The organism is Vibrio sp. Vb0349, from assembly GCF_033338975.1.
This window is the reverse complement of sequence record NZ_JAWOTS010000008.1, coordinates 57,672-115,342: the sequence shown is the minus strand read 5'-3', so window position 1 is coordinate 115,342 and position 57,671 is coordinate 57,672. Positions and strand designations below refer to the sequence as shown.

Here is a 57,671-nt window from a genome sequence, read left to right as displayed (position 1 = left end):
TCCTAAACTCGCTCGTAAATTGAGGTTAATACAATGAAAAAACTCGCTCTTATTTCTGTAGTAGGTTTGGCATTGTCTGGTTGTGGTGGTTCAGGTGGTGGCAGCAATAGCGATAGCACACCAACTCAACCAACAGTGAAACCAAGTGTAGCGATTGGCTCTGTTGAAGCGGTCAACGCTGAAGAAAGCACGTTAACCGTCAATGGACATACGTATCGTGTGTCTGAGGTGGTTTATGACGACACACAAGTGCAATTGGCCGATGTAAAACCCAAAATGGTGGTTCGCGTGGGGTCAGATCTTCGGCAAGCTTCGAACAATGGCGTCCGAGTCACACTTGAACCAACCATTACAGGACGTGTCACAGCGATTGATCATGTGAAGAAAACATTTACGGTAAACGGCGTAGATCTGCAGTTTGACGGTTTAAGTGATGATATAGAGATCAACGACTGGGTGATGGTGTCATCCTTGCCGACTGCGGATGCGGGTTATCGAGTGTTGTCTGTGGTCGAACTCGACGTAGATAACGATTACCCAGTACTTGATAACGACTACGAACTGGAAGGCCGTATTACCAGTATCGATGAAAATGCTGGCACGTTTGAGCTTGGTACAAATATAACCGTATCTTACGACAACATTAGCCAACTTAGCATCGGCCAATGGGTGGAAGTAGAAGGTGAAATGCAAAACGGTATCTTCATGGCACATGAGGTACAAGTTGAAGACTACAACGATCTAAAAAATGACAGCGATGTGGAAGGTATCGTGACTTGGGTTGCCAAGGATTATAGTGAGTTCTCTCTAAACTACCGAGGAGCCTTCTTCATTGATAACGCAACACGCTTTGAGGATGGTAGCAAAGCTAATCTAGAACAAGGTCAAGAAGTAGAAGTGACCTCTGTGATGAAAAATGGCAAACGCACCGCTACCGTCATCGAATTTGAGCGGTCGGAGTTTGACAATGACAACCAATGGCGAGGTAAAGAGTTTGAATGTGAAGGCTATGTATCAAACTACGATGCTGATTCAAGAGCATTTAAAATCGAGCATTGTGAGAATGATGCTGATCAAGTACTAAGTAATACCACCGTTGTGATTGATGCGCAAACACGCTTCCAAGGCATTGAAGAACTTAACCTAAATGGTGCTCGTGTCGAAGTCGAAGGTGTGATCATTAACGACCAAAATATTGCCCGTGAATTGGAGTTAGACGTTTACGACAACTAATCCCTTCTACGCTTAAGAAAAAGTGTCACTTCGGTGGCACTTTTTCTTTTCACCTTACTTTGCTTCCCAAGCTCAAACCAACAAATTCTCAGTCAAAGCCTTTTCTCTCCGTTACACTTTACCTATGTTTCACAACATTGGTGACGACTATGAAAAAACGCAACCTCATTTTGTTAATCTTGTTTTTTGGTTCAGCCACGAGCTTAGCTAGCGTTATGGATCCTGACTGCGATGCAGAAAAGGCAGCTAAAGCCGCTGCGACAAAAGCCGTGGTTGGTGTTGGGGGTCGCTGTACGCCTAAAGAGGCACTGAAAGATACCGCAGTTAATGCAGGAAAAGACAAATTGCCAGATGAAGGGATGGCGGGTAAAGCTGTTGATGCAATGACACCGGAAAAAGAGAAGAAAACGGTGAAAGACGTAACCAAAAAGCTCAATAAAGATTGATACGCTTTCTTGTAGTTAACTTTAATAGCGAAACTCCCCCCTCCCAAAAAAAAGAGCGCCGATTGACGCTCTTTCCGAACTCTAATAGATAACCAATTATGCGGTTTCTGCTTCACCTATCCAATGATAATGGTGGTTGGCTTTTTTTCCCACTAAACCGAGCTCTGCCAATTCTTCAAATACCTTGTCTACCTCTTCCGCAGACAGCCTAAACTGTTTAGCAACGGCTTTTTTGGTGCACGTAATTTGATGCGTTTTAAGTGCATCGCTAACTTGCTCTAACAAGGTTTTCGGTTCCTTTGGTTCTTCTGGCTCCGGCGCAGCTGGTATTTCTTGCTCTTCTTCCTCTTTTATATGAGGAAGATAACCCGCAGGCGCTGGGTCTATATCGCGAACTGTTTTCAATATCATGCCCTCATTTCTGCGATAGAAATATCGGAACCGTTGCTCTTCACCAATCAAGCCAACAAAAAATGCAGCAAAGAAGTCCAAAAGAATCGAAAGAAATACAACCAAGCCAAGCTGAGCTTGCTGAGAGGTGGTACCAAATGCGTTGGCTAGGCTATCAATCAAACCAATCACTGAGCCTTGCGTAACCGGCGGTAAACTATCACGCTCCATAGCCAAGCGTTGCTGCTCTTCACGTAAGGTTTTGTTTTGATCCTGAATGCGAGTTACACCAGTCGCGATACGCTCCATCTCGATGTATTTCTGCGCTGCCATATTGTTGAGCTCAATCTGCTTATCGATTGCCGCAATCTGACGATTAAACGCTTCCACTTTCGCCTGCTCTACCGAAATATGACTTTGTGCACTATTGGTTGCACTATTAATCCCACCAATACTACCGCCAATGGAAATCGCAGCTAAGACTAAATAAAACACGAGAGCGGTTGCTGCTCCTGTGTAGTTGCGATGGGCTCGGCGCTCACCGTATTCATACCAAGCGTAAAATTTACCTGCTTCAAAAATGATCGCTAAACCACCAAATAAGGTTTGCATCATCGGGTTTTCGTCGATAGACAAAAACAGCAATAGAGAAAAAATAGTCGATGCTAAAATCGCAGCACCGGTGAATGCATATACACTCACCATGGCAAATCGACCTTTAGGGTATCGATATCCAATCTGTTGTTCGTATTTCATTTGAGAAATTTCTTAAGATTAATCGCCCCTCCGACTAAGTAGGACGGACGTTTCTGGCATGTACAAAGGGGCGCAGAATACCGTATCCTTTATTAAATTACTGTCATAATTCCGTTAATGGAAAACAAGTGGAGATTCGGTGTGCATTTTGAATCGATATCAGCCAAATCTAGCACGTAAAAACACCACCACGACACCCACTAACCGAAGCTTCAGTGGCATATAAGAGAGATTAATTCGGTATCTTCAAAAGCGACTAGGCAAGACTGACAAGTTGAATTGGAGGTTGTGAATGTCAGCCGAATCAAAACATTAAAGCGTTAAAAATAGGCAATAAAACAAATAATGCACACTTGCATCACCTTTTAGTAAACTGATAATTACATTGTTTGGTTAATTTGTTAGTATCCCGCGCCGAAGAAGATAAGCACTCAATTGTATGGAAAACACTCTAATACAGCACAAACACCATCGCTTGCACGCTATTGCGGTTATTATCGCGGTGTTGTTTCAGTTGTATTTAGCGTCCACAGCCGCTCTTAACCCTACACAAGTTCACAGCACAACTTGGCTCAACAAAGTCCAAAGTGAAAAGGTTTTACTGTGTACCGCAGATGGTTTCAAATGGGTGGATATCAATACGTTGATTGAGGCTAACGCTCAATCTTCTTCTAAGCTCATCCAAGATCTTAACTTACACGACGGCTTCCAGTTTGAATGCCCGCTTCTTCAAGCTGTTCAATTCTTTCTTTTAGTTGCGATTGGGCTTTACCTGACAACCATCCATTGGCTGCGCCGAGTAAAGTATGCACTGACGACTTATCACTTTTCAAAATGCGATAAGCTCGTTTACAAACACATCGCGCCTAAGCACTCTCCGCCGAGTGTTTTTCCTGCCTAACAGGCATCTAATCATTGACAACTTTATTCAAAAATAACGATGACTCTGTTTGTTGTCCATTCAGAGAAGCTATTAATTCAAAAGGAAAAACACATGCTTAAATCATTAAAAACCGCCGCTATCGCGCTTATTGCTGTCATCGCTAGCCCACTGAGTTTAGCGCACGATTATGAAGCAGGAAAAATTCATATCGACCATCCATGGAGCCGCGAAGCGCCACCAAACGCACCTGTTATCGGTGGTTTTTTTCAATTAACCAACCACGGTGACAGTGAAGATGCATTGATCGCAGCAGAAAGCCCAATCGCAGGGCATGTCGAAATTCACACGCATAAGAAAGAAGATGGTGTGATGAAAATGATTAAGATTGACGAAGTGCGCGTTCCAGCCAATGACTCAGTGTTGTTTAAGCCAGGCAGCTTCCATTTAATGATTTTTAACCCAACACAAACTCTTAAAGAAGGCGACCGCTTCCCTATGACGTTAACATTCAAAAACGCGGGTAAAGTGGAAGTAGAAATGGCGGTTGAAAAACAAGGTCACATGGAAAAACACATGCACCATTAATGACGTAAACAAAAGTGCCCGCTGATTTAGCGGGCATTTTTATCTCAGCTTAGTCAAAATCATTATTCCGGTAGATCCTAACTCGACTCTTCAGAATAATGGTGATGAATAACGCTCGGCGAAACGGGGTCACATATCATAACAGCGTGCTCGGGCAAGAGATTCTAAATCACGCTCGTTCCTCGCTATTCAGAATGACCTTGAAAGACTTAAGATCCTAAAAAGGTTCCCTACCCGCTTAAAACTCAACCTCTCGACAAAGTTATCCAACCATCACTTGGCAAGCCTAAATGAAATCATAAGTTTGGCAACAAAGACCCACGGTTAATCGGCTTTCTTTCTACTTGCAACAAACCTCGGCCCAACGAGCTAAGCCCGCAGCTATAAGCTCAATTGTTTATATATCCCGATTATCCTGACTAGATACAAATCATGCACGACCGTAAAAGTCGATATATGCCACTGGATGAGTCAGCATCTAAAGAAAGTACGTGATCGACTTCTCATTGTTGGTGTTTCTCTGTTTATTAAACTAATTTGTATTACAATAATACTCTATGTTAAATAAAAAATCCTTTCCAACTCTACAAACATGAGAGAACACCATTATGTCTACTAAAATTGCATTTATTTCTGGTGCTACTGGCGGTATCGGCTTCCAAGTGGCAAAGCGTCTTGGTCAGGATGGATACACGGTCATTCTAAACGGCATTGAAGATAAAAAAGGTTCGGAGTGTGTCTCCAAACTACATAACGCAGGAATTGAGGCTGAATACTACGGTTTTGACGTTACAGATGAACATGCCGTCGATGAAAACATCAATGCTATTGGTGAAAAATACGGCAAAATCGATGTTGTCGTTAATAACGCAGGTGGTCTTGGTGGTCGTAGTCCTATTGAAGGTATGGAAACTGATTTTTTCCGTAAAGTCATGGCTTTAAACCTCGATAGTGCATTCTTCGTATCACGCGCAGCGATTCCATTTCTAAGAAAGTCTGATAATGCATCAATTATCAACTTCACTTCAAACGCGGCTTGGAATGCAGGTGGTCCAGGTGCAGGTATTTACGGTACATCAAAAGCCGCCGTTCATACATTAACTCGCGCTTTAGCTAAAGAGTTAGCTCCGGCTGGAATTCGTGTCAATGCAGTATCTCCTGGCACTATCGATACACCATTCCATGCTCAAATCAAAGCAACCAAGCCTGAAGTATTTGCTTCTTGGGCAGACAGTATTATGCTTGGACGCCTAGGCCAGCCAGAGGAAGTCGCCTCTGCTATCTCTTTTCTGGTAAGTAAAGATGCATCATTCATTACCGCAGAAACACTGCAAATTGGTGGTGGTCAAGCTTTAGGCATTTAGTACCAATAAGTCTTTTTACCTATCAGTAAGTACGCTTTAGTACTGATTTGATAACGGCCGCAGTATGTTTGTACTGCGGCTTATCCTTATACCACCTCGCCTTTCACCCCATCTGGAACGTTTCACCCATTTTTGGTATAGACAGTATTCCTCTAGCTGAAACAAAATCACTTGTATTACAATAAATCTTATTTTTTACGTTATTTAAGCCTCCTAAAGGCTTTGTTCACGATAAAATGGAAGCGTGATGAATCCGCTTTTCTTATATACACTGATGAATAAAACCCCCACAAACCTTACTTACATCTCACTTTTAGAAAAAATTCATCCCAAGCCCGCTATGCTCATAATTTTCAATTGCAAAAGCCACAATAGTCATTATGATTACTAACAAGAAATATAATCATACAATAGTATTTTTGGAGTTAAAATGACTAAACCTATCATTGGTTTCATCGGCCTAGGCTTGATGGGCGGAAACATGGTTGAAAACCTACAGAAACGTGGTTACGAAGTTGCTGTAATGGACCTCAATAAAGATGCTGTTGACGCAGTACTAGCTCGTGGAAACGCTTCTGAAGCTTCTTCAGGTAAAGAGCTAGCAGAGAAAAGTGATATCGTGATGCTGTGCCTAACAACATCTGAAGTTGTCGAAAAAGTTGTTTACGGAGACACTGGTGTTCTAGCTGGCATGTCAGAAGGTAAAACACTCATCGACTTCGGTACATCTATTCCAGCTTCAACGAAGAAGATTGGCGCTGACCTTGCTAAGAAAGGGGCTGGTATGATTGATGCGCCTCTAGGTCGTACACCTGCCCACGCAAAAGATGGTTTACTGAACATCATGGCCGCAGGCGACGTCGAAACATTCAATAAGGTTAAGCCAGTGCTGGACGATCAAGGTGAAAACATATTCCACCTTGGCGCACTAGGCTCTGGTCACGTAACTAAGCTTGTGAATAACTTTATGGGTATGACAACCGTAGCAACCATGTCTCAGGCATTTGCTGTTGCTAAACGTGCTGGTGTTGATGGCCAACAATTATTCGACATCATGTCTGCAGGACCATCAAACTCACCATTTATGCAATTCTGTAAGTTTTACGCCGTAGATGGCGAAGAAAAACTAGGCTTCTCTGTCGCAAACGCAAACAAAGACCTCGGTTACTTCCTTGCTCTATGCGAAGAGCTTGGTACAACTTCCCTAATTGCAGAGGGCACTTCTAAGAGTCTACAAGCGGCAGTTGATAAAGGCCTTGGTCAAAATGACGTTCCAGTCATCTTCGACTACTTTGCAGAGCTAGAAGCTTAGTCACACTCAGTTGCAACTAAAAGCCCAGCAACCAATGTAGCTGGGCTTTTTTGTTTTTCCCCAGACGCTCATCACTCCTTGATACCCTAGCCACTCCATTAAGGTTTTGCAGGGCTGCCTCTTCCAATTCTCTTATATATTTTCCACTAACACTTCAAAACCTCTCTCCTATTTCTGGCGTACGCCTCATTAAAGCTACGTCTGATTTAATGCTTTTTCTTTGCTAAGAAGGCACACATATTTATTTAAATAGACAAAGCATCAGGTTTGGGGTGTAAAGTGTAAACACGGCGTGCAAAGAAAGTTAGATTGCTTTTTCGCTTTAGGCTGACGACTCTAATGTGAATATAGTCGCACCTTATTGGGAGTTCCCCAATACAACGAATAACAACAAACGATGCGCCACGCTTTCTCAGTCAGCTTGATCAAAAAATCCCACGGCTTTAACACCGCGGGATTTTTCATTGAGAGTCTTTAACTTTGGTTAGCTTTTCGCGTTAGCTAACTTTGGGCTTTTAGGCCCTCGGGCTGCGTTCACCAATAGAACACCCACCGAGAGAACAATCGCACCACACAAGATAAACAGTAGTCGACCAGATGGTTCATTTGGAATTAGAGCCATAGCTAGGATACCGAAGCCCGCTACGCTGATAAGCTTACCAAGCATGCCGCGCTGTTTTGTATCTAGGTTCTGCTGCTCTTCGCTGTCAGCCACAAGTGGCGTATTCCAGTTCTCGAACAATTGGTCCACTTCTTTCTCACGTTCAAGTGATAGACCTTTGTAGAAGCGCGTTGTCAGCAAGAAGAAACCACCGGTGAAGATAACGTGTGCCGCTAAGCTCAAGCCAACTTTTAGGTCTGCCCACTCACGTCCTGTAAACGCTTGCTCTAGACCGAATAGGCGCTCTACATCTTCTGCTTGTAGTGAGATACCGAAGATGTAAGAAACAAAGCCACCAACAACCAGTGTTGCCCAACCAGCCCAATCCGGCGTCTTACGAATCCACATACCAAGTAGTACAGGAATCAGCATTGGGAAACCAATTAATGCACCGACGTTCAGTACGATATCGAACAGGCTCAAGTGACGTAGTGAGTTAATGAATAGACCGATACCAATGATGATGAAGCCCATCACGATAGTCGTTGCTTTACTCACGATAACCAGTTCTTTTTGCGACGCTTGTGGACGCACAATCGGGCTGTAGAAGTTCATCACAAAGATGCCCGCGTTACGGTTAAGACCAGAGTCCATTGAAGACATGGTCGCCGCAAACATTGCTGACATCAGAAGACCCACCATACCTGCTGGCATTACGTTTTGTACGAATGCTAGGTAAGCTGCATCACCACCTACTGAGCCGTATTGCTCTGCGAAATCAGGCATAAATGCCGCAACGTACCAAGGTGGTAGGAACCAGATGATAGGACCAACAATCATCAGCACACATGCAAGACCTGCAGCTTTACGTGCGTTTTCACTGTCTTTTGCACATAAGTAGCGGTAAGCGTTGATGCTGTTGTTCATGACACCGAACTGTTTAACAAAGATGAACACAACCCAAAGGATAAAGATACTGAAGTAGTTCAGGTTGTTACCCAGCATGAAGTCGCCGTGGAAGTTCGACACGATGTTGCCAATACCGCCACCATGGAAGTATGCCGCCACCGCACAAGTGATCGTCACTGCCATGATAACCAGCATCTGCATAAAGTCAGATGCAACAACTGCCCAAGAGCCACCCGTTACCGCCATTAGCATTAGCACTAAACCCGTAACGATGATGGTCGCTTCCATAGGAATGTTGAAGACCGCTGCCACGAAAATCGCAAGACCATTCAACCAAATACCGGCTGAGATCAAGCTGTCTGGCATACCAGCCCAAGTGAAGAACTGCTCTGAAGTCTTACCAAAACGTTGACGAATTGCTTCAATCGCCGTCACTACACGTAACTGACGGAACTTTGGAGCAAAGTAGAGATAGTTCATGAAGTAGCCAAATGCGTTGGCTAAGAATAGGATTACAACAACGAAACCGTCATTGAACGCGCGTCCTGCGGCACCTGTAAACGTCCATGCTGAAAATTGCGTCATGAAGGCGGTAGCACCTACCATCCACCATAACATCTTACCGCCCCCTCGGAAGTAGTCACTGGTTGAGGTAGTGAACTTACGGAACATCCAACCAATTGCAACTAAGAAGAAGAAGTAGGCAAGAACAACAAGAGTATCAATAGTCATTTTTTCAGCCTTTCAAGTTTGATCATTTTCTAACGTCTAGACTACTCTTCTCATAACCCCATTTGTACTACAATAAGCTTTAATTGTGATCTAAAGCATAAGTTATTCAACGAAAAAAACACGTCAAATCCCTTACTTTCTTAGACCAATGGCTTTCTAGGAGATAATTGCCACTCAGAACACCTCAACATATTGTAATACAAATTGTCTAATTGAAATTTATTAGAGTATGGAATATTTTTCTTCTTCGCGCTTTGTCTGAAGATCAAAAATGCGCGGCATTTCTTTGAAGGAAACGTAATGAGATGTTTCGAAAAATTGGATAGAAAGTAGGATTTATATGAATGCGATTCTTAACTCTCGCCTCTTTCAAACTTTCAAACACAAAAAAGCGAGCACTGATGCTCGCTTTTCATTCTTTCGCTAGTTTTATCGGGGTGTTACGACACTTATGCTACGTGAGCTACTGCGTCGCGAACCAGTGTCCCTAGTTCATCCCACTTACCTTCATCGATAAGTTTTGTTGGCACCATCCAAGTGCCGCCACATGCCAGTACTGAAGGGATAGACAGGTACTCGTCTACGTTACCTAGGCTCACGCCACCTGTTGGCATGAATTTCACTGGGTAAACCGCCGTTAGTGCTTTAAGCATACCAACGCCGCCAGATGGCTCAGCAGGGAAGAACTTAAGTGTACGCAGACCCATTTCCATCGCTTGCTCAACTAGGCTTGGGTTGTTTACGCCAGGTACGATAGCCACGCCTTTGTCTAGGCAGTATTGAACCGTGCGAGGGTTAAAGCCAGGGCTTACGATAAAGTCCACACCAGCTTCGATCGCTTGGTCAACTTGCTCGTTAGTTAGGATCGTACCTGCACCGATCAGCATTTCTGGGAACTCAGCGCGCATAGCACGAATCGCTTCTGCAGCACACTCTGTGCGGAACGTGATTTCTGCGCAAGGCATACCGTTTTCAACCAACGTGCGGCCTAGAGGGATCGCATCTTCTGCTTTGTTGATGGCAATAACAGGAATTACTTTTAGGTTTGCTAATTGTTCGTTTAATGTCGTCATAAGAGTGTACTCGTCGTCGTTAACTTGAGTTCAATAAATCACTGCGGAGCGCCGATTACTCAACGCTCCGCAAAAGAATTACAAAGGAAGATCTGGCATCACTTCACGTGGAATGATGGCACCTTTATGTTGAATTACCGCGCCAGCCATACAGTGGCCAGAGTAAGCCGATTCCGCTGCATTGCCGCCAGTCAAGCGCTTCGCCAAGAAGCCCGCACTGAAAGAATCACCAGCCGCTGTTGTATCAATCACGTTGTCGACTTTGTTTGGCGCCACGTATTGCGCTTCGCCATTCGCCACAACCAAGCAATCTTTGCTACCACGTTTGATGATGATTTCATCCACGCCCAGTGCAGAGGTTCTCTCGATGCACTGTTCTAGATGCTCGTCACCGTAAAGCATTTGCTCATCTTCAAATGTGAGCAGTGCGATATCTGTGTGCTTAAGGATCTTAAGGTACCAAGACATGGCATTCTCGTGGCTTTCCCACAATTTAGGACGGTAGTTGTTATCGAAAATAACCTTACCACCTTGTGCCTTGAAGCGCTCAAGGAAGCCAAACAGTTGTGTCTTACCTTCTTCAGTAAGGATCGCTAATGTAATACCGCTCAAGTAAACCGCATCGTACGAGTAAAGTTTGTCAACTAATAGCGGAGACTCGTTTTGTTCGAATAGGAACTTAGCGGCCGCTTCGTTACGCCAGTAGTGGAAGTAACGCTCGCCAGTTTCATCGGTTTCGATGTAGTAGATACCTGGTTGCTTTTCTTTAACGGAAAGAACCAGACTAGTATCGATGCCCTCTTCTTGCCATGCTGATAGCATTTCTTGGCTAAAAGGATCGTTACCCAGAGCCGTTACATAGCTGGTTTTGATATCGTGAGCTTTGGTCAAACGAGATAAATACAGTGCGGTATTCAACGTATCACCACCGAATGACTGCTTTAGCTGACCTTCCTTTTTCTGTAGCTCAACCATACATTCGCCAATGACCGCGATGTTTAATGATTTCATGTTGTCACCTTAGCAACTGAGGTTGCGCTATAGATTATTTTAAGAAGTCTTCACGAGCTGGGTTGAAGATGTCTAGAAGAATGCTGTCTTGCTCTAGTGCAACCGCACCGTGCATCATGTGCTTACGAGCAAAGTATGCATCGCCTTCTTTAAGTACTTTCTTCTCGCCTTCGATTTCTGCTTCAAAGCTGCCACGTACCACGTAACCGATTTGATCGTGAATTTCGTGAGTATGCGGAGCGCCAATCGCGCCTTTGTCGAAACATAGGTGAACCGCCATTAGGTCATCTGTGTAAGCAACAATTTTACGTTTGATACCGCCGCCTAGCTCTTCCCACGGGTTCTCATCTAATACAAAGAAAGAATTCATCGTCATACTCCTAAAAAGTCTCTATTAAAGCGAACCCTACGGCACTTCATTCTTAACCATGCTTTATTAAAAGGTCCTCTTAAAAAAGCGTCGTATTGATAAAAGTGAAACGCGAAGCGAAAGGGTCTGCTGTCGAATTGGTAACGAGCATATCCGATCTTCTTTAATTGTCATACAATATATCTAAAAATATGTGATATTCATCAAACGGTGCTCGTTAAAGCATTCCACTTAACGATTGATAACGCCGAAAAATCAGTCACAACAAGGATTATCACAACAATACAAATCAATGGGTTAGCTAAATTCGCGTGATTTCACTCTCCCTTTTTGCCACAAAAACTACACCCAAACTTAATATTGTATTACTTTATAGAAAGTTTAAGAAAACAACACACTTCATCTGAGGGTGGTAAAGAAATGACTACACAACCGATTTTGTTGACTGAAGCAGAAGTCGAACTACTAAGAAAGGAAGTCGGAAAGCCGAGCTTAATGGGCAAATCCATTGAAGCGAATCGCAAGGAACTTGAAGCCTTCATGCGTCTGCCTCTAGACGTACCAGGTCACGGCGAAGCGGGTGGCTACGAGCACAACCGCCACAAACAAAACTATACCTACATGAACTTAGCGGGTCGTTTGTTCTTGATCACTCAAGAAGAAAAGTACGCGCAGTTCGTTAAAGATCTTCTCGCTATTTACGCAGAGAAGTACCTCACTTTTGATTTCCACGTACAGAAAAACACTAACCCAACAGGTCGTCTTTTCCACCAGATCCTTAATGAACACTGTTGGTTAATGTTTACTAGCCTTGCTTACTCTTGCGTGGCATCAGTGATGACAGAAGAAGAGCGCACAGCCGTTGTTGAGCGCATTTTCGAACCAATGCTAGACATGTTCACAGTGAAATACGCGCACGATTTCGACCGTATTCACAACCACGGCATCTGGGCAGTTGCTGCTGTTGGTATTTGTGGCCTAGCCATTGGTAAACCTGAATATCTAGAGATGTCGGTATACGGTCAAGACCGTGATGATACTGGCGGCTTCCTAGCGCAAATCTCACAGTTGTTCGCCCCTTCTGGTTACTACATGGAAGGCCCTTACTACCATCGTTATGCGATTCGTCCAACTTGTGTATTTGCAGAAGTAGTACACCGTCACATGCCTGAAGTAGACATCTACAACTACAAAGACAAAGTGATTGGCAACACAGTACAAGCGATGCTGGCAACGGCTTATCCGAATGGTGAGTTCCCTGCCCTAAACGACGCATCTCGTACCATGAGCATTACCGACATGGGTGTTCAAGTTGCAGTGAGCGTTTACAGCAAGCACTACGGTCTAGACGATAACATCCTAGGCATGGCGAAGATTCAAAATGCCGTTTGGATGCACCCATGTGGTCTTGAGCTTTCTCAAGCCTACGATAAAGCCATCGCAGACCGTGAAATCGGCATGCCTTTCTGGCCAAGTGTGGAACTAAACGAAGGTCCAACCGGTAACAACGGTGCACAAGGCTTTATCCGTATGCAGGATAAAACCGGTGATGTGTCACAGCTTGTGATGAACTACGGTCAACACGGTATGGGACATGGTAACTTCGATACGCTTGGCATTACTTTCTTCAACCGTGGTCAAGAAGTGCTGCGTGAATACGGCTTCTGTCGCTGGGTAAATGTAGAGCCTAAATTCGGCGGTCGTTACCTAGACGAAAACAAATCGTACGCACGTCAAACTATCGCGCACAACGCGGTAACGATTGATGAGCAATGTCAGAATGGTTTCGATGTAGACCGCGCTGATTCAGTGCACGGTTTGCCTCACTTCTTTAAAGTAGAAGGCACTGAAATCAACGGTATGAGCGCGTTTGCGAACGACCATTACCCGAACACAGACATGCAGCGCAGTGTGTTCATGCTTAACCTAGATGAGCTTGAAGCACCGCTATTGCTAGACCTTTACCGCATCGAAGGTGAAGGCGGGCATCAGTACGACTACTCTCATCAATACGATGGTCAAATCGTACGTACTAACTTCGATTACCAAACCTTTGGTGAACTGAGCACGCTTGGCGATGACTTCGGTTACCAACACCTTTGGAAAGTAGCAAGCGGCAAAGTGCAAGATATGGCGCTGGTTAGCTGGCTACAAAACAACACCTACTACACTTGGTTAGGCACAAGTAGCAGCGCGAAACAGAACGGCGATAATGAAGTGATCTTCACTCGCACTGGCGCCAATGACCCAAGCTTTAACCTACGTAGCGAACCGGCATTCATTCTGCGCAGCAAGGGCGAATCGACGCTATTTGCTTCTGTGCTAGAAACACACGGCTACTTCAATGAAGAGTTTGAGCAATCGGTGAATGCACGTGGTCAGGTGAAAGATATTCGCGTCGTGGGTTACAACGCCGTTGGCAGCATCGTAGAAATCACTACTGAGAAATCACTGGTTACTGTGATGATCAGCAATGTGTTAGGCGCTGACGACCAAACCCCACACCAAGTAGAAATGAACGGTAAAACCTACAGCTGGAATGGCTTCTACTCTCTAGAAGTGAACGCATTCGGGCAGGAGAAATAATAATGAGCTACCAAACCCTGTCTTACCAACCGCTATTAATGAACTTTGAAGAAGCGGCAGAACTAAGCAAAGCACTTGGCACGGATAGCCTATTAGGAAATGCATTAGCACGTGACATCAAACAAACTGACGCTTACATGGCCGAGGTTGGCATTGAAGTTCCCGGTCACGGCGAAGGTGGTGGTTACGAGCACAACCGTCACAAGCAAAACTACATCCACATTGATCTAGCGGGTCGCCTATTCCTTATCACTGGCGAACAGAAGTACCGCGATTACATCGTGGACATGCTAATGGCTTACGCGAAGGTATACCCGACGCTAGAAAGCAACACCAGCCGTGACTCTAACCCTCCGGGTAAGATCTTCCACCAAACTCTGAACGAGAACATGTGGATGCTATACGCGTCTTGTGCGTACAGCTGCATTTACCACACATTGGAAGAAGAGCAAAAAACACTGATTGAAAACGACCTGTTCAAACAAATGATTGAGCTGTTCGTAGTCACTTACGGTCACGACTTCGACATCGTACACAACCACGGTCTGTGGGCAGTAGCAGCAGTAGGTATCTGTGGTTACGCAATTAACGATCAAGAAGCAGTCGACAAAGCGCTTTACGGCTTGAAACTGGACAAAGTGAGCGGCGGCTTCCTAGCTCAGCTAGACCAACTGTTCTCGCCAGATGGCTACTACATGGAAGGTCCTTACTACCACCGTTTCTCGCTACGTCCAATCTACCTGTTCGCAGAAGCGATTGAACGTCGCCAGCCTGAGCTTGGTATTTACGAATTCAACGACTCGGTCATCAAGACCACGTCTTACGCAGTATTTAAGACGGCATTCCCAGATGGTACTTTGCCAGCACTGAACGATTCATCGAAGACGATTTCGATCAATGATGAAGGCGTAATCATGGCAACGTCAGTATGTTTCCACCGTTACGAGCAGTCTGAAACGTTACTTGGCATGGCAGACCACCAGCAAGATGTTTGGGTTCATATCTCAGGTAAAACATTGTCTGACGCGGTTGCAGCCGCAGATAACATCAAACCATTCAACTGGGGTAGCCTATTCGTAACAGACGGTCCAGAAGGCGAAAAAGGCGGCGTAAGCATTCTTCGTCACCGTGACGAGCAAGATGATGACACCATGGCGCTTATCTGGTTTGGTCAACACGGCAGCGATCACCAGTACCACTCTGCGCTAGACCACGGTCACTACGATGGTCTGCACCTGAGCGTGTTTAACCGCGGTCATGAAGTGCTGCACGATTACGGCTTTGGTCGCTGGGTAAACGTTGAGCCTAAATTTGGCGGTCGTTACATCCCAGAGAACAAGTCTTACTGTAAGCAGACAGTCGCGCACAACACAGTAACGGTTGACCAAAAGACGCAAAACAACTTCGACACAGCGCTAGCAGAAACCAAGTTCGGTTCTAAGCACTTCTTCAAAGCTGATGATGAAAAGCTGCAAGGCATGAGCGGTCGTATTTCTGGTTACTACAACGGTGTAGACATGCAACGCAGCATTATTCTTGCTGAATTGCCAGAATTCGAAAAACCGCTTGTGATTGATGTTTACCGCATCGAAGCAGATCAAGAGCACCAATACGACCTGCCAGTGCATTACTCTGGTCAAATCATCCGTACGGATTTTGAATACGACGTAGAAAGCACGCTGCGTCCAATGGGCGAAGACAACGGCTACCAGCATCTATGGAATGTGGGTTCAGGCCAAGTTGAAGGCAGCTCGCTCATAAGCTGGTTGCACGACAACAGCTACTACTCGCTAATCACAAGCGCTACAAACGGCGGCAAAGTGTTCTTCACTCGCACTGGCGCAAATGATCCAGACTTCAACTTGAAGAGTGAGCCTGCACTGATCCTACGTCAATCTGGTCAGAACCACGTGTTTGCTTCTGTGCTAGAGACACACGGTTACTTCAACGAGTCTATCGAAGCATCGGTTGGCGCTCGTGGCCTAGTAGAGTCAGTAACCGTCATTGGCAACAACGAAGTGGGTACCGTGATTCGTCTGCAAACTACCACAGGCAACGCTTACCACTTCGCTATCTGCAATCTAGACGAAGACAAGCAAAACGCGGCACATCGCGTTGAGTTCGACGGTGTGGCTTACACTTGGGAAGGCGCATTCGCACAAATTTAATCTTTAGCTAGTCACTAAAAATTAATGTAAAAATCGGGAACTAATTCAAAGCCGGACGTCATGTTCGGCTTTTTTTGATTGTTTACATGACTCTACATGAGCTTATCAATTAGCGTTTAATCATAGTAAAACCGTTAATAACTCTTAGGAAAAACAGACATAACTTAACCTTACGCCTTATCAAAGACACCACTTATAGATATAGAACTCTTCTGAGATTTAATTAACACTTTTACTATTTAACTTATGACTAAACTACTCCCCAACAACACTAAAATGATATTGTATTACAAATATTAAATAGTGTAAGAGACGTACTACTGTGTTTATAAAATCAACTAAATTGCTTCTAATAAGCTTCTCTGGGCTTGGATTAATAGGGTGTGGAGGAAATACCTCCCCTACAAGCCAAGATGATAAACCAAATATTCCACACCAAGAGCATGTAGCACCATACTCAATAGCAAAATTTCAAAACATATTGAGTAATTCAGATTTACAAGTATCAGATCCCAATGGGAAGGAGGGAAATAAAACCAGTGACGTCAAAAATGGAGCATTCTCGGATTATAAGAGTGACCACTTTTACGCAGAAAAGGATTCCAATTACCTTGTCTTTAAAATGTCGAACTACAAAATGCGCTCAGAAGTTCGTGAGCGAGAAAACTTCAACATTTCAGAACAAGGCGTCTCTAGAACTTTGTATGCAGATGTTCGATTACCAGAGATTAACCTTGCAATGGCTAGCTCCCCTGCAAACCATGATGAAGTCACTTTCCTGCAAATTCATAACAAAGGCACAGATACTTCTGGTACAGGTGCTATCCCACACCCTTTGTTACGAATCGTTTGGGAACAAGAACGAAACAGTATCACTGGTCATTACTGGGCGGTAGTAAAGAACAATGCCATAGATTGCAGTCTACCTTCTAGCGCATCAGATTGTTATGCAACATCATACGATCGTTATGATTTAGGAAAAGCCGATCTCAACGCATTCACGCGATTCGAAGTAAAAATCGGAGAAAACACATTAACCATTAAAGTGAACGATGAGCAAAAGGTAAATGTAGATGTATCCTACTGGCAGCACCTCCTGAGCTACTTTAAAGCCGGAGTTTATAACCAGTTTGAAAACGGTGAAGCAAAGGTACAATTTAATCAGTTAGGACTAACCAAAACTGACCATACTGATTCAATAGCCTGGAATATTGACGATTGGAAATTAACCATTCCTGCAAGCAAAAATGATTGGTATGGTTTTGGCGGTGACAGCGCGGCTGAATTAGAGCCTGAGCGTTGTAATTCAAGTAAAGATCTTCTGTCTAACGAAGAGAGCGTTTACCAACGCGAGATTGATTTATCATACTTCAATGTTATTGACGGTAGCATGCATTTCCGCGCCGATATGGGTTACGGCACGTCAACGGCCAACTCCAGTTACATCCGTTCAGAATTGCGAGAGCTCTACATCAGTACTAACTCCCCGGATTGCAGCACCAGCGATGAAGAGACAAGTTGGTATATTGAAGATAGTCGTACCGGTGCAACTTCGCATACGCTAAACGCAACACTAAGAATTAACGAATACCCTAAAATCGACGGTCAATTACCAAAAGTCGTGGTAGGCCAGATACATGGTTGGAAAATCAGCCAAGCACTCGTGAAGCTACTTTGGGAAGGTGACAATAAGCCTGTCAGAGTTATTCTGAACGATAACTACAAACTTGATAACAACAAAGACTGTACTGATTGCAACGCATTCAGCGTTAAGCTTGGTACCTACGCGGTAAACGAAGACTGGCAATATACGATCCGTGCCGATAAGGAAGGACTGTTTTTAGCCTCCTACGATGCAGATGGCAGTAATATGGTCTCGCACACACTGAAGTGGGGAGAAGCATACTCAGACACCGCTAACAACAAGTCCTATACTCTGACTGAAAGATGGGCGTCGCCTGATATTGCGTTTTACTTCAAAGCCGGAATTTACCCTCAGTTTAAACCTGATAATGCATATCGAGGAGAAATCTTTGATGTGAGCTTTAGTGCTTTGAGCACTCTTCATCAATAGTCATTTCAATCTCTTAGCAATAGGCTTGCTACTTTGCTCTAAAGCAACGAACAAAGCTCATACCGCCGCCACGGGAAATTTATTTTCTCGTGGCCTCTTCTTTTAGAACACCACAATTCAACTCGCTTCACGCATAGTGTTTCCTTCTACGATAAATATATAAATCAACCTCCACTTAGGCAGCTTAAAAACAGCTTCTATAGTTTCATGAGATATTTATCTACCCTAACGCTGAGTTATTTTAAATTTAACCAATTAAACTACTCTAATATACATTCGCACTTAAAAATAAACATTGTCAGAAGATAAAAGCAATCAATAATTATTACCTATCTATGGTGATAAATTTTTAAATTAATTTATCTATGTCAATAAAAATAATATTTGAGCTGTTTTATTCTTCTATAGAAAAAAAGCCCTCAGCTACAAAGCTGAGGGCAAAGGACTTCAATCAACTAAAAGTGATAGAACTAGCCTTGGTACTTACCAAAAGATTGTTTTAATTTATAGAAAGTAGCTTGTGCGTAATCATCTGGATTACCGTACATATTCTGGTTATAGACACCGGCTTTAAAGTACATATACCTGCCACCTTCGTCATAGCCACTGTCACTCATATCTACGACTTGAACAACATCATCTTTACCATCACGTTTTACCGTAACTGTCATTGTGTTGCCTTTCACATCAATGATGTAGCTGAATTTTTCACCTAGCGCGATGCCATCGTCACCGATTTCACCAGTCATATCACCCACTAAGCTGTAGTAATCCTCTGTTCCAGTTTTGGTTTTTTCGTGAGCAAAGTAAACTGTACCTGTTGGTTGGTCTGGTAGCTTACGATAATAAAGACGAATTGGCTCATCATCTTTGTCATGAATCTGGCCGATAATAAAGCGGCCAACTTCATGCGACTGACCAGTTGTGGTTGCGTGGTCAATCTTCAGAGTAGCTTCAAGCGTACCGTCTACACCACCCGCTTCTTTTTGATCTTCAACTGGTGCAGAACTGAATACCCAGTTATTAGGATTTACACCTTTTGTGCTGTAAGACTTATCACCAGCACGAAGCATGGTACGTAACTCAGTTCGCGCGTATTTAGTGTTTTCAGAAGTTCGAGCGCCTTTCACATAGCTCTTGAATACCATTCCGCCATCATCTGCTGTGTAGAATATATCAGAGTGTTGGAAGCCGTTAGCCAAGTCCCACTCATCAATATCATCAGCACGACCATCTTTGTCATGGTCGAAAGGTGTCGTCAGTTTCCAACGTGTTAAGTCAAAGTTTTCACCCGGTGCATTTGTAGCGAGTGGCTCTTTCGGTAACGTAGGGTAAGGCATCGCTTTAGAAAGATCACACGTCACAGTCGTTTCACAAGGACGGACGATTGGTGCTCCAAAGTCGCCTTTACGATTCTTTTTGAGTAAATCCTTTTGTGCCTTTTGCTCCGCTTTCATTTGCGCAATCATAGCCGCTTCAGCGTTAACGACGTCATCAGTAATGATGTGACTTGCCGGACAGGCATTAATTCCGCAATTAACTGCAGCTAACTCAGTAACTGAGTTCCATTGGTTTTTGCTATTACCGTGGCCAACGTAACGAACATAACGTGCTTTTACTGCAGGCTCAAACTGGAAGCGCTCTAAGCCAAGTGCGCGACCAGAGCTTTGCGCACCCTCAATAACCGTCACCCAGTTTTCACCATCAGTACTAAACTGAACATCAAATTTGCTGACGCGTTCGTTACCTTTGCTGAACGAGGCTTGAATTGCGTCGAACTCATAAACCGAGCCGTAATCCAACATCGCCCACTCACCATCACCATTTGCTGACCAACGTGTCATAATATCTTGGTCAAACAACTGCTCTGGAACATTACCATCATGACTACTCGCCGTTATCGTAACGGGAGTCAGAATATCAGCACCAGTTTCTTGGTTGTTTGGAAATGGATCTACCATGGTCGCCGTACTATTACAGCCCACAGCAAGTAAAATAGAAGAAGCTAACAAGCTTTTGAAGAAAATATGCTTCATGTAATCTAACACCTACAATATAAAAATGAATTAACAGCTCTTTTGCTGTAACAACAATTAGGCAATAACACTCGGGTTAAAAGCTGTATTTAAGGCCAAGGCGTGTTCTCAATTGGCGGTCATCCGTGGTTGAACCATCCTTACCTTTGACATTCCACAATTCAAAGTAAGGACGGAAATCTCCCATTTGGTAACCAACAATTAAGCCAGCATCCCACTCAGAATCTTTCCAATCAGATAAACGCACTTCGTCATAGTTTTTGTTGTAGTTGATCTCATAGCTCAGCTTGACGTTATCAAGGTACTCGTTATCAAACTGACGCATATCGTAAGAGCCTGTCAGTGTCCACTTACCTTGTTCAACTGTTTTCCCAGCAACGCTTACCGAAGTACCATCCGTTAGTGTTTTGTTACCTGCACCATCTGAATAAACTTGAAATTCGTGTCGGTAACGTAAAGCGGTACTTAAGCCAAAAGAGGATTTGTAACCAACACGAACTTGTGGTTTATAAGTGGTTTTTTCGTCATCATCACCAAAAGTAATAGGCATCCCTGGTTGGATAAACCATTGTTTATTTATTTGGTAGCGAACTCCCCAATCAAACTCAGAATCACCAGCAACGAGTTGATCCCAAAAATGCGAGTTGTCGTAACTATGGAATTTTTGTTCTACACCAAAGTTCAGTTTGGTCTGATCGTTAATTTTAGAACTACCACTAATTTTGATACGTTGGGCATAAGTTTCACTCTCATGCTTATATTCTGCGCGATAGTCTAAAGTTGCTGCGGAAACCGCTCCCGCCATTAATGTGGAAGCAACGAATAGGGACATTGTTGTAACTGCTTTCATGATTATATCTCTCTGTATATATTTTTTGGGATACCACTTAAATCCCTGGATTTGATTCAACACTATTGAATTAATGTATGACAAATACTAGTTAATTCATCATGAGAGTTCTGTGATATTAATCATGTAAGTGCCCCTCAACTGACAATTTGTATTATTATATATTCAAAAGTGTTAGCTATGTCTGATTCTAAAACGACCTTTGTAGACATCACTTACAGAGAAATGTTTTAACTCGTTTCATATGATAAAGAAGAAGATTAGAAAAAACACAAACAACAATAATTTCAATGGCTTAAAATAAAAAATCTTGATGTGAAATCAAATTTCTTTCCTAAATCACCTGTAGTTTTTGCTGTTTCTCTATAAAGAAAGCCCTCAACCTCATAAACGTTCAGCTCTTATTGATGTTGATATTCAACTATTTTGTGTGACTTATTCATCACTTCAGTGAGCAATCATTGTATCTAGTGTGAGTCGGATCATTCTATTGATAAAACCATCTAGATGACAGAAATTATTTGTCTAACAATATTACATAAATAAAAACACATAGAAGTGAGTACCTACCATGCAAGTAACAAAAATTGCAGCAGCAATTGCTATTTCCACAGGTTTGTTAACCGGATGTAACACTGATTTAAGGGATGCACCATCGGCTCCCCCACCAACAGAAACTGAGTCTGAGTTGAGCCAAGGTATGTGGGATATTTCAACACCAGCCACTGTGGCGAAATCCGATGATGAGCACGACCTGCCAAACGTCTATGTCTTTGAAGACGGTACGCAAAAGTATTATAACGATGATGATAACTTCGGTACTTACACAATCTACACTTCAACTTATACCGAAGATAAAGATACAGAGACGCTTACATTCAACCTTTATGACGAGAGCGATCTAGGTAACCCTACCGAGTTAACAGGGACTTATGAAGTTTCAAACGGCATGTTAACCATCTCAGGAACAAATGACGGAAACTTCACCGGTAACGATGAATCAGAAAACGATGCGGTGAAAGATGCAGTTGCAGCGGCAAATAATGACGCTGGCGATAACAACGTCGTACAAATTTTGGATACCAATAAAGGGGGAACAGAAGAAGACACCGGTGAGTTACGAATCAAGCTGTCTGATTCAACGAGTGTTTCAGAAATTTCAACAGGCCGACTAACTGTAGATCTAACTTACCAGCATCATGAAGAAACAGAACAGGAAGCCGACGGTTCTGGTGACAATGCTTACATCTCATTTTATGCAGCAAAAACCTCGAATTCCAACTTGCATGGCGAAGTGGCATTTGAAAACGGCAAAATCAAATACCGCGATGCAAGTGGAAACTTGACGGAAACAGGCGACACGTTTGAGTTAGGTGAAAACCTCGCGATAGAAGTCAGTTGGATAGAAAACTTCTTCTCTTTTTCGGTTAACGGTAAACAAATAGGTGAAATGTTACCTGTCGCTGATGGCACCGCTGTAACCTATGTATCACTGAGACTAGGTGATAATGGCAACACTACAAACTTTGAATTAAATGCAGACAACTTGAAGATTTACTCTAGTGATTCGGGCTCTGAAGTGTTGGTTCTAGAAGAGGATTTTGACAACTACATTCCAGGCTTAGACCTCGCGACAATTTACAACAGTGCATCAAGCGAAGCGGTTGTCATTTCAGACGGAAGTTCTAATCCTGATAAACCGTCAGAAGACGTGAGTGAAAACTTTGACTCATACCCAGTAGGAACAAATATCAGTTCAGCAAACTCTAGTTGGAAAGAATACAATACGGTTGCTGATGACTCCTCCACCTTGACCTCCGTGGCTGTAGTAAGTGATGACGTATCAAAGAGCGGCACTAACTCTCTGCTAATATCCGACACAGATACGACCAACAAACCATACGTTACGCGCGAGTTTTCAAACGGAGCAACATCAAACGGTAGCGTGTCATTCGATGTTTACATTCCGTCAGACAACGAAAAAACTACATACGTTAATGTTGGCTCAGGTAAAAACAACTCAGATCGTTACTACGAATTGAGAATTTCGGGCAGTGGTAAAGTTGAAGCCGAAGCAGGATCAGATGACGTAGAAATAGGCACTATTACGACTGACGCTTGGAACTCAATGTCCCTAGCTTGGGATGGTGATGAGATTAACGTTTCTATTAATGGAAAAACGGTTGATGCACCAAGTCAGTCCGAAACAGGCTTAGACGCAACGAATACACCATCACAACTGACTATTTATGTAGGGGACACAAGTGGTGCTTCAACAAAAGCATATTTCGATAACATCGATTCAAAGCAACTCTAGTGTTATTTTGTAGCACTTGATACTAGGCCAGGCTTTCGAGCCTGGCTTTATTTTTTTACCTCTTCAGAAGAACAAAATTCAACACAATACTCTAAATTCAAGCCAGTCCCAGTGATTGCTTGCTCTATCTTGTTTCTTACCTTTTAAAGAATTCCACTGAAAACAAAAGCCTCATCAAATCGATGAGGCTTAAGTAGAAATCGAGTAGCTCTTAGTTTTCTATTAGTTTCAATTTTGATTTAGCTTGAGCTTAGAAAATGTCACGCTGTTATAGTCACCGTTTTTCTTGTCGACTGAAAAATCACCGGTGCCCGCACATCCTGTACCCCACACAGGGTGAGACTCACTGACGCTACATTGACCATAAGCTCCTGCTTTAAAATAGAACATGTCTTCTGCGTAGCCATGCTCAAAGTCCTTACTATCAATCCCCTTACTGAGATCTATGGAATAAGTCACTGTCTCGTGGCGTTCTGTTTCAAACGTCAAGTTCATCATAGTTCCTTGAACTTCTATCTTGTAGCTGAACTCTTCACCAAGAGCGATACCTGCTTGGCCTGGTTCTTCAAGGTTATCCCAAGTATTTCCCCATACTGGATATGCAATATCAATACGATTTGGATCTTCCTTCGCTAGGTTACGCTCGTAGTTCCAAAATACAGAGCCCATTTTGTGTTCTGGGAATTTTTTATAGAAGATTTTAATGGGTTCATTTCCATGTCCATAACCTTTACCCTCTTTTATTCTTGCATCAATTTTTTTCGCGTGGATTTGACCGACAACAACAGAATGAGCAGGCCCTTTTTCTGGAAATTTGGCGTGTTCAGAAACATGGTTCACTTTCAAGGTCGCTTCCAACGTTCCACCTACGCGACAGTGTTTAGCAGCCTGAGGGTGGCTCGATAAAGCCCAATGGTTTGCTAAATCATCGGTTTGAATAGAAAAGTCAGCGCCACGAGGCATTTCACGTAGTTCAGAGCGAGCATTCTTCGAGTTTTTTGTCGTTACCGCTTTATTCTGCACTTCAAACACCAAGTTGCCTTCTTCGTTCAAGAAGAAGAAGTCTTTGTGTGAATAACTCAGCATCGCCACACCCTCGATTTCGTCCACTTTTCCGTCTTCATTGATATCGGAAGGAATAGTGATCTTCCAGTTTCGCATATCAAATTTATCGGCAGGGACTGGATAATCAACGCCATTATTTAAATCAGAAGCGATAACAAGAGTTGGTAAGGTAACAGCCATTGCGGCTACGAGTAGATTGAGTTTCATGTTCAAACCTTATTATATGTAATATTGTCATACATATAATAAGGTTTGCAACGGAATGATTCGAGGAAAGAAGTTATGATGTGCTCTATTGATCACAATTTATAAACTCGATAAACCCCAAAATGATAAGCTAGACATACTCCTCTTTAGTCCATAGCATCTACGAATATTTTCGACCTAATCCAATAGTCATAGAATCAATCGTACATTAGCTTGTCTGCCTTATTAATATCGAAATCTTTCAGAGACTTACGTGCTAAATGCCTAAATGGCCATGCCTTAACAATTTCTTCAAACGGCATGATTGCAAACACCCAAAACACTGAAAGGTCCAAGTATAAAATCATCAAAGCACATAACGGTATTGAGATTACCCACTGACCGGTAAAGTTAATCTTAAACACCTCCGTTGTTTTACCTAACGCTCTCAAAATATGACCATGAACGGTGTTATAGCCACGTACTATCGGTAGCAGTATGTAAAGTGGAGCAATCGCGGATAACGCTTTGTAAGTACTCGGGTCTAAGTCGGGATACAAATCAGGAAGCACGAAACTAAGTGCAAAAAAGAAAAATGCTGAAACGAACGAGATCATCACGGCCATATCAATACTAATATCGACATTGTTACGCAGCTCATCCATTTTTCTTGATCCAATTGCTTGGCTAATCGTGATTGCCGATGAATGCGCCCAAGCAGTAATGAACTGAGTACCCGCTTTGATCCAAGGCATCACGATAGTCATAGCGACATAAGCATTTAAGGTCAGTTGCGAGTACAGCAACATGTATATCGTTGCGCCAGTTTGTAACATTGTGACGTTCGCCGCGACGGGGAAAATCTCTTTAAAATGCTTATGTATATTGCTTTTCAATGACGCATCAAGCTTCTTAATAGACAAGATGATAGAATCATCAAGCTTAATGCACATGGTTAAATATAACAGCCGAATACTAATAGCAACCAAACTACCCGCCGCAGCGCCTTGAACGCCAATACCTTCAAAATTAGTCAGGCCGTGAATCAGAACATAAGACATCGCCACGTTGACTGGCAATTCAATCAAATAGCCTTTAAATGGAACTTTGGTCCGTCCAAGCGCATTGAACACCGCAATCATAACCTGAGTAATGGCATTGAATATGACGATGAACTTAGCAATTGCAAGGTAGCATTTTGTCTCCGCATAGAGATCAACGTTATCCGTCAACTTACTGATTAACGCTTCATCAAAGACAGTAATCAACAGCCAGAATAAGGATGCGACTAGAACGTTGATAACTAAAGCTGCCCAGAAACCTTTATTTAACGATAGATAATGACCAGAGCCTACGGCACGGCTAAGCACCAATTGAGACCCATTTGCTAGAGCCATTTGGATACCTAAAACAAAAGAAACTATTGTTGTAGCAATCCCCATAGCAGCAAGTGAAACTTCACCTAATGGCGTAACAAGCAGCGTATCAATCATAAGCATTGATTGCATCAACAAAGCATTAAGAGCAAGCGGCCAAGCAAGAGATAAGTTTTTCTTTATGTATGGTTGGGAAAACATTAGTAAACCTTTGTAATGAGGTTAAACGTTTAAACTAAAGAGCTCTGTCATTAGGCAAAGTTCATGACAAAAAGAAACGACAGAAAACTCTTTTTAGTCAATAAAAATGTACGCAAGCTCTTAACTATTCACGGCGTCGGAAAGCCTCTGATTCTCATCATTTAACAGCGTTTGAGAGGCTAAACGAGCTTGAAATGAGTTTCCGACCATAATTGCATCATAAATTGCACGGTGCTCATTAAGGCAGAACCTCCCTCCTTCAACTGACTTGTCAATAAACACCTTAAATATGGTCGAAAGTATATTGCTGAAGGGAACGTAGAATTGATTATCGGTACAAAGGAATATCGTTTGATGAAACAAATGATCGTTAGCAATCCACTCATCATAATCGTGACATCGTGCTGCCATCGTCATTCTTTGAAATACAATTGACAACAGCTTTCTTTGCTCAGCATTGGCATTTTGGGCTGCCAGCGCACACGCCTCTGGTTCTATGGCTTTACGCAATCCTAAAAACTGAGATAGAAACGGCTTAGTATCTTCTAAATCTTGGATCCACTCTAAGAGTTGAGGATCAAGAAAATGCCAATAGTTTCTTGGTAGTACCGTAGTTCCAACTTTTGGTTTAGAGATAATTAAGCCTTTAGCAGACAGCAACTTCGTCGACTCTCGTAGTGCTGTCCGACTAACACCAAACAACTTACACAGTTCTATTTCACTCGGGAGCTTCTCATTTTGACTTAATTCTCCTGACAATATTTTGCGAGAAATCTGTCTTGCTACTTGTACATGTATCTTGTGATTTGAATTCCCGAGAAGTGAAAACTCTGCCATCTATATTCCTCATTGCCAGCAGCCTAAACGACTTGTTTAGCTAATAATTAGAAAAGGCCAAATGAAACACGCTTTGAAGGCGGAGACTTTCTGTGTAAATGTAAAGCACTGTTATTTAGCGTCTAAAGTCTAACGATCTTATGAATATGATTTTTACTCGCGAGGTATATTGGCCAAACTCAATATTGAATGGTCGAGTAGTAACATCATGCACACCGATCTTTAGTATATAATAATACAATATCACTTTGTTTAACAAGAAACCTGATCTTCTACTCAAATTGTGTGCTGTGTATTGAAAATCAGTGAGTACAATAAGTAGGCGCGACTAGAGTTAACTAACATATTGAGCTAACAAATAAATAAGGAATTATGTAAGAATCGGTGGCCTCATCTGTTATACGCTAAGTATCATAATCATGAAGGCTTCATAAAGCAGTCGGAGATTCAAAATGGATTTGTGAAGACAGCTGTTATTACGTAAACATCTTCTTGGTGAGCTACACTTTGGATGATATAGTCCAAGCTTAAATAATACAATTTTAACGATAAGTGATTTTATGTCTGGTGAATTTCATTCTATCTCCGGTTCCAAGCGCAGCTTACATGTACAAGTAGCTCGCGAAATTGCTCGTAGCATTTTGTCAGGCAAGATCCCTCAAGGGTCCATTCTTCCAGGAGAAATGTCCCTGTGTGAACAGTTTGGTATCAGTCGCACAGCTTTGCGTGAAGCCGTAAAACTTTTAACATCAAAAGGTTTACTCGAGTCACGTCCAAAAGTTGGTACTCGAGTCATCAACCGAGCGTACTGGAACTTTTTAGACCCACAATTAATTGAATGGATGGACGGTCTAACAGAGATAGATCAGTTCTGTCATCAATTTTTGGGGTTACGACGCGCGATAGAGCCTGAAGCTTGTGCACTCGCAGCGAAAAATGCCACTGCGGAACAGCGAATTCAGCTATCAGAAGCATTCCAAGATATGTTGGAAGTCGCTAAAGCAGACGAACTGGACAAAGCGCGCTGGATGGATGTAGATATTCGTTTCCATAGCATTATTTTTAACTCAACCGGAAACGACTTTTTCTTACCGTTTGGGCATGTTCTGACTACAATGTTCATTAACTTTATTGCTCACTCATCTGAGGAAGGCAATACGTGCATCGAAGAACATCGTGAGATTTATGAAGCAATAATGGCAGGCAATGCTGAAAAAGCACGTCAAGCTTCGGCTAACCACTTGTTGGAGTCAAAACATCGCTTACCCGAAGCCAGTTAAGCTTAGGGCTTGGGCGATCTAATAACTAGGCAAAAGCACGCATCTCGCGTGCTTTTTTAATTTCGTTTCCTCCAATTCTTTATGGCACACCATCAATATTTTGATATATAGTAATACAAATGTATTTTGAGAATGTTGTGTTATGACCGACTCGCTACTGCCAAATATCATACAGTTTATCAGCCAGATTGATCCGTTTGACAAGGTACCTAAAGGTGCACTTCGCGAGCTTGCTTCATCTGTTAAGATCACTTATTTAAGCAAGGGGGATGTTGTTGATCAGTATTCTTCTAAGAACGAAAAGTCACTTTATATTATTAGAACTGGCTCTATCGAACAGCGTAAATCTGATGGCATATTGAGAGCTAAACTTGGTCCGGAAGATTTGTTTGGCTTCACTTTTCTTGGTAACGAAGTCGAAAGCGGAAAAGAATACAAAGCAATTGCAATCGAAAATTCATTAGTTTATGTAATTCCAAATGCTGCGCTGAAAAAGTTGTGCACTTCTCATCCTGAATGTGCTGAACATTTTGCATCACAAGCTCAGGTACGGCTAAAGTCAGCATTAGATGTCGTGTGGTCTAACAAAGAAAAAGGGTTGTTTATTCGGCGTGTAGAGGAAGTTGCTAGTGGTCGAGTTGCAATTGTAACCGCTGAGCAATCCATTCAGTCAGTCGCCAACGAGATGATCGATAAGTGCTCTCCCTGCGCTGTCGTTTATCGTGATAATAAAATAGTTGGACTGATTACCGACCGAGATATGACAAAGCGAGTCATCGCCAAAGGATTAAGCATCTCAACACCAGTCGTCGAAGTCATGTCGCCTGATCCTAAAACAATTCATCCTGACGATTTAGTTCTGCACGCAGCCTCCATTATGATGCAGCACAACATAAGAAACTTACCCTTAGTCAGAGACAATAACGTCGTTGGCGTTTTGACCACAACGCACTTGGTTCAAAACCATCGAGTCCAAGCTATATTTTTAATTGAAAAGATCAAATATGCTGGCAGTGTCAAAGCGTTGTCTAGTTTTACGTCCGAGCGCCAAGCTATTTTTGAAGCATTAGTCGAAGGACGGGTTTCACCAGAAATCATTGGTAAAGTGATGACCATGATTATGGATGCGTACACTCGTAGGTTAATACAAATAGCCATTGATAAGTTGGGAACACCTCCCTGTGACTTCTCTTGGATTGTGGCAGGCTCTCATGCTCGCCAAGAAGTACATATGCTGTCAGATCAAGATAGCGCCATCGTATTAGATGATTCGGCAACAGATAACGACCGTATCTACTTCAAACATTTAGCAATGATAGTAAGTAATGGCCTGAATAAATGTAACTATCCATTGTGTCCAGGGAAGTTTATGGCAGCGACCCCTAAATGGTGCCAGCCTCTCTCTGTTTGGAAAAAGTACTATAAGAAATGGGTGGCAAATCCTGAATACGAGCGCCTCCTCAATATCAGTGTCTTTTTAGAAATCCGAACCGTTTATGGAAACAAAGACTTTGAACAGATACTTCGCGATGAGCTTCACTCTAACATCAACGCTAATAGAGAATTCCTTACGATGTTAGTTAACGATGCGGTGAAAACAAACCCACCGCTAGGAATATTCAATAGCCTAGTATTACAAAAATCGGGAGAGAACAAGAAAACGCTCGACGTAAAAAAATACGCGATTAATCTAATCATTGATCTTGCAAGGATTTATGGTCTGGCAGTTGAATGTGACCTCACTGCAACTGATGAGCGTTTTAAAGCAGCTAACGAAAAAGGACTGCTCAGCCATGACGCGTACAAAAATATAATCAACGCATATCAATTCATCTTGTCGTTTCGATTTGCCCATCAATTAGAAGCATTAAAAAGTGGAGATGAGCCAAATAACCACATTGACCCCAATACGTTCGGTAGTTTTGAACGTCAACATTTAAAAGACGCGTTCCGCATCATTGCAGATCTACAAGAAGTCGCCAAACTCCGTTTTGGGAGCCGATAATGAAGCGCTTACTTGAGTACTTTCATCCATTGACACGAAAAAATCGTCAGAGACAAAAGCACTGTAAAAAGAAGCACATCCCTCTTTATCTTAAAAAGCTGCTTCGCTCGCCAAATCTGGACGTAAATCAACGAGCTTTTGACACTGAGTTCATCGTTCTAGATCTTGAAACAACTGGCTTAGACAGTGAGGAAGAAGTCATTCTTTCCATGGGCTGGGTAGAGATTCGACAAGGCCATATTGACTTAGCAACAAGCCAACACCTTTATGTACATAGCGACTCAAAAATTAAGCCCGAAACCATAGTTGTTAACCATATTACCCAACAAATGCTGACTGATGGAATCTCTATTCATGAAGCAATGCGGACATTCTTTAAAGCAGCAGAAAACAAAGTTATTGTTGCGCACGGATGTATAGTCGAAACTAGCTTTATTAATCAATATTTACAGCGAGTTTTCAACATAAAAGAGTTGCCGCTCATTTGGATAGACACCTTGCGAATAGAAAAAAGGTTACAAAGAGCTATCAATGCTTCCGATGAATCAGATGTGACTCTAGCAGCGACAAGGGAACGTTACGGGTTACCCGCTTACAACGGCCATAATGCACTTGCAGATGCAATTGCAACTGCAGAGTTACTATTAGTTCAACAAACCCGTATCGCACCTCAGACAAAAGCGACAGTCGGGCCCCTTTATCGGCTTAGCCTGTAATCATCCAGATCACAGGCCTATTTGCTAAACATGTTCTCTGTCACAATTTGGTATTATCAGTATTTACCTTAATTAATAATACAATATCATTAATGGGGCGACGTTAGCAAAATGCAGCGAATAGCCATTGTCACTTGCCAACATCAGAGCGAGTGTAAACTGATTAGTTGCTCCATATCATAACTACATTTTAGAGAGCTTAGCATTGCATGTGCGCAATGATTGTCGAAGATCTAGCAGCGTTACATAAACAACCGAATTCAGGTGATGTCCCCTCGAACGTCATCTGTAGTGGTTAGTAATCATGTAAAGCCGCTGTTGCGAACTTCAGCCGACAGCTCGCGGTACTAGTACCGTTTGGCCCATGCAGTACAGGCTTGCATGGGCTTTTTTTTAACAATCCTACATCAATCGATGTTATATCCCTCTGCCAGATATGCATAAATCCGCGTCCATTCTTATTAGAGGACTTAAGATTCTTTATAAGTATATTCATAGAACCCATACCTAAACTCGACACTTTTAGCAGCTTCAGAGAAAAGCAATATCTGACACCGATCACTTGTATGATTCATTAAAGGGGTTATTACGCCTTACTGGTCACGATTTTGAGTTATTGTACTACAAATAAGAGGAGCGAACGTTACTATTACTTAGGACAATAAACTACTTCAAAGGTCTAAAGATGGAACTCAATACTCTCATTGTGGGCATCTATTTTCTATTCTTAATCGCAATAGGTTGGATGTTCAGAACTTTTACTAGTACTACAAGCGACTACTTCCGAGGTGGCGGCAACATGCTTTGGTGGATGGTTGGAGCAACGGCGTTTATGACTCAATTCTCTGCTTGGACATTTACTGGCGCCGCTGGTAAAGCCTACAATGATGGTTTTGCTGTCGCTATTATTTTCCTTGCAAACGCGTTTGGTTACTTCATGAACTTCGCTTACTTTGCACCGAAATTTCGTCAGTTACGCGTCGTAACTGTCATAGAAGCCATTCGTATGCGTTTTGGTACAACAAACGAACAAGTATTTACTTGGTCTTCGATGCCAAACAGTGTTGTCTCTGCAGGTGTATGGCTTAACGCCCTTGCTATTATAGCTTCAGGTATTTTTGGTTTTGATATGACAGCAACCATCTGGATTACCGGTTTAGTTGTACTTGCGATGTCGGTAACTGGCGGCTCTTGGGCGGTTATCGCCTCCGATTTCATGCAAATGGTCATCATCATGGCGGTAACGATCACATGTGCAGCCGTTGCTATTGTTCAAGGTGGTGGAGTTACTGAAATTATCTCTAACTTCCCAGTCGCAGAAAGTGGCAGCTTTGTTGCAGGTAACAACCTGAACTACTTAAGCATCTTTAGTATTTGGGCGTTCTTTATCTTCGTTAAGCAGTTCTCTATTACAAACAATATGTTGAACTCTTACCGTTACCTAGCTGCAAAAGACTCTAAAAATGCAAAAAAAGCAGCTTTGCTAGCATGTGTATTGATGCTGGGTGGAGTTTTCATTTGGTTCATGCCTTCTTGGTATATTGCAGGCCAAGGTGTTGATTTAGCGGCAGCTTATCCAGATGCTGGTAACAAAGCAGGCGACTTCGCGTACCTATACTTCGTTCAAGAGTACATGCCAGCAGGTATGGTTGGACTTCTGGTCGCTGCAATGTTTGCTGCTACGATGTCCTCTATGGACTCTGGTCTTAACCGCAATTCAGGTATTTTCGTAAAGAACTTTTATGAACCGATCGTTCGTAAGGGCCAAGCATCAGAGAAAGAGCTAGTCGCTGTTTCTAAAGCAACATCGGCGGTATTTGGCGTTGCAATTATTCTAATCGCGCAGTTTATAAACTCTCTAAAAGGTCTGAGTCTATTCGACACTATGATGTACGTTGGTGCGCTCATCGGATTCCCAATGACAATTCCAGCGTTTTTAGGCTTCTTTATCAAGAAAACTCCAGACTGGGCAGGTTGGGGAACTCTAGTTGTGGGTGGCATCGTTTCCTACCTTGTTGGGTTTGTTATCACAGCTGATATGGTGTCATCGGCGTTTGGCCTTGAGGAGTTGACTAGCCGAGAATGGTCTGATGTGAAAGTAGCAATAGGTCTAATCGGACACATGACACTAACTGGTGGCTTCTTCATGTTGTCGACTCTATTCTACAAGCCTCTAACTGACAAACGTCAAGCAGATGTCGATAAGTTCTTTGAAAACCTATCAACGCCTCTTGTAGCGGAATCAGTGGCACAGAAAAAACTCGATAACAAGCAACGTCAAATGCTGGGTAAACTTATCGCGGTCGCAGGTATAGGTGTCATGTTTATGGCTCTGCTACCTAACCCAGTATGGGGGCGCTTAGTGTTTATTCTATGTGGTGCCATCGTCGGAGGTGTTGGTCTACTACTTGTAAAAGCTGTGGATTCAAGCGCTGAACAAGCCTCTGAACCTGTGACAGAAAGTTAAATCTCTTATTCTAATAAACGCGGCTATTCTTTGGCCGCGTTTTTTAATTCTAAGTTCCCAGTACGAACACTGCACCCTTTTACGAAGACATATCATCTTGTCTAGGGTTATCGAATTGCAGCTTTATTTTGTCATTCGATAAGGCTAAACCAGAACGTGATAATCTGATCGAGTTAAAAGTGCAGCCTACCTTGCTTAAGTAAACGCCCCAAAGCCATCCAAATACCTGATGAAGTAAAGATCTCGGCTCGTATACTTTGTTGCCGCTTCGTGATTTAGACTGGCTAGTCCTTTACACCACTACCTAGTCTACAAGCCAAACTATTCCCGCTGAACAAACCATCTCGGGATTACTTAGGTACACTATTTTCTCTTTTTGCAGATGGCACAACAACCGCTACCAATAAAGCTAACAGCAGGAACACAGGGCTAAGCATTAATCCATGCCAGATTGAATACCCATCATGGAACAGCCAGAATATACCAAGCGTCAGTAGGTACGAAAAGTAGCTGCAAAACACCAAGCTAATCGCGACAAAGCGCTTTTGATTAATAATAAGAATCCGCACTAGATACTGGCTAAGAATACCAGAGCAGCGCATGGCAAGTTGCCAATTAATGATAAAGAAAGCAAGCGCAATAAACCCAGCTACGACCAGTGCATCATGCGTGCTTAAAATGAAGTAGCTACCAAATCGACTTATGATGACCGGATAATCGCCTTCGTATATCGTTGACCAAGATATTGCGTTCGCTGCTGCTACGTAATTGGCAAAATAAGCAATGGCGTAGAAAGTCGTTTGAGAACTGAACGGCTGAAATACATCCGTACAAAATTCTCGCCACTCTTCTTTGTTGGTGGTAGGCCCAACCCAGTCACGTTTTTTTTGAGCGGTACGCCCGGCAAACGCAGGCCCGTAGCGAAACAACAGCCAAAATATATAGAGTGCAAGTATAACCAAGAGTATTGAAAACATACCCTTCCCCCTCATAAATTATCGGCGCCACTGCCAATGGCGTTGGGGTCGTAAACTGCACTTCCCTGCTATACCTATTTGATTTATCAAAGACTTATTATTTTATTACCACCAAAATTCATTTAATGGCATGCTAAACAGCGATATTTTCACGCTTTGTGCGTGAAGTTCGAAAGCCTACTTTTAGGTTTAGCACAAAAATAGCTACAGCAAAGCGTAAGAGAGGGTTTCCGCACCCATCAATGAAGATGAGGCGTTAAGCAGAAGCTGCGACCGCAATGAGAAGAGAAGGATTCAAAGCGGTCATGCATGGGCGAGAAAGCAACTATTTCTCTAACTTTTCTTCAAATACACCAATCTCTCTGCCCAACCAAATCGCGCGTTCTGTGTGATCGAGCAACTCTTCTTCGCTTACTGGGTGAATAAGCACAGAAAAATCGCCTCGAATCGTATCAAGCCACGCCAAGAACTCTTCACTCAATGATTCTAGGTGAATTTCAAACATCGGCATTTTGTGTGGGCCAACTAACCGTCCAACTAATGGAAACACACGCAGCACATCTTGACGCTCTTGACGGATGATCTCGTTCAAGGCTTGCGCTTTATCTTGTTCTCTTAGGGGAAAATAAACATGAGCGTGGTACATAACTTCTCCATAATCACTTCCGCTTGAGCACCACCTACTTTGGATAAGCTCAAGGACTGCCGAGGGTATACATTTGTAATGCCGTCACCCTACCTTGATTCCACTCAGTTGGGAAGAAGTTATGCATTCTCATAAGGTCGAGGCTTCGAGCACAACAAAAATTTGCAATTCATCATATAGCAACTGTTTGAGTTGATTCATTAATAATGACTCACTTTGTCAAATTTTACAGCCAAATTTTGTTGCGAATATGTTTCATTAACCAGTAATTAAATTCGAGTTTAAAAATACCACCAACAAAATAGCAGCATATTACTCTGCAAAATCAGGGTGTAAGCAAAACTTTACTACTGAGCGAAAGTCAAAATGAAGCATAATTTAACAATTTGTTTACACTTATTGTATCTGGCTATACCACGATTTAGTTAGAGGGTTAGATACAGAAAAGCCTTTCTCTGTATCTTGCGGTGAAATAGTCGCAGCGATGTTATCGACAAATAGTTTAAGGGACGAACAGATGCCTACCGCTATCGAAAGCACACGCAACCTTAGGTATGGCCTTTGCGCTGATATCAGAGTTTGAGTACCCATACAAACTCTGGTTTTGTATGAACAGCTGCAGTCCAAAAGACCCGCAGCGTCAAAAGGAGCTTGAGATGAACGTTCAGGCATTACCCATGCATCGGTTTATCGACCATCGTGGGGACCTAGTCGGCCAACTACCCAACTGGGCTGACAATGAAACATTGGTCGGGTTTTACCGAGATATGGTATTAACTCGCACTTACGACAACAAAGCAGTTGCCTTGCAACGCACCGGTAAGCTAGGGACCTATCCCTCACACTTAGGCGCGGAAGCCATAGGCATTGCGGTCGGCAGAGCACTTAAAGCCGATGATGTGTTTGTCCCTTACTACCGCGATATGCCTGCGATGTGGTGTCGTGGCATTGGCATGGAAAAGAACCTTCAATACTGGGGTGGCGATGAGCGCGGGAGTGATTTTGCTCCTGAAGGCAGTCCGGTTCCTAGCCGAGACCTTCCCTACTGTGTACCCATAGCGACGCAATGTACGCATGCTGTCGGGGTGGCTTCCGCGCTAAAAATTCAAGGTAACCATGAAGCTGCGCTAGTCATGTGCGGCGATGGTGGTACATCCAAAGGGGACTTTCTTGAGTCAATAAACTGCGCAGGTACTTGGAATATTCCACTTGTTTTCGTCGTAAACAATAACCAGTGGGCAATTTCAGTGCCGCGTAGTCTCCAATGTGCCGCCGATTTCTTATCAGAAAAAGCGCAAGGTGCAGGTATACCGGGTATTACTGTCGATGGTAACGATGTCGTCGCCGTTTATGATGCAACTAAAACCGCCCTTGAGAGAGCAAGAAAAGGGAAAGGCGCAACACTCATCGAAGCGGTGAGTTACCGACTGAGTGACCACACTACGGCCGATGATGCGACTCGTTATCGTAAAGAAGATGATGTTCAAACTGCATGGCAATACGAACCTATCGCACGTCTTAAAACGTATCTCCTTAATCAAGGCGCTTGGAGCGACGAACAAGAACAGCAATGGCTAGATTACTGTAAAGAGCAAGTAGAGTTAGCTGTTGAACGCTATCTGAGCTTACCGCCACAAGCACCAGAAACCGGTTTCGATTATTTGTATGAATCGCTACCTCAAGAGCTTCATGCACAAAGAGATGAACTCATCAACAAGGCAATGAGAATGCAGGGAGGCAGACATGGCTGAGCTAACGTTGGTTGAAGCAGTAAACCTTGCCCTGCACCACGAAATGCAACAAGACCCCAATGTTGTCGTATTAGGTGAAGACGTGGGCGATAATGGTGGTGTATTTCGTGCCACTGTTGGACTCAAGCAAGAGTTTGGTCTTAAACGAGTCATCGATACGCCACTCGCTGAAGCCTTAATCGGCGGGGTTGCGGTCGGTATGGCAACGCAAGGATTACGACCTGTCGCCGAATTTCAGTTTCAAGGTTTCGTTTTTCCTGCGATGGAGCACTTAATGTGCCACGCGGCTCGAATGCGTAACAGAACTCGCGGTCGGCTCACTTGTCCCGCGGTTTTCCGTGCGCCATTTGGCGGCGGTATCCACGCTCCGGAACACCACTCAGAAAGCGTGGAAGCGTTATTTGCTCACACTGCTGGATTTAAAGTGGTGATTCCTTCTTCTCCACAACGCGCATACGGCTTACTTCTCGCTGCAATTAGAAGCAATGATCCCGTCATGTTCTTCGAACCGAAGCGCATATATCGCACCGTTAAATCTGAAGTCGTTGATAACGGCGAAGCACTCCCACTCGACACCTGCTTCACCTTACGCAAGGGGCGAGATATCACGCTCGTTACTTGGGGCGCATGCGTCGTAGAGTCACTTCAGGCCGCGCAAACCTTGTCTAGTCAGGGAATTGAAGTCGAGGTGATTGATTTGGCGAGTATTAAGCCAATTGATACCGCGACGATTTTCAGCTCACTAGAAAAAACTGGACGTTTACTCGTTGTTCATGAAGCGAGTAAAACTTGTGGTGTGGGATCTGAGCTATTAGCTCGAACCGCTGAACACGCCATGTGCTTACTTAAAGCCCCACCTAAACGAGTAACTGGAATGGACACCATTATGCCTTATTACCGTAACGAAGATTATTTCATGGTTCAGAAAGAAGACATTGTGACCGCAGCGCGCGAACTCGTGGAGGATTGGAAATGAAGACGTTTAACTTACCCGATCTCGGCGAAGGCCTCGCTGAATCAGAAATTGTAAAATGGCACGTTAATGTCGGTGACATGGTTAAATTAGATCAAGTGATCTTAACTGTCGAGACAGCAAAAGCGACGGTCGACGTCCCTGCCCCCTACTCTGGCCGTGTGGTCAGCCGTCATGGTGAGGAAGGTGAAATCGTCAATATTGGTGCATTACTGCTAGAGATTGATGAAACAGGTGCCGGGAGAGAAGTAACGGCAGAGAAAAAAGCCACTGCTGACGCCGCAACCGTCGTCGGTAGCGTTTCTCACCAAGCGCATCATGTTAACGTTGATGATTTCTGGATTGGTGGCAACCACAACACGACAGAAAGTAACCTCGTTACCGCCCTGCCTTCGGCTCGCTTGTTGGCACAAAAACTTGGGGTAGATCTTAACCTCGTGTCAGGTAGTGGCCCGAACGGACTTATCGTTGATGCCGATATTTACGACGAAGCCGGAAAACAGCGTCCAGGCACCGAAGTTTTGAAAGGTGCTCGACGTACCATGGTATCGTCTATGACCGAATCGCACGAACATGTTGCTGCCGTAACTATTACGGAAGAAGCGTTGTTGGAAGATTGGCTGCCAAACGAAGATATCAGTATCCGCCTTGTTCAAGCGATTGTTCATGCGTGTCAAGAAGAGCCTGCTTTAAACGCTTGGTTTGATGCCGAAACCATGACACGCTGTGTACACACAACGGTCAATGTAGGAATTGCAGTAGATAGCCGTCATGGATTGTACGTACCAGTCTTGCGCCACGCAGATGAATACGAGCCACAAGATGTTCGTCGTTGGCTCGATCAAACCGTTGAAGGGATCAGAGAGAGAAAAATCGGTCGTGAGCAATTGCAGCACGCGACGATTACGCTTTCCAACTTCGGCGCGATTGCCGGTATTTACGCAACACCTGTCGTCACACCGCCACAAGTCGCTATTGTCGGCGCGGGCCGAATACTCGACCGAGTTGTGATAAGAAATGGTCAAGCAATTTCGGTGAAAGCAATGCCGCTATCCGTAACGTTTGATCATCGCGCTTGTACTGGTGGTGAAGCTGCAAGGTTTACGAAAGTACTTGCAGAGCACCTGCAACGTCCGAGCGAAAAGTAACTTATTAAAATCAAATGATAAAGGCTTCCAATTTGGAAGCCTTTTGTTTTAGGGAACAAGACTATATCTACAGCTTCTCTAACAGCTCAGGCATTACCACAAACAAATCGCCGACCAATCCATAATCTGCAATGTCAAAAATAGGCGCATCAGGATCGCTATTAATTGCAACAATCACCTTGGAATCTTTCATTCCCGCCAAATGCTGGATCGCTCCAGAAATTCCGACGGCAATGTATAACTCCGGTGCAACAATTTTGCCGGTTTGCCCGACTTGATGGTCATTAGACACATAGCCCGCATCGACCGCCGCTCGTGACGCCCCTACCGCTCCACCTAGCTTGTCCGCCAATTGTTCTACTAAAACAAACTTCTCTTTACTCCCGAATGCACGCCCCCCCGACACCACTACTCTAGCCGCTGGCAATTCTGGTCGCTCACTTTCTGGCGTTTGTTGCGAAACAAACTCACTAAGTTTATTGATAATCACCGTGTCGACTTGAGTAAGCTTAGGGACAACTGGCGTGTCAGATAGCTCTGCGGCATCAAAAGCCGTACTTCTTATGGTCATCACTTTATAGAGATCATTCGACGTGACTCTCGCCAATGCATTTCCAGCATAAATTGGACGAATCACCGTATCGATAGACTCGATTGTCATCACGTCAGAAAGTTGACCAACATTAAGCAACGCCGCCACACGAGGCATCACATTCTTACCAAATGTACTGGCAGGAGAAAGAATGTGTGAGTAGTTTTTGGCTACTTGTGAGATCAAAGGTGCGATATTTTCCGCTAAGCCATGTTCATATCCCTTCGCATCAACCCAGATAATTTCTGCAACACCCTGAACGCAATTCAACTCATCCAAAACTGATTGGCACTGATAACCAATAAGCAACACAGAAACAGGAAGCGATTTATCATCATCCTTAATCTCAAATGCCGCTTTAATTGCACACAGCGTCCCTACAGCCAACGATTGGTTGTCATGCTCTGCGAGCACAAGTGTTGCTAATGGTCGGTCTTCCATGGTCATGCCTCATATAACACGTCAGATCCATTACTTGAGCTTAGTCCACTTCACGTTAACGTCAACTGAGCTATAGTTTTCTGTATAGAAACCAAAACCTGTCACGCAGATGACGATAATAGAAAGGAAGCATAAAGATGGAACGAGAATGCATGGAGTTTGATGTCGTGATCGTGGGGGCCGGACCTGCAGGCTTAAGCGCCGCTTGTCGGCTAGCTCAACTCAGCCAAGACAGTGAAGGTGACGCACTTTCAATTTGCGTTGTAGAAAAAGGCTCAGAAGTGGGCGCACATATTTTATCTGGCGCTGTTTTTGAAACTAGTGCCTTAGATGAGCTTTTCCCCAATTGGAAAGAAATGGACGCCCCGCTAGCAGCCTCAGTTCAACGAGATGATTTCCTTTATCTTACTACTGAACAAAACCATATTCGCGTTCCCCACTTCCTTACACCGCGTCCAATGATAAATGGCGAGAATAATTACGTAATTAGCCTTGCCAACCTTTGCCGTTGGCTCGCTAACCAAGCAGAAAATCTTGGGGTGGAAGTTTTTCCGGGCTTTGCCGCTGCAAGCATCAATTATGATCAGACTGGCGCCGTGACAGGCATTAACACGAGCGATATGGGACTAGATAAGAACGGCCAGGCCAAACCTAACTTTGAACCAGGTATCGAGCTAAGGGCAAAATACACCCTTTTTGCTGAAGGTTGTCGCGGACATCTGGGTAAAGAACTTATTCAAAGGTTCGACCTAGACGCAGGAAAGCAACCACAGCACTACGCGCTTGGCCTAAAAGAGATATGGGAGTTACCCACTGACAGTAAGGATGTATCTGGCAGTGTTATCCACTCCGCTGGCTGGCCCTTGAGTGAAACAAATACCACAGGCGGCGGTTTTCTCTATCACATGGAGAACAACCAAATCGCCGTCGGGCTTATTGTCGACTTGAATTACAGCAATCCTTACTTGAGTCCGTTTGACGAATTTCAACGCTTTAAGCACCATCCTGCTATTGAACCACATTTGAAAGGTGCTCAGCGCATCGCTTACGGCGCAAGAGCCATTGCGAAAGGTGGGCTTTCCTCTCTGCCGAGACAGCAATTCCCTGGCGGTTTATTGATTGGTTGTGATGCGGGGACTTTGAACGTCGCAAAAATTAAAGGCAGCCACACAGCAATGAAGTCCGGAATCATTGCAGCAGAAGCGGTACATACGGCCCGACAAACTGGAGCTTCTGAGCCAGACTACCAGTCGTTGTTTGAATCATCATGGTTGTATGACGAACTCGCCGAAACGCGTAACTTTGGCGCGAACATTCATAAGTTTGGCAGCATACTTGGCGGTGCTCTTTCGACTTTTGAACACAACCTGTGGCAACCACTGGTTAAGAAGCCGTTACCTTGGTCTATCAAGGACTATTCGCACGATCATGAGCAGTTAAAGCCTAAACAAGAGTGCCACCCAATTGCATACCCAAAACCAGATGGTGAAATCAGTTTTGATAAGCCTTCGTCGGTATTTTTGTCGGGAACACAGCACGAAGAGAATCAACCTTGTCACCTGGTTCTGACTTACCCTCACATTCCAATTGATGTGAATTTAGGTATGTATGACGAACCAAGTCAGCGCTATTGCCCCGCTGGGGTTTACGAAGTGGTGGAAGTGAACAATAAGTTGAAGTTTCAGATAAATGCCGCCAACTGTGTGCATTGCAAAACCTGTGACATCAAAGATCCTTCACAAAACATCACATGGAAAGCACCAGAAGGCGGCGGTGGACCGAGCTATCAAAACATGTAGATACGTTAGTATGTTGACGATCTAACAAATGGATAAACAAACCGATTGGCAGAGCCTCATTACTCCTGCCAATCGGCAAAATGATCAAGCAAGAAGTCGATAGCCAATCGCGCTCGTAGTGGTAGAAAGTGACGATTCTGATAAACAATCCAGCTGCTGTTGCCACTTCCCCAATAGGGCTCTAGTATTGGCACCAAACGACCAGACGAAATAGCATCGTTGAAACTACTCTTCGGTAAGTACGCCACACCTAATCCTTCTGCACAGGCTTGCAAGACCGTGTGTGCGTTATTGCTCTTCCATCTGCCCTGCACTTTTACGCCATCTAAAGGCTTGCCGTCTTTTTCAAACAACCAAACGTCCTTATTGGCAATAATGCAGCTATGACGCTTGAGTTGCTCTGGGTGCGTTGGCAAACCATGTTCATCGAGATAACGCTGACTGGCTGCCGCTGCCATGGGACGATCCACCAGCTTTCTCGCAACCAAGCCTGAATCACTCAACCTGCCGTAACGAATGGCAAAATCGAAACCATCTTCAATAAAGTTGACCATGCTGGTGTTGAAGTTAATTTCAACCGTGAGATTAGGATGTTGCTTGGCAAACGCCATCAAGGCAGGCGCTACATGGTTCTCAGAAAACGCACCAGCGGCACTCACACGTAACGTACCACTCAATTGAGTTTGCTGCGTGGTGAGTTGCTCATTGGCTTGCTGAAGCCCAATCACCAACTCTTTACACTGTTGATAATACGCTTGCCCCGCTTCCGTTAGACTCACCATTCTTGTCGAACGTGCTAACAAAGCGACACCTAATCGCTCTTCTAGTCTTGTGACTTGGCGACTGACGTGACTGGTACTGCAACCTAACTGTTTTGCCGCTGCAGAAAACCCTAAGCTCTCAGCAACCGTAACAAACTCATTGATGCCTTCAAAACTGTCCATACTTACCTTTGCTATATAGCAATAATGTTTTGCCAATTAATCATATTATCACTTATTTGTTTAGCAATTAGTATGAAGGTGTTCAACAAATATACGTAAGCCAAAAAGGAAACCATCATGAAAAAAGTACTCATCATTGTGACGAACCATGCGACCCTTGGTGAAACTGACCAAGCAAACGGAACTTACGCGCCAGAGCTCACTCATGCGCTTAGCGAGCTACTAGGTGCAGGCTTCGATTACGACATTGCCTCTATCAAAGGCGGGCAAGCACCACTGTACGGAACCGACATCGAAGGCGACGCAGTCAACGAGAAAATCTTAGCGGATGATGATTTCCAGAACCGCATCAACAACACGATTCCAGTATCACAAATCAACGGTGACAACTACGATGCGATCTTCTATCCGGGTGGCTTTGGTCTTCTTTCAGACCTAGCGAGCAACGAAGATTTTGCCAAGATTTCTGCAAAACACTATGAAGATGGCGGTATTGTGGCAGCAGTTTGTCATGGTCCGGGCGCTCTTCTACCTATCACGCTTAGCAATGGCGAAAAGCTACTTTCGTCTAAATCAGTAACAGGCTTCACTCGTGAAGAAGAGATCGACTTCGGCACCATCAACGATATCCCATTCCTATTGGAAGAATCTCTTGCACGCAGCGCAGCGCGCTACTCTAAAGTGCAACCATGGCAAGAGTTTGTAATTGTGGATGATCGTGTCATCACAGGTCAAAACCCAACGAGCGCACACGGCGTAGGCAGAGCGATTGTTGAACACCTAGCTTAAACGCGCCGGAAACTACAACTATCCTAGAAGAGGAAAGCGTGCTTTGTCATGCTTTCCCTTGCTACAGGCGATCGCAAGATGCGCTTATACTTCTTCCCCTGCTTCATCTTCTTCTACGATATCCGTTTCTTGGCTCGCCTCTTCCAACCATTGCTGTAAAGATTCACTTGCTAGCACCTTCTGTTGGTAAGCTTTGGCACCTTCCGATAGCTCGATGCCATAAGTTTGGAAACGCAATGCCACAGGTGCATACATAGCATCTGCAATCGACCATTCTCCAAATAACCAGCCGTTGGGATACAGCTTGGCTTGCTCAGCCCAAATGGCATCAATACGCGCAATATCCTTACACGCCCCCTCCGTTAAATCGACTTTTCTGCGCGCGCGGATATTCATTGGGAGTTCGTTTCTTAAATCAAAGAAACCCGAGTGCATTTCTGACGCAATGGCGCGTGCTTTAGCTCGTTCTGCGGAGTTGCTTGGCCATGCTTTGCCTTGTAAGTATTGCTCGTTAACGTATTCCAAAATCGCTAATGAATCCCACACGGTTGCGTCACCATCCACCAAGGTAGGTACTTTCGCCGTTGATGTAATACCTTCCAAGGTCTTATAAAAATCTTCCGTGAATAATTTGAGCTTGGTGACTTTCACATCCAGTTTGAATTGAGAAAAGATCAGCCATGCGCGAAGTGACCAGCTTGAGTAGTTTTGATTAGCAATAAACAGTTTCATGACGCCTCCATGCGGTTCGTGTTTTGATTACCCATTCACAATATCTGATTGTATTTAAGGGGACTAACGGATAGTTTTGATGGAACACTTCAACAAAAACGATGGATGAGTTTTAGATATGGATATCGATGCGTTACGCAGCTTTCTGGCTTTTGTAGAAACGGGCAGTTTCACTCGTGCAGCCAAGCAGATCAATCGCACCCAATCAGCGTTCAGTGCACAAATGCGTAAACTGGAAGACGAACTCAGTGTCAGTTTGTTTGAAAAAGAAGGTCGCAACCTAGTATTGAGTGAAGCAGGATTAGCACTACGCTCTCACGCCGAGCAATTGGTCAGCTTGCACAATCAAGCGCTGAAACAGGTGAAACGTTATGAAAACAAGCGCCCTCTTCGCTTAGGTTGCCCTGAGGATTACAATGACAATATCTTGCCTAAAGTCATCCGCGTATTACAGCAATCTGAGCCCACATGTTCGATTCAAGTCTTTAGTGAGCCGAGCATCACCTTGAGAGAAAAACTTGATGAAGGAAAGCTAGACGCCGCTATTGTGACAAGAGCACCGGACAGTGAGGAAGGTTACTGGCTAGCAAGCGACAAAGGCGTGTGGATTGCTCATCCTGATTTTGACATCGAGCAAGCCCAACCTCTCCCTCTCGCCCTATTCCAAACCGACTGTAAATACCACGCGGCAGCGGTAGACGGATTAACCAAACGTGGCACTCCTTATCAACTACTGGCGTGTTGCAATACGGCCTCTGCACAACGAGCGATTGTACGTTCAAGCATGGCTATCGGTGCGATGGGCAGTATTAGCGTTAGCGAGGATCTTAAGATCTTAGACGATATGCCATCGCTGCCTTCCGTGGATATCGTGTTGGTCACGGGTGTCGAGCCTCATCCGATACTGGATAAAGAATGCTTGGCGCAATTGGTTGAGTTAATGGCTTAACTGGATTCGCTAACCAATCACAAAGTTAAATTCGCCCGTTAATCGCCCGTCGATTCGTATAGTCTCAAACTGTAGATAATCACGGGCTTTGCCACCCCACCATTCATCACCAGTATTGCCTCTTAAGTACAACTGAGTGGTCAGAAGCTCTTTGTTACCCCGCCACAACTTAACGTGAATGTGCGGCGGACGAGAGGCATAAGGCACGGGGTACAAAGTCTGAAACAAGTAACGACCATCCGATTGGGTTTCTGCCGCGCCAAAGCCTGCAAAGTGGGCATCAAACTTATCATTATTTGGCTGCTTAGGATGATCGTAAATCCCCTGCCCATCGCATTGCCAGATTTCTACTTTGATGCCTGAAACTGGGTTTCCCGATATATCTACGACTTTGCCTTGCAGCACGATAGGCTCACCGACCAAGCCCTCCGATTGCAGAATCAAGTTTTGACGAAGAGGAATGTCCACTACTGGATAAAATGGCCCTTCTGTTTGTGCAGGCGTCGGCCGCATTGGTGTTTTCGCTTTTAAAGAGGGTGCGAACAACAATGTCCACAGCGCTAAAAAGTGTCTTCTTTCCATGGTGCCACCAATGCAATTACGTTGAATTAAGTTTGGTGGAACTTGAGAAATTTGCCATGACGAATATAAAAAATGCCCCTGCAAGAGAGTCATTTGCAGAGGCACTGTGGAACTAAATTGAGTGTTGATTGAAGGTTTATGCGGCTTCGAACGCCAATGCTTTCTTCTCTACCTGACGGAAAATGAGAGTTAGCACACCATTTACCGTTAAATAAAATGCGCCCGCAATACCAAATACCGTCAACGTATCGTAAGTTTGTGCATTAATGCGCTGCGCGTAACCCATCAGATCCATGATCGTAATCGTGCTTGCTAGTGACGTACCTTTGAAGACCAAAATCACTTCATTCGAGTATGCCGGAACAGCACGACGAATAGCGTATGGCAACAGCACTTTCAGTGTGGCAGTTTTGTTCATGCCTAATGCACGACACGCTTGCCATTGACCGGAAGGAATCGCGTTAAACGCCCCTTTGAACAACTGAGTACTGTACGCCGCGGTATTCAACGCTAACGCCAACATCGCACAGAACCAAGGTTGGCTTAACCATGTCCAGAATACGCTTTCTCTTACAGCATCAAACTGACCCGGACCGTAGTACACCAAGAAGATCTGTACCAACAAAGGCGTACCAGTGAACAAGGTAATGATGCCACGGCTTACCCAATGCAAACCCGGAGTACGTAGGATCAGAGTCAGCGTCATCATCAGAGCTAAGAGACAGCCCACCACCAAAGAAGCAGCGGTCAATTGAAGGCTAGTGCCTAAGCCATCCAGCATTTGCCAAACGTGTTGTTCGTTCATGCGGTTGCCTCCTGTCCCATACTCATGCCTTGAATTGAGAACTTCTTATCAATCAGTTTTACAGCACGTTGCGTAATCAAAGTAATGCCTAAGTAAATCGCCGCAGCAGTTGCGTACCATGTAAACGCTTCATGCGTCGCTGCAGATGTTAGCTGCGCTTGCTTCAACAAATCCGTTACGCCAATCAGTGATACAAGTGCGGTATCTTTCAGCAAAACCAACCATTGGTTAGTTAAACCTGGTAGTGCGTGTCTTACTGCTTGTGGCAAAACAATGCGAACAAAAGCGTGTGCTTGACTGATGCCGAGTGCACTTGCTGCTTCTCTCTGCCCTCTTCCAACGGCTTTCAATGCGCCACGTAGAGTTTGAGAAGCATAGGAAGCGAAGATCAATGACAACGCCACCACGCCAGACAAGAACGGGCTAACTTCAATAAAGTCGCCGGTGATTAAAAACAGAACCTGCGTCGAACCAAAATAGATAAACAACACGACAAGGATTTCTGGCAAACCGCGTACAATCGTCACAAACGCCGTCATTGGCCATTTAACGAAAACGCGGCGAGACATTTCACCACTGGCGAATACCACTGCCAGAATCAAACCGACTAAGAGGCTTGTGAAGGCTAGCTGGACAGTCATCCAACTAGCTTGAACAAGCGATAAAGAGTAACCCGTTAGTGCCATATTACTTACCGAAGTATTTGTTGTAGATTACGTCATATTCGCCGTTTGCTTTCACTGTTTTCAGTGCTGTGTTCAGCTTGTTCACTAGCTCGTCGTTACCTTTATTTACTGCGATACCGAAACCGTTACCGAAGTATTTAGGGTTAGTTACGTGCTCACCCACGTAAGCTAGGTTGTCTTCTTTCTTGAACCATTCTGCTACGACTGCTGTGTCACCGAATACAGAATCAATACGGCCATTTTTCATATCGATGAACGCGTCTTGGTAGCTTGAGTAAGGAACCGCGGTTACGCCCGGCATTTGCTCAATCAGGTAGCTTTGGTGTGTTGAACCGTTTTGAACACCAACACGCTTACCTTCTAGTGCTTTTTGATCAGCCACTTTTTCTTTGATAGAAACAAACGCTGCTGAGTTGTCATAGTATGCATTCGTGAAATTCACTTGCTCCAAACGCGCCTCAGTAATGTCCATTGCAGAGATTGCCGCATCGTAGCGCTTGAATTTTAATGCTGGGATCAGGCTGTCAAAAGATTGGTTGTGGAAGGTGCATTTTGCTTCGATTTCTTTACATAGTGCATTCGCCAGATCCACATCAAAACCTTGGATTTGGTTGTTTTCATCCATGTATTCGAATGGTGCGTACGTCGCTTCCATCGCGAATTTGATCTCTTCTTGTGCTGCTGCGTTTGCCGCCATAGTTGCAGAAGAAAGGCCGATTAGTGAAGCTAGTAGAATCTTTTTCATTGCAATACTCCGTGTGTACTTAGTGGGCTGACACTCGCAATGACAGCCGAGCTTATCTGTTAAATAGACTGAACTTTAAAAACGTGATTTAGTGATTTAAGTAGTCAGCAAACTGGGCGGTTTGCGGGTTAGAAAACGAATCATTTGTGCCGTGCTCAACGATGTGTCCTTTTTCTAAATACAGTACGTGACTAGCGATTTTCTTGGCGAAATCCACTTCGTGCGTCACAACTACTTGTGTAATTCCGGTTTCGCTTAAATCTTTAATAATCTTAACGACTTGGTTAGTAATTTCCGGATCAAGCGCAGCGGTCGGTTCATCAAAAAGCAAGACTTCCGGTTTCATCATCAATGCACGAGCAATCGCCACACGTTGTTGCTGACCACCAGAAAGTTGCATCGGCCATGCATCCGCTTTGTCTGCCAAATGCAGCGTTGCGAGAATTTGCATTGCTTGGTTCTTCGCTTCTTCTTTATCCATGCCAGATACTTTTACCGGAGCCTCAATCAGGTTCTCCATCACTGTCATGTGCGGCCATAAGTTGTACTGTTGGAACACCATGCCTACTTTACGACGAAGTGCTAAACCTTGTTTCTCTTTGATTTCAGTAGAGAAATCAAAAGCATCATTTGCGATGTTTAGCTTGCCGTTATCCGCCCCTTCAAGAAGGTTAAGAACTCGTAGTAGAGAGCTCTTCCCTGCACCACTCGGACCGAGTAACACCAGTGTTTCGCCGCTTTCACACTTAAAGCTGACATCGTGAAGCACTTGTGTCTCACCGTAGGATTTATTGATTCCGCTTACCTGAATAGTCATGCTGACATACCGCATTAATTGTCACTTGGCATTTATATTACTCAAAAGGATTTTTTATGCAATAAAAATGTATAAAAATTAATTTTGTTAAATTTTTGTATGATAAGCAATCAATACAACAGAGAATATGACTGGTTTAATCAGTTGGTTTTAACTGAAATTGTTGATGAAAATCCAACAATATGATGGCAATCGAAACAAGGTTAAAATTCTGGTTAATTTTGTGCTTGTGTAGACGGAATTTTGAGTCTTTGAACGTACTACACCCGACGCAGACCTTCTCATTTTTGCCGGGCTTCCCCCCTCGATTTCCGGTAAAGCCTTCTATCGGCGGGTTCCTGATTAGGACTTTGTGAATGGACTATAATTTCTCTTTGTATTCTGGCCCTTAATTCGAGTCATCTAAGTATGAGTGAGATAACCCCATGTTGAAGTCGCATTGTTTTTCTCTCATTGCACTTGCTTCTCTGAGCTTACTTTCTATACCCAGCGTTTGGAGTAGAACAGCAATCGTGTTACCTGGATTGCATGAACAGGGTATTGATCTTCAAGATAAGCCTATCTCTGCTGCCGCTGCACTTGAATGGGAGTTGGATAATGCCGATATCGTGTTTGGAGCTTACGAAAATAAGAGTGATAACGAGCGTGTAAAAGCGCTTGGTTACATGTACAACCAAAAGCTGGAACTTAACTCAGGTTGGCTGGAAAACGATATACGTAACCAAGCAGAACTGAGTGGAATTGACTACGAAGATTTCTTTCTCCACTTTTCTGAAAACACCATCATCGCAGAGGTAGACTCTAGCCATGGTGAAAATACCTTACTCAATCGAAAACCGATGATCGTTGGTTATACCGCCAGTGCTGACCACGCCGGTTTTTGGCTATATCAACAGCCACCATGGGATGCTGACGTATTTGGTCAGGCGAATGATGGTGGCGCGCTCTATGTTTATCACTCAGAGAAGTTCGACCGCTTAGCATTTACGTTCTCTCAGTTTGCTCAAGGCGGCAGCTTCACGATTGAATACCCTTCTGCTATCGACTCGTTTGGTCGGGTAACTGAATGGAAAAGCTTCGCGATTAAAAAAGACAAAACTGAGAACATGACTAAAAACCAAACAGTAAGCTGGTCTGTTCCTTCGGATTGGGTTCGCGCTACAACGCATGATGGTAGCGGAAAAACTTATGGTGGCGGTCAGTACTTTGGCTCCACCTTTTTACGCGACGGCGGCCGCCTTTACGTTGCGAAAATTACTTGGCATGACGGCAACATAGAAAACCGCCCACGTCTCGAAAACATTCAACTCAAAAATAGCTTCCCTGCCGTCAATATCTCAGGAGCACCAACGGAGACACCGGAAGGTCAAACCATTCAACGCTGGCGTAAAATTCGTGGCTTCGACAAATCTGCAGATCGAAACCAAGACAATTATCTTTCTTGGAATGAATACAAAAACCGTTCGAATAAGAATGCAACGGCCCGATTTCGTTGGGAGTCACGGGTTATTCCATTTGGTCGTATGTGGAATCAAACCTCTTCTTGGGCATTGACCAATCTCGGTAATCCCGTTTTTACCAATACAATGCGCCACTATTACCAAGCTGAATGGGCGAAACAAGGTTTAAATGGTGCGTACAACGACGATACGAATAAGTTACTCGGTGCAAATCAGTTCTACATATATTCCGGAGGCACAGTGGATGAACTTGGTTTGGTGGCGGGTAGCCAAGCTGCTGACGATGCTTACAAAGCGCAATTCTCGGCGTTCTTGAATAAACTGGCAACGCTGGATGAAGATGCGTTAATTGGCCTCAACATAGGTACGGCAAACTTATTCGGTCGTAATGGGCAAAACCACTTGGTTAACGCTGGCTCCTTGTACTTGCGCGAGCACTACCTTTTCCCTGCTACCGGCTTTAGTGGCTATGCTGGCTTGGCTAAATTTTGGGATAACTCTGCACTCGCCAAAGCTGGCCAGAAAGTGATTTATCAAGCGACCACGCGTTATGGTCGCGTTCAATACTTTGGTAACACAGAAAACAATTGGAAACAGGACCAATACTCTGCACTAGCGGTGTTCTACTTAAACTATCACCCTGAGCGCATTTACTTTAATCAGTGGAACAATGGCTACTTATATGGAAGTAATAACACAACAAGTGACAACTTCTGGAAGGCAGGCGTACCAAAGAATATTGCTTATCAACCTAGCGCCTTGCTTGCCGTTGATTTGGGAGAGCCTGCCAATCAAATACCAGAGGGGTATCAGGCGACTCCGCTAATGATGTCCACCAGCACGCCCTATTCCGCCGATTACACGGTGATTGGAGATGCTTCTATGAGCAAAGTGGCTCATCCTGACTTGCCTAAAGGCGCTATCGATTTGTTACCAACCCATACGTACTTTGCGTATCACTCAGACGATACGGTAGTGATGCATGGCCCTACAGAGATGGTGTTAGCCCGAGAATTCACCAAAGGCCGAGTTCTGTATCGAACTGATTTCTTGGGCAAGAATATCGATTATTTCACCTCACCGAAGATGACAATCGTGCTTCCAGAGCCTATGCGACCTGTAGATCAAGACGGTAACATCGGCGACTATGTTTCTCATATTGAGATTGGCGGCTACGAAGGAGTGTTCTTGCTGTATTAACACCCTTTAAACCCTTCTCACCAAACGCTTCATAAATCGCCGTTTTTATGCTTAACGTCACTGAAAAAAACTTGTTCACTGAATCTTTATAAACCGATGTATATACTGAAGTAAATGACAACGACAAGGAAATTCAGTCACATGAAGACGACACCTTCAATGCTCTCTGTTCTGCTGCTATCAGCATTATCTACTCATGCAAATGCGGACGAATGCGGAAAAATAACCATCGCAGACATGAATTGGAATTCGGCCAGCTTAATGGCGCACATCGACCAATTTGTCTTAAATGAAGGCTACCAGTGCGATGCGGAATTGATCCCTGGTGATAGCGTTCCTACAGGCACCTCTATGATTGAAAAGGGGCAACCTGACGTTGCGCCAGAGTTATGGACAAACGGCATTAAAGAAGCACTTGATAAAGGGATTGCAGATAAACGCTTGCGCATCGCTAGTGAATCGCTTGTCAATGGTGGTGAAGAAGGGTTTTGGGTTCCCGCCTATCTGGTAAAACAGTATCCAGAACTCGCGACGATAGAAGGCGTCATCAAGCACGCCAAACTATTTGAACACCCAGAGGATGATGACAAGTTCGCGTTCTATAGCTGCCCTGCTGGTTGGACATGCCAAATCACCTCCGGTCACTTGTTTAATGCATTAGGGTTAAGTGAGCACGGCTTTGAGATGGTTGACCCAGGCTCTGGCGCAGCACTAGCTGGCACCATCGCTAAAGCCTATGATCGCAAAATGCCTTGGTTTGGTTACTACTGGTCACCGACCCCCGTATTGGGCAAGTATGATATGGTCAAAGTGGATTTTGGTAGCGGAACAGATTTAGAAGAGTATCGCAACTGTACCACTCAGCCTGATTGCGCTTCACCAAAAGTAACAATGTACCCACCTTCTCCAGTTCGCACAGTAACAACTGAGGCGTTTGCGAGCAAAGAACCCCAAGCATTCGCGTACTTGCAGAAACGCGGATTTACCAACGAGCAAATGAGTGAAATGCTGGCATGGATGGAAGATAACTACGCGGACGGTGAAGAAGCGATGTTTTACTTCTTTAATACCTACCCTGACTTGTGGAAAGGCTGGGTATCTGAAGACGTCGCGGTGAGAATCGAAAAAGCGCTTTGATGATTAATACTTAAAGTGCCACAAATCATTTAACCTCCCATACCGTTTGAATAAACGGCATGGGAGACTCGTCAACGACTCGTTAATACATGGTGTGACCATTCAATGTTTCTTTAGGAATCTCTTGCAGAGCGTCCCAATGTTCGACGATCTTCCCATTGTGATCAAAACGAAAGAAATCCATTGTCACGTATTCAATATCATTAGGCCATGTTTGGTGAGTGTGTAGTGCCACCAAGTTCCCTTCAGCAATGGCTCGCACAAACGTAATGTCTTTATTGGGATACTCATTTTGCATCCGCTCAAAATACTCGATAAAAGCCTCGGGGCCATTTCCAACTAATGGATTGTGCTGAATGTACTCATCGCCAACATAGTCTTCAACCGCTTTTCTTGGATTACCTCGATAGGCGGTTTCGTAAAACGCAATGGCATTTCTTTTATTCTCTTGCAGATCCATTTTTCTTACCTGTGTTGCTCCATCTTGCGGATAACGGTAATCATAGTCTTTGAACTTCAGAAGTGACCAAACTTCGCGCACAAAAAAGGCCGCTAAAGAGCAGCCTTCATCACTTCTACTTGGAATCATCGCCTTTCATCGCTTAAACCACACCGCCAGCACCGAGCATAGAACGCTCACTGTTCTCCACCAGCAACGCGGTTGCGGTTTGTTTCAGTGTTTCCCATTCTTGGTCTTCGACAAAGATACCATTTTGCCAAGAAGCTTGTTGCGTGCGGCTTAACTCATCACCTTCAATGTGAATGGTATACCCTTGTGCACTTTTCTCGATATCGAAATCGTTCACGGAGAGCTCGATAACCATACTATGCAAATCCGTATCATGCCCATCAAACTGATCCGAGAAAAAGACTTCTGGCGCGATTCGTCCACGGTTTAACACATAAAGCGTTCGCTTGGGACTAGAGCCATTGACCCATTGTGCACGGCACGCAATGCCTTTTGCAGAGAGCTTCAACAACTCACTAAAACCTAGCCAACGGTTATGGCACTGCGTCAACGTGATAGTAATCGACTTACGGTTAATCATTTTCTCAAGTGCGAAATCCAACACAGCGGGTAAATGACACGCTACACTCCCGTTGTGCAGTTCTACCTCTATGTTTGACGGCGTACTGTTGGTCACCGATACGGCGCAGTCTGAATCTAACCCAAGAAACAGACTGGCGTTATTAAAATGACGAACTCCATGTAAGCCAACCATTTGCAAGTCCGCCACCATGTTCGCAATGACATCCGCCTCACCACAGTGACGGCGCATGCCAAGAAATGCCTTATTAACCGCGGCCACCAATTCGTTGTGAGAGACGATCATAATGCAAATCCTCCACTGATTTTTTGATTATCACTTTGCGCAATTTCGTCACGTGGCGGCATGCTAGGGAAAATCCATGTGTCTGCCAGTTTAGGATCGTGAATTTCATCTAACAACGGCGCACCTTGGAAGAAAGTTACTCGAACCCAACGATCCGAGCGCGGATCAAACTTAGTCGCGCCAAAGATCGCCAATTTACAGCGCAGTAAGTGCATTGGTAACGCATCTTTACGCAGCACATTCATTTGAATATCCCCCATCGCACGGTTGCCTAGCGTCCATACGCGACGTGTGATCGAACGATAAGCCGGTTTTTGCAATAGAAACTCTGCTACGGAAATTTCTTCATCACAACCAAGCAAGGCGTGGTACAAGCGATTCACTTGTCTGCCGATATCAAGCGGCAATTCTTTTTCTTCTCCTGCCTCTTCCCCACGAACACCAAGCCTTGGCTCTTCTTTGTCTTGTGAGCGATACCAGAACCAGTAGTTGTTCTCGGCTAGTGAGTAATCCGCATTAATCGCCCAGCGGTATTTGCTTTGCAGCACCTCAAGTAAGTCATGGATCTTTTTCCCGCCCGGAATAGATAACGTTTCATCCGTATTCATTTGGCTGGCAAATTCGTCCACCAAAGATGGGTAGAGTTCGATCAAGCAAGAGGTGAGGATTTCTTGGGCTTCCACACTCATTGTTTTCTTATGCTCGACCAAACTCGCCCAGTTCGGATGTAATGCCATTAACGTTGTTAGCTCCGATAGCAGTTGTTTGATGTCTGCTATCGCTTGATGATTGAGCCTGTCTTGATGTTCATTAATGGTGATGACTTGCTCTAAATGACGCTGTGCTTTTTGCAGCAATCCTTGCAAAGGAGCATGGAACGACGCTTCACACGGCATCGCAAAGACTCGCGCTACCGCACGTTCGCGAGAGGTCATCCATTGGTCAACAATACACGGGTGATTAATCAAGTATGGAGCCATGCCTAAGCCAGTCGCATTACCGACACCAAGGTAGCGCTGCAAGCCACGATGCAAAGCCACCGCGTTGTCGCCACCTTGTTGAAGTGCCAGATAGTGCACCCAATCTAGGCTGAATTCACGCAACATATATACGGCACACATTTGCGCACTAAAAGACTGGCTGAAATCTGAGTTATTCTCTAACAGTTTGAAGTCGGCGATACCAAACTTTCCGTTACCATAAACAGCTGTGGTACGCAGGATATAACCCACTTCCGCTAATTCTTTCGGCTCAGGCTGCTCGCCTTGAGAAAGCGCGCTAACAATGTGCTCAAACACGCGCACACTTTTATTTGCGCGAGCAAGAACAAGTACGTTGTTTGGATTACGCCCCGCTTCTTGTAGCGGTACATTTTCTCGCAATCTTTCCAACAAAGTAACATCAACATCGCCTTGAACCAGTGCAAATGTGACGTCCCACTTTTCAGCAATTACGCGATCATTACGCTCGTCGTCGGCAATTTCATCACAGAATACCACCAAATGATAAACGTGCTCTGGCGTGGTCAATTTGTAAATCACATGACCATAACCACGAGGACAAAGCTGCCACTCATGCTTGGTTACTTGCCAGTTTTGGCTTGCCATATTACGAATCAGACTGCGTACAAAGCTGATTCGGTTTTGGTGCATTGCGCCAAGCCTTTCGGCTGCCATGACAATCGCTGCATCGCGCATAGTTGCTTCCGTATAAGTAGAACGATGTGCATCCATTTTGCTCACCACCTATTTGTTATTGTAAGAATACTAGGGTTTGTGCGGATGCAGGAGGAAAACACCCGCACAAGCTCCACGTTGTTTGAATTAGATAATTGTTATAGCCCTTGCTCTTTCGCCATTTTGATTGCGATTTGCGGCGCATTCCAAAGTGACGGTAACAGAATCAACGAAACCGGAACCGCGGTAATCACAATGAAAGATTGCAGTGCAGAGATGCCGCCAGAGCCAAGGGAAATTAGGATCAATGCCGTCACACCCATCATTACGCCCCAGAAGGTACGGATGATCGCATTCGGCTCCGTTTCACCACTGATCACGACACTGATTGTGTAGGTCATTGAGTCGCCCGTCGTGACGATGAAGATCGTGGTTAAAATCAGAAATAGAATTGAAGTCAGCATTGGCATTGGTAGTTGCTGAGTCACCGCAAGCAAAGCACCTGGCAGGTTAAAGCCTTCGAACGCCGCACTCACACTGCCCGGTTCAGCAATTTCAAACGCTAGGCCAGAGCCGCCCACAATCGTGAACCAAAAACAGGTGGTTAACGGAGCCACAATACTGATGGTGGAAATGACTTGGCGGATAGTTCGACCACGGGAAATACGCGCAATAAAAATTGCCATCATCGGACCATAACCAAGGAACCAGCCCCAGAAAAATACTGTCCACCAGCTTAGCCAACCTTCATCACCACGGTAGGTCGCCATTGGGATAAAGTTATCCAGCATGCTCCCTACACCTTGAATGTATCCGTTAAAGATAAAATTCGTAGGGCCAAAAAACAGGATGTAAACCATCAATGCCATTGCCAGAATCACATTGTAACGACTAAGCAGTTGCATGCCTCGGCTTAATCCACTGAGTGCTGACAAGGTGTAAAGAGCAATCGCAAACAAGATGATGATAAGCTGAGTGGTAAAGCCATCAGGAATATCAAACAGCGCATTTAACGCGTAGCTAACCTGCAAGCCTAGAAACCCAATTGGCCCGATGGTGCCTGCGGCTACCGCGATAATGCAGCACGCGTCAATCAATGCACCGAGTTGGCCTTTAAGTGCTCGTTCGCCCAAGACTGGGTAAAGCAAAATACGGGGTTTTAGCGGTAAACCTTTGTCGTAATGTAGGTGCATCACCACGATGGAAGTTAAGCTACCTACAATCGCCCAAGCTAGAAAGCCCCAGTGCATAAAGGATTGCGACAACGCATTCACCGCACCTTGCTGCGGGTTATCTTGCGCGCCGTACAAAGGAGGTGGGCTAACATAATGCGCGATAGGCTCAGCCGCGGCCCAGAAAACGCCACCACCAGCCAATAAGGTACAGAAAATAATCGCCATCCAGCGGAAAGAATCCATTTCTGGTTTTGCAATCCCGCCCAACATCACCTTGCCTGTTCGCCCTGCAGCCAAGCCAAGACCAATAAGAAAAGTGAGAAGCAGCAGTAACTGCCAGTATGGACCAAACACCTGAACTGCCCAGCCAAAGCCAGCGTTAACGATCGTAGATAACAGCTCGCCGTCATAAAGTGCAATAGCAACGAACAACGCGATGAAACCACCGCTATACCAAAAGGCCGGGTTATTCAGTCCTAATTTG

Annotated in this window: 47 protein-coding genes (1 of these 47 only partly in view); 22 read left to right on the top strand and 25 right to left on the bottom strand. The window is 44.3% G+C overall.

Annotation, left to right across the window (positions count from 1 at the left end; genetic code table 11):
* Nucleotides 1–33: 33 nt before the first annotated feature.
* Nucleotides 34–1,233 (top strand): DUF5666 domain-containing protein, encoded by a 1,200-nt coding sequence (locus tag R7Q47_RS11780; RefSeq protein ID WP_248486276.1) that lies wholly within the window; start codon nt 34–36, stop codon nt 1,231–1,233.
* 149 nt (nt 1,234–1,382) lie between these two features.
* Nucleotides 1,383–1,679, top strand: coding sequence for a hypothetical protein (locus R7Q47_RS11775; RefSeq protein ID WP_248486274.1), 297 nt, complete (start codon nt 1,383–1,385; stop codon nt 1,677–1,679).
* Between the two features lie 96 nt (nt 1,680–1,775).
* On the opposite strand, the gene R7Q47_RS11770 is transcribed toward R7Q47_RS11775, so the two are convergent.
* The gene (locus R7Q47_RS11770; RefSeq protein ID WP_017634220.1) at nt 1,776–2,825 is read right to left on the bottom strand and encodes a hypothetical protein; all 1,050 of its coding nucleotides are present in this window, start codon (nt 2,823–2,825) and stop codon (nt 1,776–1,778) included.
* 439 nt (nt 2,826–3,264) lie between these two features.
* Between R7Q47_RS11770 and R7Q47_RS11765 the strand changes: the two genes are divergently transcribed.
* The 4 genes from R7Q47_RS11765 to R7Q47_RS11750 all read left to right on the top strand — a co-directional run bounded on the left by R7Q47_RS11765 (nt 3,265) and on the right by R7Q47_RS11750 (nt 6,969).
* Nucleotides 3,265–3,726 carry a hypothetical protein gene (locus R7Q47_RS11765; RefSeq protein WP_005388493.1) on the top strand — a complete coding sequence of 154 codons (462 nt, stop codon included), beginning with the start codon at nt 3,265–3,267 and terminating at the stop codon, nt 3,724–3,726.
* Between the two features lie 93 nt (nt 3,727–3,819).
* A complete protein-coding gene (locus R7Q47_RS11760; RefSeq protein WP_005375841.1) occupies nt 3,820–4,293 on the top strand; it encodes a copper chaperone PCu(A)C in 474 nt (157 codons plus the stop codon).
* 608 nt (nt 4,294–4,901) lie between these two features.
* Complete coding sequence (locus R7Q47_RS11755) at nt 4,902–5,657, top strand: SDR family NAD(P)-dependent oxidoreductase (protein WP_248486272.1); 756 nt, start codon at nt 4,902–4,904, stop codon at nt 5,655–5,657.
* Between the two features lie 415 nt (nt 5,658–6,072).
* Nucleotides 6,073–6,969: an NAD(P)-dependent oxidoreductase gene (locus R7Q47_RS11750; protein WP_411912874.1), complete on the top strand. Its 897-nt coding sequence runs from the start codon at nt 6,073–6,075 to the stop codon at nt 6,967–6,969.
* Nucleotides 6,970–7,453: 484 nt separating this feature from the next.
* On the opposite strand, the gene R7Q47_RS11745 is transcribed toward R7Q47_RS11750, so the two are convergent.
* From R7Q47_RS11745 to R7Q47_RS11730, 4 genes are all read right to left on the bottom strand, one after another.
* Complete coding sequence (locus R7Q47_RS11745; RefSeq protein ID WP_017821226.1) at nt 7,454–9,211, bottom strand: sodium:solute symporter family transporter; 1,758 nt, start codon at nt 9,209–9,211, stop codon at nt 7,454–7,456.
* A gap of 449 nt (nt 9,212–9,660) precedes the next feature.
* Complete coding sequence (locus R7Q47_RS11740) at nt 9,661–10,284, bottom strand: bifunctional 4-hydroxy-2-oxoglutarate aldolase/2-dehydro-3-deoxy-phosphogluconate aldolase (RefSeq protein WP_005388506.1); 624 nt, start codon at nt 10,282–10,284, stop codon at nt 9,661–9,663.
* Between the two features lie 78 nt (nt 10,285–10,362).
* Nucleotides 10,363–11,295 (bottom strand): sugar kinase, encoded by a 933-nt coding sequence (locus R7Q47_RS11735; RefSeq protein ID WP_318089012.1) that lies wholly within the window; start codon nt 11,293–11,295, stop codon nt 10,363–10,365.
* A 34-nt stretch (nt 11,296–11,329) separates the two neighbouring features.
* Nucleotides 11,330–11,665 carry a cupin domain-containing protein gene (locus R7Q47_RS11730; RefSeq protein WP_005450851.1) on the bottom strand — a complete coding sequence of 112 codons (336 nt, stop codon included), beginning with the start codon at nt 11,663–11,665 and terminating at the stop codon, nt 11,330–11,332.
* Nucleotides 11,666–12,085: 420 nt separating this feature from the next.
* Here R7Q47_RS11730 and R7Q47_RS11725 point away from each other — a divergent pair, with 420 nt between their 5' ends.
* The 3 genes from R7Q47_RS11725 (at nt 12,086) to R7Q47_RS11715 (ending at nt 18,493) form a co-directional block, all read left to right on the top strand.
* Complete coding sequence (locus tag R7Q47_RS11725) at nt 12,086–14,251, top strand: heparinase II/III family protein (protein WP_248486268.1); 2,166 nt, start codon at nt 12,086–12,088, stop codon at nt 14,249–14,251.
* 17 nt (nt 14,252–14,268) lie between these two features.
* Nucleotides 14,269–16,419: a heparinase II/III family protein gene (locus R7Q47_RS11720; protein ID WP_248486591.1), complete on the top strand. Its 2,151-nt coding sequence runs from the start codon at nt 14,269–14,271 to the stop codon at nt 16,417–16,419.
* A 322-nt stretch (nt 16,420–16,741) separates the two neighbouring features.
* Complete coding sequence (locus R7Q47_RS11715) at nt 16,742–18,493, top strand: polysaccharide lyase family 7 protein (RefSeq protein ID WP_137282565.1); 1,752 nt, start codon at nt 16,742–16,744, stop codon at nt 18,491–18,493.
* Nucleotides 18,494–18,963: 470 nt separating this feature from the next.
* On the opposite strand, the gene R7Q47_RS11710 is transcribed toward R7Q47_RS11715, so the two are convergent.
* On the bottom strand, nt 18,964–20,529 hold the full coding sequence (locus tag R7Q47_RS11710) for a polysaccharide lyase family 7 protein (protein WP_017821221.1): 1,566 nt from the start codon (nt 20,527–20,529) through the stop codon (nt 18,964–18,966).
* Between the two features lie 76 nt (nt 20,530–20,605).
* On the bottom strand, nt 20,606–21,379 hold the full coding sequence (locus R7Q47_RS11705) for an oligogalacturonate-specific porin KdgM family protein (protein WP_017634227.1): 774 nt from the start codon (nt 21,377–21,379) through the stop codon (nt 20,606–20,608).
* Between the two features lie 571 nt (nt 21,380–21,950).
* On the opposite strand from R7Q47_RS11705, the gene R7Q47_RS11700 reads away from it, so the two are divergent.
* A complete protein-coding gene (locus tag R7Q47_RS11700; protein WP_248486264.1) occupies nt 21,951–23,696 on the top strand; it encodes a LamG domain-containing protein in 1,746 nt (581 codons plus the stop codon).
* Between the two features lie 228 nt (nt 23,697–23,924).
* Here the strand turns inward: R7Q47_RS11700 and R7Q47_RS11695 are convergent, their stop codons facing one another.
* The 3 genes from R7Q47_RS11695 to R7Q47_RS11685 form a co-directional block, all read right to left on the bottom strand.
* Nucleotides 23,925–24,968 carry a polysaccharide lyase family 7 protein gene (locus R7Q47_RS11695; protein WP_248486262.1) on the bottom strand — a complete coding sequence of 348 codons (1,044 nt, stop codon included), beginning with the start codon at nt 24,966–24,968 and terminating at the stop codon, nt 23,925–23,927.
* A gap of 197 nt (nt 24,969–25,165) precedes the next feature.
* Nucleotides 25,166–26,455: an MATE family efflux transporter gene (locus R7Q47_RS11690; RefSeq protein ID WP_025998585.1), complete on the bottom strand. Its 1,290-nt coding sequence runs from the start codon at nt 26,453–26,455 to the stop codon at nt 25,166–25,168.
* 189 nt (nt 26,456–26,644) lie between these two features.
* On the bottom strand, nt 26,645–27,361 hold the full coding sequence (locus R7Q47_RS11685) for a FadR/GntR family transcriptional regulator (RefSeq protein WP_017634231.1): 717 nt from the start codon (nt 27,359–27,361) through the stop codon (nt 26,645–26,647).
* Between the two features lie 560 nt (nt 27,362–27,921).
* Here R7Q47_RS11685 and R7Q47_RS11680 point away from each other — a divergent pair.
* The 4 genes from R7Q47_RS11680 (at nt 27,922) to R7Q47_RS11665 (ending at nt 33,829) form a co-directional block, all read left to right on the top strand.
* Nucleotides 27,922–28,641 carry a FadR/GntR family transcriptional regulator gene (locus tag R7Q47_RS11680; protein WP_005388529.1) on the top strand — a complete coding sequence of 240 codons (720 nt, stop codon included), beginning with the start codon at nt 27,922–27,924 and terminating at the stop codon, nt 28,639–28,641.
* A 142-nt stretch (nt 28,642–28,783) separates the two neighbouring features.
* Nucleotides 28,784–30,646 carry a putative nucleotidyltransferase substrate binding domain-containing protein gene (locus tag R7Q47_RS11675; protein ID WP_017634232.1) on the top strand — a complete coding sequence of 621 codons (1,863 nt, stop codon included), beginning with the start codon at nt 28,784–28,786 and terminating at the stop codon, nt 30,644–30,646.
* Nucleotides 30,646–31,362, top strand: a complete 717-nt coding sequence (locus tag R7Q47_RS11670; protein ID WP_005388533.1) for a 3'-5' exonuclease — start codon at nt 30,646–30,648, stop codon at nt 31,360–31,362. Before R7Q47_RS11675 ends, R7Q47_RS11670 begins: the two co-directional genes overlap by 1 nt.
* A 685-nt stretch (nt 31,363–32,047) precedes the next feature.
* The gene (locus R7Q47_RS11665) at nt 32,048–33,829 is read left to right on the top strand and encodes a sodium:solute symporter family transporter (RefSeq protein ID WP_017634233.1); all 1,782 of its coding nucleotides are present in this window, start codon (nt 32,048–32,050) and stop codon (nt 33,827–33,829) included.
* Nucleotides 33,830–34,179: 350 nt separating this feature from the next.
* Here R7Q47_RS11665 and R7Q47_RS11660 read toward each other — a convergent pair whose 3' ends face one another.
* From R7Q47_RS11660 to R7Q47_RS11650, 3 genes are all read right to left on the bottom strand, one after another.
* Nucleotides 34,180–34,806 (bottom strand): hypothetical protein, encoded by a 627-nt coding sequence (locus tag R7Q47_RS11660; protein WP_033906971.1) that lies wholly within the window; start codon nt 34,804–34,806, stop codon nt 34,180–34,182.
* Between the two features lie 325 nt (nt 34,807–35,131).
* Nucleotides 35,132–35,452, bottom strand: a complete 321-nt coding sequence (locus tag R7Q47_RS11655; protein WP_005375836.1) for a DOPA 4,5-dioxygenase family protein — start codon at nt 35,450–35,452, stop codon at nt 35,132–35,134.
* A 396-nt stretch (nt 35,453–35,848) separates the two neighbouring features.
* Complete coding sequence (locus R7Q47_RS11650) at nt 35,849–36,043, bottom strand: hypothetical protein (protein WP_127891143.1); 195 nt, start codon at nt 36,041–36,043, stop codon at nt 35,849–35,851.
* Between the two features lie 65 nt (nt 36,044–36,108).
* On the opposite strand from R7Q47_RS11650, the gene pdhA reads away from it, so the two are divergent.
* From pdhA to R7Q47_RS11635, 3 genes are read left to right on the top strand one after another with little or no spacing between them, the layout of a single operon-like run.
* Nucleotides 36,109–37,203 carry a pyruvate dehydrogenase (acetyl-transferring) E1 component subunit alpha gene (gene pdhA, locus R7Q47_RS11645; protein ID WP_213911985.1) on the top strand — a complete coding sequence of 365 codons (1,095 nt, stop codon included), beginning with the start codon at nt 36,109–36,111 and terminating at the stop codon, nt 37,201–37,203.
* The gene (locus R7Q47_RS11640) at nt 37,196–38,179 is read left to right on the top strand and encodes an alpha-ketoacid dehydrogenase subunit beta (RefSeq protein ID WP_042521051.1); all 984 of its coding nucleotides are present in this window, start codon (nt 37,196–37,198) and stop codon (nt 38,177–38,179) included. Before pdhA ends, R7Q47_RS11640 begins: the two co-directional genes overlap by 8 nt.
* Nucleotides 38,176–39,324, top strand: a complete 1,149-nt coding sequence (locus R7Q47_RS11635) for a dihydrolipoamide acetyltransferase family protein (RefSeq protein ID WP_005375831.1) — start codon at nt 38,176–38,178, stop codon at nt 39,322–39,324. Before R7Q47_RS11640 ends, R7Q47_RS11635 begins: the two co-directional genes overlap by 4 nt.
* 67 nt (nt 39,325–39,391) lie before the next feature.
* On the opposite strand, the gene R7Q47_RS11630 is transcribed toward R7Q47_RS11635, so the two are convergent.
* On the bottom strand, nt 39,392–40,357 hold the full coding sequence (locus R7Q47_RS11630) for an electron transfer flavoprotein subunit alpha/FixB family protein (protein WP_054574341.1): 966 nt from the start codon (nt 40,355–40,357) through the stop codon (nt 39,392–39,394).
* Nucleotides 40,358–40,494: 137 nt separating this feature from the next.
* On the opposite strand from R7Q47_RS11630, the gene R7Q47_RS11625 reads away from it, so the two are divergent.
* Nucleotides 40,495–42,156 carry an electron transfer flavoprotein-ubiquinone oxidoreductase gene (locus R7Q47_RS11625; RefSeq protein ID WP_154203903.1) on the top strand — a complete coding sequence of 554 codons (1,662 nt, stop codon included), beginning with the start codon at nt 40,495–40,497 and terminating at the stop codon, nt 42,154–42,156.
* A gap of 59 nt (nt 42,157–42,215) precedes the next feature.
* Here the strand turns inward: R7Q47_RS11625 and R7Q47_RS11620 are convergent, their stop codons facing one another.
* The gene (locus R7Q47_RS11620; RefSeq protein WP_005388553.1) at nt 42,216–43,100 is read right to left on the bottom strand and encodes a LysR family transcriptional regulator; all 885 of its coding nucleotides are present in this window, start codon (nt 43,098–43,100) and stop codon (nt 42,216–42,218) included.
* 117 nt (nt 43,101–43,217) lie between these two features.
* Between R7Q47_RS11620 and R7Q47_RS11615 the strand changes: the two genes are divergently transcribed.
* Nucleotides 43,218–43,889: a type 1 glutamine amidotransferase domain-containing protein gene (locus R7Q47_RS11615; protein ID WP_005375824.1), complete on the top strand. Its 672-nt coding sequence runs from the start codon at nt 43,218–43,220 to the stop codon at nt 43,887–43,889.
* Between the two features lie 84 nt (nt 43,890–43,973).
* Here the strand turns inward: R7Q47_RS11615 and R7Q47_RS11610 are convergent, their stop codons facing one another.
* Nucleotides 43,974–44,621: a glutathione S-transferase family protein gene (locus tag R7Q47_RS11610; RefSeq protein WP_213960742.1), complete on the bottom strand. Its 648-nt coding sequence runs from the start codon at nt 44,619–44,621 to the stop codon at nt 43,974–43,976.
* Nucleotides 44,622–44,739: 118 nt separating this feature from the next.
* Here R7Q47_RS11610 and R7Q47_RS11605 point away from each other — a divergent pair, with 118 nt between their 5' ends.
* Nucleotides 44,740–45,570 carry a LysR family transcriptional regulator gene (locus R7Q47_RS11605; protein WP_154203905.1) on the top strand — a complete coding sequence of 277 codons (831 nt, stop codon included), beginning with the start codon at nt 44,740–44,742 and terminating at the stop codon, nt 45,568–45,570.
* A 9-nt stretch (nt 45,571–45,579) separates the two neighbouring features.
* Here R7Q47_RS11605 and R7Q47_RS11600 read toward each other — a convergent pair whose 3' ends face one another.
* The 5 genes from R7Q47_RS11600 to artP all read right to left on the bottom strand — a co-directional run bounded on the left by R7Q47_RS11600 (nt 45,580) and on the right by artP (nt 49,205).
* Nucleotides 45,580–46,152, bottom strand: a complete 573-nt coding sequence (locus tag R7Q47_RS11600) for a protocatechuate 3,4-dioxygenase (protein ID WP_154203906.1) — start codon at nt 46,150–46,152, stop codon at nt 45,580–45,582.
* 136 nt (nt 46,153–46,288) lie between these two features.
* Nucleotides 46,289–46,957: an arginine ABC transporter permease ArtM gene (gene artM / locus R7Q47_RS11595; RefSeq protein ID WP_005388569.1), complete on the bottom strand. Its 669-nt coding sequence runs from the start codon at nt 46,955–46,957 to the stop codon at nt 46,289–46,291.
* Nucleotides 46,954–47,643, bottom strand: coding sequence for an arginine ABC transporter permease ArtQ (gene artQ, locus R7Q47_RS11590; RefSeq protein WP_005388570.1), 690 nt, complete (start codon nt 47,641–47,643; stop codon nt 46,954–46,956). The genes artM and artQ overlap by 4 nt, the downstream gene beginning before the upstream one ends.
* Before the next feature lies 1 nt (nt 47,644).
* Nucleotides 47,645–48,388 carry an arginine ABC transporter substrate-binding protein gene (locus tag R7Q47_RS11585; RefSeq protein WP_005388572.1) on the bottom strand — a complete coding sequence of 248 codons (744 nt, stop codon included), beginning with the start codon at nt 48,386–48,388 and terminating at the stop codon, nt 47,645–47,647.
* Between the two features lie 88 nt (nt 48,389–48,476).
* Nucleotides 48,477–49,205 (bottom strand): arginine ABC transporter ATP-binding protein ArtP, encoded by a 729-nt coding sequence (artP, locus tag R7Q47_RS11580; protein WP_154203907.1) that lies wholly within the window; start codon nt 49,203–49,205, stop codon nt 48,477–48,479.
* Nucleotides 49,206–49,630: 425 nt separating this feature from the next.
* Here artP and R7Q47_RS11575 point away from each other — a divergent pair, with 425 nt between their 5' ends.
* Together R7Q47_RS11575 and R7Q47_RS11570 are read left to right on the top strand one after the other, a co-directional pair.
* Nucleotides 49,631–51,865 (top strand): hypothetical protein, encoded by a 2,235-nt coding sequence (locus R7Q47_RS11575; RefSeq protein WP_213960743.1) that lies wholly within the window; start codon nt 49,631–49,633, stop codon nt 51,863–51,865.
* A 141-nt stretch (nt 51,866–52,006) separates the two neighbouring features.
* Nucleotides 52,007–53,002 (top strand): ABC transporter substrate-binding protein, encoded by a 996-nt coding sequence (locus R7Q47_RS11570; RefSeq protein WP_005375798.1) that lies wholly within the window; start codon nt 52,007–52,009, stop codon nt 53,000–53,002.
* A gap of 82 nt (nt 53,003–53,084) precedes the next feature.
* On the opposite strand, the gene R7Q47_RS11565 is transcribed toward R7Q47_RS11570, so the two are convergent.
* From R7Q47_RS11565 to R7Q47_RS11550, 4 genes are all read right to left on the bottom strand, one after another.
* Nucleotides 53,085–53,462, bottom strand: a complete 378-nt coding sequence (locus R7Q47_RS11565) for a nuclear transport factor 2 family protein (RefSeq protein WP_005390944.1) — start codon at nt 53,460–53,462, stop codon at nt 53,085–53,087.
* A gap of 142 nt (nt 53,463–53,604) precedes the next feature.
* Nucleotides 53,605–54,336 carry a DUF3726 domain-containing protein gene (locus R7Q47_RS11560; protein WP_085568963.1) on the bottom strand — a complete coding sequence of 244 codons (732 nt, stop codon included), beginning with the start codon at nt 54,334–54,336 and terminating at the stop codon, nt 53,605–53,607.
* Nucleotides 54,333–56,069, bottom strand: a complete 1,737-nt coding sequence (locus R7Q47_RS11555; RefSeq protein ID WP_154203910.1) for a hypothetical protein — start codon at nt 56,067–56,069, stop codon at nt 54,333–54,335. The genes R7Q47_RS11560 and R7Q47_RS11555 overlap by 4 nt, the downstream gene beginning before the upstream one ends.
* Nucleotides 56,070–56,170: 101 nt before the next feature.
* Nucleotides 56,171–57,671, bottom strand: the 3' portion of a protein-coding gene (locus R7Q47_RS11550; protein WP_005388593.1) for a BCCT family transporter. The gene runs 101 nt beyond the window's last position; only the last 1,501 of its 1,602 coding nucleotides appear in the window; its start codon lies off the right edge, out of view — the gene reads right to left on this strand; the stop codon is at nt 56,171–56,173.

Coding starts and splice junctions, on each gene's coding strand:
- R7Q47_RS11560 (WP_085568963.1), bottom strand. CDS start 54,336: ATGATCGTCTCTCACAACGAATTGGTGGCCGCGGTTAATAAGGCATTT.
- R7Q47_RS11685 (WP_017634231.1), bottom strand. CDS start 27,361: ATGGCAGAGTTTTCACTTCTCGGGAATTCAAATCACAAGATACATGTA.
- R7Q47_RS11695 (WP_248486262.1), bottom strand. CDS start 24,968: ATGAAACTCAATCTACTCGTAGCCGCAATGGCTGTTACCTTACCAACT.
- R7Q47_RS11765 (WP_005388493.1), top strand. CDS start 3,265: ATGGAAAACACTCTAATACAGCACAAACACCATCGCTTGCACGCTATT.
- R7Q47_RS11640 (WP_042521051.1), top strand. CDS start 37,196: ATGGCTGAGCTAACGTTGGTTGAAGCAGTAAACCTTGCCCTGCACCAC.
- R7Q47_RS11660 (WP_033906971.1), bottom strand. CDS start 34,806: ATGTTTTCAATACTCTTGGTTATACTTGCACTCTATATATTTTGGCTG.
- R7Q47_RS11675 (WP_017634232.1), top strand. CDS start 28,784: ATGACCGACTCGCTACTGCCAAATATCATACAGTTTATCAGCCAGATT.
- R7Q47_RS11635 (WP_005375831.1), top strand. CDS start 38,176: ATGAAGACGTTTAACTTACCCGATCTCGGCGAAGGCCTCGCTGAATCA.
- pdhA (WP_213911985.1), top strand. CDS start 36,109: ATGAACGTTCAGGCATTACCCATGCATCGGTTTATCGACCATCGTGGG.
- R7Q47_RS11690 (WP_025998585.1), bottom strand. CDS start 26,455: ATGCAATCAATGCTTATGATTGATACGCTGCTTGTTACGCCATTAGGT.
- R7Q47_RS11780 (WP_248486276.1), top strand. CDS start 34: ATGAAAAAACTCGCTCTTATTTCTGTAGTAGGTTTGGCATTGTCTGGT.
- R7Q47_RS11725 (WP_248486268.1), top strand. CDS start 12,086: ATGACTACACAACCGATTTTGTTGACTGAAGCAGAAGTCGAACTACTA.
- R7Q47_RS11705 (WP_017634227.1), bottom strand. CDS start 21,379: ATGAAAGCAGTTACAACAATGTCCCTATTCGTTGCTTCCACATTAATG.
- R7Q47_RS11730 (WP_005450851.1), bottom strand. CDS start 11,665: ATGAATTCTTTCTTTGTATTAGATGAGAACCCGTGGGAAGAGCTAGGC.
- R7Q47_RS11585 (WP_005388572.1), bottom strand. CDS start 48,388: ATGAAAAAGATTCTACTAGCTTCACTAATCGGCCTTTCTTCTGCAACT.
- R7Q47_RS11570 (WP_005375798.1), top strand. CDS start 52,007: ATGAAGACGACACCTTCAATGCTCTCTGTTCTGCTGCTATCAGCATTA.
- R7Q47_RS11680 (WP_005388529.1), top strand. CDS start 27,922: ATGTCTGGTGAATTTCATTCTATCTCCGGTTCCAAGCGCAGCTTACAT.
- R7Q47_RS11760 (WP_005375841.1), top strand. CDS start 3,820: ATGCTTAAATCATTAAAAACCGCCGCTATCGCGCTTATTGCTGTCATC.
- R7Q47_RS11625 (WP_154203903.1), top strand. CDS start 40,495: ATGGAACGAGAATGCATGGAGTTTGATGTCGTGATCGTGGGGGCCGGA.
- R7Q47_RS11630 (WP_054574341.1), bottom strand. CDS start 40,357: ATGGAAGACCGACCATTAGCAACACTTGTGCTCGCAGAGCATGACAAC.
- R7Q47_RS11775 (WP_248486274.1), top strand. CDS start 1,383: ATGAAAAAACGCAACCTCATTTTGTTAATCTTGTTTTTTGGTTCAGCC.
- artM (WP_005388569.1), bottom strand. CDS start 46,957: ATGAACGAACAACACGTTTGGCAAATGCTGGATGGCTTAGGCACTAGC.
- R7Q47_RS11670 (WP_005388533.1), top strand. CDS start 30,646: ATGAAGCGCTTACTTGAGTACTTTCATCCATTGACACGAAAAAATCGT.
- R7Q47_RS11650 (WP_127891143.1), bottom strand. CDS start 36,043: ATGGGTACTCAAACTCTGATATCAGCGCAAAGGCCATACCTAAGGTTG.
- R7Q47_RS11600 (WP_154203906.1), bottom strand. CDS start 46,152: ATGGAAAGAAGACACTTTTTAGCGCTGTGGACATTGTTGTTCGCACCC.
- R7Q47_RS11755 (WP_248486272.1), top strand. CDS start 4,902: ATGTCTACTAAAATTGCATTTATTTCTGGTGCTACTGGCGGTATCGGC.
- R7Q47_RS11770 (WP_017634220.1), bottom strand. CDS start 2,825: ATGAAATACGAACAACAGATTGGATATCGATACCCTAAAGGTCGATTT.
- R7Q47_RS11665 (WP_017634233.1), top strand. CDS start 32,048: ATGGAACTCAATACTCTCATTGTGGGCATCTATTTTCTATTCTTAATC.
- R7Q47_RS11555 (WP_154203910.1), bottom strand. CDS start 56,069: ATGGATGCACATCGTTCTACTTATACGGAAGCAACTATGCGCGATGCA.
- R7Q47_RS11735 (WP_318089012.1), bottom strand. CDS start 11,295: ATGAAATCATTAAACATCGCGGTCATTGGCGAATGTATGGTTGAGCTA.
- R7Q47_RS11610 (WP_213960742.1), bottom strand. CDS start 44,621: ATGAAACTGTTTATTGCTAATCAAAACTACTCAAGCTGGTCACTTCGC.
- R7Q47_RS11655 (WP_005375836.1), bottom strand. CDS start 35,452: ATGTACCACGCTCATGTTTATTTTCCCCTAAGAGAACAAGATAAAGCG.
- R7Q47_RS11565 (WP_005390944.1), bottom strand. CDS start 53,462: ATGGATCTGCAAGAGAATAAAAGAAATGCCATTGCGTTTTACGAAACC.
- R7Q47_RS11700 (WP_248486264.1), top strand. CDS start 21,951: ATGCAAGTAACAAAAATTGCAGCAGCAATTGCTATTTCCACAGGTTTG.
- R7Q47_RS11745 (WP_017821226.1), bottom strand. CDS start 9,211: ATGACTATTGATACTCTTGTTGTTCTTGCCTACTTCTTCTTCTTAGTT.
- artQ (WP_005388570.1), bottom strand. CDS start 47,643: ATGGCACTAACGGGTTACTCTTTATCGCTTGTTCAAGCTAGTTGGATG.
- R7Q47_RS11605 (WP_154203905.1), top strand. CDS start 44,740: ATGGATATCGATGCGTTACGCAGCTTTCTGGCTTTTGTAGAAACGGGC.
- artP (WP_154203907.1), bottom strand. CDS start 49,205: ATGACTATTCAGGTAAGCGGAATCAATAAATCCTACGGTGAGACACAA.
- R7Q47_RS11740 (WP_005388506.1), bottom strand. CDS start 10,284: ATGACGACATTAAACGAACAATTAGCAAACCTAAAAGTAATTCCTGTT.
- R7Q47_RS11575 (WP_213960743.1), top strand. CDS start 49,631: ATGTTGAAGTCGCATTGTTTTTCTCTCATTGCACTTGCTTCTCTGAGC.
- R7Q47_RS11615 (WP_005375824.1), top strand. CDS start 43,218: ATGAAAAAAGTACTCATCATTGTGACGAACCATGCGACCCTTGGTGAA.
- R7Q47_RS11620 (WP_005388553.1), bottom strand. CDS start 43,100: ATGGACAGTTTTGAAGGCATCAATGAGTTTGTTACGGTTGCTGAGAGC.
- R7Q47_RS11710 (WP_017821221.1), bottom strand. CDS start 20,529: ATGAAGCATATTTTCTTCAAAAGCTTGTTAGCTTCTTCTATTTTACTT.